Annotated in this window: 47 protein-coding genes (2 of these 47 running past the window's edge); 22 read left to right on the top strand and 25 right to left on the bottom strand. The window is 73.8% G+C overall.

Annotated elements, in window-relative coordinates:
• The 5 genes from AB0M80_RS18960 to AB0M80_RS18940 all read left to right on the top strand — a co-directional run.
• Positions 1–1,009 carry the 3' portion of an acyl-CoA dehydrogenase family protein gene (locus tag AB0M80_RS18960; protein WP_364566104.1) on the top strand. The gene continues 245 nt to the left of window position 1, outside the view, so the window shows 1,009 of its 1,254 coding nt (coding positions 246–1,254); the start codon falls outside the window, past its left edge; the stop codon is at positions 1,007–1,009.
• On the top strand, positions 1,006–2,190 hold the full coding sequence (locus AB0M80_RS18955; protein ID WP_364566102.1) for an acyl-CoA dehydrogenase family protein: 1,185 nt from the start codon (positions 1,006–1,008) through the stop codon (positions 2,188–2,190). Before AB0M80_RS18960 ends, AB0M80_RS18955 begins: the two co-directional genes overlap by 4 nt.
• Positions 2,187–3,293 (top strand): acyl-CoA dehydrogenase family protein, encoded by a 1,107-nt coding sequence (locus AB0M80_RS18950; RefSeq protein WP_364566099.1) that lies wholly within the window; start codon positions 2,187–2,189, stop codon positions 3,291–3,293. Before AB0M80_RS18955 ends, AB0M80_RS18950 begins: the two co-directional genes overlap by 4 nt.
• 268 nt (positions 3,294–3,561) lie before the next feature.
• Positions 3,562–3,747 (top strand): hypothetical protein, encoded by a 186-nt coding sequence (locus AB0M80_RS18945; RefSeq protein WP_364566096.1) that lies wholly within the window; start codon positions 3,562–3,564, stop codon positions 3,745–3,747.
• A gap of 154 nt (positions 3,748–3,901) precedes the next feature.
• Positions 3,902–4,780 carry an alpha/beta hydrolase gene (locus AB0M80_RS18940; protein ID WP_364566093.1) on the top strand — a complete coding sequence of 293 codons (879 nt, stop codon included), beginning with the start codon at positions 3,902–3,904 and terminating at the stop codon, positions 4,778–4,780.
• On the opposite strand, the gene AB0M80_RS18935 is transcribed toward AB0M80_RS18940, so the two are convergent.
• From AB0M80_RS18935 to AB0M80_RS18920, 4 genes are read right to left on the bottom strand one after another with little or no spacing between them, the layout of a single operon-like run.
• Positions 4,777–7,209: a hypothetical protein gene (locus tag AB0M80_RS18935; RefSeq protein WP_364566090.1), complete on the bottom strand. Its 2,433-nt coding sequence runs from the start codon at positions 7,207–7,209 to the stop codon at positions 4,777–4,779. The genes AB0M80_RS18940 and AB0M80_RS18935 overlap by 4 nt on opposite strands.
• An 8-nt stretch (positions 7,210–7,217) precedes the next feature.
• Positions 7,218–7,841, bottom strand: coding sequence for a TetR/AcrR family transcriptional regulator (locus AB0M80_RS18930; protein ID WP_103337831.1), 624 nt, complete (start codon positions 7,839–7,841; stop codon positions 7,218–7,220).
• A 43-nt stretch (positions 7,842–7,884) separates the two neighbouring features.
• Positions 7,885–8,853 carry a phosphotriesterase-related protein gene (locus tag AB0M80_RS18925; protein WP_364566088.1) on the bottom strand — a complete coding sequence of 323 codons (969 nt, stop codon included), beginning with the start codon at positions 8,851–8,853 and terminating at the stop codon, positions 7,885–7,887.
• Between the two features lie 4 nt (positions 8,854–8,857).
• Complete coding sequence (locus AB0M80_RS18920) at positions 8,858–10,510, bottom strand: AMP-binding protein (RefSeq protein WP_364566085.1); 1,653 nt, start codon at positions 10,508–10,510, stop codon at positions 8,858–8,860.
• Between the two features lie 357 nt (positions 10,511–10,867).
• On the opposite strand from AB0M80_RS18920, the gene AB0M80_RS18915 reads away from it, so the two are divergent.
• Positions 10,868–11,713, top strand: a complete 846-nt coding sequence (locus AB0M80_RS18915) for a hypothetical protein (protein ID WP_364566083.1) — start codon at positions 10,868–10,870, stop codon at positions 11,711–11,713.
• A 42-nt stretch (positions 11,714–11,755) separates the two neighbouring features.
• Here AB0M80_RS18915 and AB0M80_RS18910 read toward each other — a convergent pair whose 3' ends face one another.
• Entirely contained in the window at positions 11,756–14,842 is a 3,087-nt protein-coding gene (locus tag AB0M80_RS18910; protein WP_364566080.1) for a glycoside hydrolase family 2 TIM barrel-domain containing protein, read from the bottom strand.
• Between the two features lie 171 nt (positions 14,843–15,013).
• Here AB0M80_RS18910 and AB0M80_RS18905 point away from each other — a divergent pair, with 171 nt between their 5' ends.
• Positions 15,014–15,799, top strand: a complete 786-nt coding sequence (locus AB0M80_RS18905) for an enoyl-CoA hydratase-related protein (RefSeq protein ID WP_364566077.1) — start codon at positions 15,014–15,016, stop codon at positions 15,797–15,799.
• 55 nt (positions 15,800–15,854) lie between these two features.
• Positions 15,855–16,364, top strand: coding sequence for a dihydrofolate reductase family protein (locus tag AB0M80_RS18900; protein ID WP_364566074.1), 510 nt, complete (start codon positions 15,855–15,857; stop codon positions 16,362–16,364).
• 194 nt (positions 16,365–16,558) lie between these two features.
• Here AB0M80_RS18900 and AB0M80_RS18895 read toward each other — a convergent pair whose 3' ends face one another.
• Both AB0M80_RS18895 and AB0M80_RS18890 read right to left on the bottom strand, forming a co-directional pair.
• Positions 16,559–17,329: an SDR family oxidoreductase gene (locus tag AB0M80_RS18895; RefSeq protein ID WP_364566071.1), complete on the bottom strand. Its 771-nt coding sequence runs from the start codon at positions 17,327–17,329 to the stop codon at positions 16,559–16,561.
• The gene (locus AB0M80_RS18890; RefSeq protein WP_364566068.1) at positions 17,326–18,078 is read right to left on the bottom strand and encodes an SDR family oxidoreductase; all 753 of its coding nucleotides are present in this window, start codon (positions 18,076–18,078) and stop codon (positions 17,326–17,328) included. Before AB0M80_RS18890 ends, AB0M80_RS18895 begins: the two co-directional genes overlap by 4 nt.
• Positions 18,079–18,256: 178 nt before the next feature.
• Between AB0M80_RS18890 and AB0M80_RS18885 the strand changes: the two genes are divergently transcribed.
• The gene (locus AB0M80_RS18885) at positions 18,257–19,069 is read left to right on the top strand and encodes a hypothetical protein (RefSeq protein ID WP_364566065.1); all 813 of its coding nucleotides are present in this window, start codon (positions 18,257–18,259) and stop codon (positions 19,067–19,069) included.
• A gap of 6 nt (positions 19,070–19,075) precedes the next feature.
• Here the strand turns inward: AB0M80_RS18885 and AB0M80_RS18880 are convergent, their stop codons facing one another.
• Positions 19,076–20,038 carry a zinc-binding dehydrogenase gene (locus AB0M80_RS18880; protein WP_364566063.1) on the bottom strand — a complete coding sequence of 321 codons (963 nt, stop codon included), beginning with the start codon at positions 20,036–20,038 and terminating at the stop codon, positions 19,076–19,078.
• Between the two features lie 89 nt (positions 20,039–20,127).
• Positions 20,128–21,006, bottom strand: coding sequence for an alpha/beta fold hydrolase (locus tag AB0M80_RS18875; protein WP_364566060.1), 879 nt, complete (start codon positions 21,004–21,006; stop codon positions 20,128–20,130).
• Positions 21,007–21,061: 55 nt separating this feature from the next.
• Between AB0M80_RS18875 and AB0M80_RS18870 the strand changes: the two genes are divergently transcribed.
• Positions 21,062–21,670, top strand: coding sequence for an SGNH/GDSL hydrolase family protein (locus AB0M80_RS18870; RefSeq protein ID WP_364566642.1), 609 nt, complete (start codon positions 21,062–21,064; stop codon positions 21,668–21,670).
• A gap of 7 nt (positions 21,671–21,677) precedes the next feature.
• Here AB0M80_RS18870 and AB0M80_RS18865 read toward each other — a convergent pair whose 3' ends face one another.
• The 6 genes from AB0M80_RS18865 to AB0M80_RS18840 are packed head-to-tail and all read right to left on the bottom strand — an operon-like array spanning position 21,678 to position 29,371.
• Positions 21,678–22,556 carry a hypothetical protein gene (locus AB0M80_RS18865; RefSeq protein ID WP_364566057.1) on the bottom strand — a complete coding sequence of 293 codons (879 nt, stop codon included), beginning with the start codon at positions 22,554–22,556 and terminating at the stop codon, positions 21,678–21,680.
• A 55-nt stretch (positions 22,557–22,611) separates the two neighbouring features.
• Entirely contained in the window at positions 22,612–23,424 is an 813-nt protein-coding gene (locus AB0M80_RS18860; RefSeq protein WP_364566054.1) for a DUF3592 domain-containing protein, read from the bottom strand.
• Positions 23,425–23,433: 9 nt separating this feature from the next.
• On the bottom strand, positions 23,434–23,961 hold the full coding sequence (locus tag AB0M80_RS18855) for a hypothetical protein (RefSeq protein WP_364566051.1): 528 nt from the start codon (positions 23,959–23,961) through the stop codon (positions 23,434–23,436).
• Between the two features lie 52 nt (positions 23,962–24,013).
• A complete protein-coding gene (locus AB0M80_RS18850) occupies positions 24,014–27,043 on the bottom strand; it encodes a hypothetical protein (RefSeq protein WP_364566048.1) in 3,030 nt (1,009 codons plus the stop codon).
• Position 27,044: 1 nt separating this feature from the next.
• Positions 27,045–28,067 (bottom strand): hypothetical protein, encoded by a 1,023-nt coding sequence (locus AB0M80_RS18845; protein WP_364566045.1) that lies wholly within the window; start codon positions 28,065–28,067, stop codon positions 27,045–27,047.
• Positions 28,064–29,371, bottom strand: coding sequence for a hypothetical protein (locus tag AB0M80_RS18840; RefSeq protein ID WP_364566042.1), 1,308 nt, complete (start codon positions 29,369–29,371; stop codon positions 28,064–28,066). Before AB0M80_RS18840 ends, AB0M80_RS18845 begins: the two co-directional genes overlap by 4 nt.
• 272 nt (positions 29,372–29,643) lie before the next feature.
• Here AB0M80_RS18840 and AB0M80_RS18835 point away from each other — a divergent pair, with 272 nt between their 5' ends.
• The 3 genes from AB0M80_RS18835 to AB0M80_RS18825 all read left to right on the top strand — a co-directional run bounded on the left by AB0M80_RS18835 (position 29,644) and on the right by AB0M80_RS18825 (position 34,606).
• A complete protein-coding gene (locus AB0M80_RS18835; RefSeq protein ID WP_364566039.1) occupies positions 29,644–30,006 on the top strand; it encodes a hypothetical protein in 363 nt (120 codons plus the stop codon).
• Between the two features lie 179 nt (positions 30,007–30,185).
• On the top strand, positions 30,186–31,328 hold the full coding sequence (locus AB0M80_RS18830) for a cytochrome P450 (protein WP_364566036.1): 1,143 nt from the start codon (positions 30,186–30,188) through the stop codon (positions 31,326–31,328).
• 65 nt (positions 31,329–31,393) lie between these two features.
• The gene (locus tag AB0M80_RS18825) at positions 31,394–34,606 is read left to right on the top strand and encodes a BTAD domain-containing putative transcriptional regulator (RefSeq protein ID WP_364566033.1); all 3,213 of its coding nucleotides are present in this window, start codon (positions 31,394–31,396) and stop codon (positions 34,604–34,606) included.
• Between the two features lie 85 nt (positions 34,607–34,691).
• Here the strand turns inward: AB0M80_RS18825 and AB0M80_RS18820 are convergent, their stop codons facing one another.
• The 3 genes from AB0M80_RS18820 to AB0M80_RS18810 form a co-directional block, all read right to left on the bottom strand.
• Entirely contained in the window at positions 34,692–35,423 is a 732-nt protein-coding gene (locus AB0M80_RS18820; protein WP_364566030.1) for a metallophosphoesterase, read from the bottom strand.
• Entirely contained in the window at positions 35,420–36,229 is an 810-nt protein-coding gene (locus tag AB0M80_RS18815) for a nucleotidyltransferase family protein (protein ID WP_364566027.1), read from the bottom strand. The genes AB0M80_RS18820 and AB0M80_RS18815 overlap by 4 nt, the downstream gene beginning before the upstream one ends.
• Before the next feature lie 85 nt (positions 36,230–36,314).
• The gene (locus tag AB0M80_RS18810; protein WP_364566024.1) at positions 36,315–36,695 is read right to left on the bottom strand and encodes an STAS domain-containing protein; all 381 of its coding nucleotides are present in this window, start codon (positions 36,693–36,695) and stop codon (positions 36,315–36,317) included.
• A 120-nt stretch (positions 36,696–36,815) separates the two neighbouring features.
• On the opposite strand from AB0M80_RS18810, the gene AB0M80_RS18805 reads away from it, so the two are divergent.
• The 6 genes from AB0M80_RS18805 to AB0M80_RS18780 all read left to right on the top strand — a co-directional run bounded on the left by AB0M80_RS18805 (position 36,816) and on the right by AB0M80_RS18780 (position 41,129).
• On the top strand, positions 36,816–37,280 hold the full coding sequence (locus AB0M80_RS18805) for an SRPBCC family protein (protein WP_364566021.1): 465 nt from the start codon (positions 36,816–36,818) through the stop codon (positions 37,278–37,280).
• A gap of 34 nt (positions 37,281–37,314) precedes the next feature.
• Complete coding sequence (locus AB0M80_RS18800; RefSeq protein ID WP_364566018.1) at positions 37,315–38,112, top strand: MerR family transcriptional regulator; 798 nt, start codon at positions 37,315–37,317, stop codon at positions 38,110–38,112.
• A 127-nt stretch (positions 38,113–38,239) separates the two neighbouring features.
• Positions 38,240–39,007, top strand: coding sequence for a hypothetical protein (locus AB0M80_RS18795; RefSeq protein ID WP_364566016.1), 768 nt, complete (start codon positions 38,240–38,242; stop codon positions 39,005–39,007).
• Positions 39,007–39,435 carry a phage holin family protein gene (locus tag AB0M80_RS18790; RefSeq protein ID WP_364566013.1) on the top strand — a complete coding sequence of 143 codons (429 nt, stop codon included), beginning with the start codon at positions 39,007–39,009 and terminating at the stop codon, positions 39,433–39,435. Before AB0M80_RS18795 ends, AB0M80_RS18790 begins: the two co-directional genes overlap by 1 nt.
• Complete coding sequence (locus tag AB0M80_RS18785) at positions 39,432–40,076, top strand: DUF3618 domain-containing protein (RefSeq protein ID WP_364566010.1); 645 nt, start codon at positions 39,432–39,434, stop codon at positions 40,074–40,076. Before AB0M80_RS18790 ends, AB0M80_RS18785 begins: the two co-directional genes overlap by 4 nt.
• A 246-nt stretch (positions 40,077–40,322) precedes the next feature.
• On the top strand, positions 40,323–41,129 hold the full coding sequence (locus tag AB0M80_RS18780; protein WP_364566007.1) for an MBL fold metallo-hydrolase: 807 nt from the start codon (positions 40,323–40,325) through the stop codon (positions 41,127–41,129).
• A gap of 446 nt (positions 41,130–41,575) precedes the next feature.
• Here AB0M80_RS18780 and AB0M80_RS18775 read toward each other — a convergent pair whose 3' ends face one another.
• On the bottom strand, positions 41,576–43,348 hold the full coding sequence (locus AB0M80_RS18775; protein ID WP_364566005.1) for a GMC family oxidoreductase N-terminal domain-containing protein: 1,773 nt from the start codon (positions 43,346–43,348) through the stop codon (positions 41,576–41,578).
• Between the two features lie 14 nt (positions 43,349–43,362).
• Positions 43,363–44,049 (bottom strand): hypothetical protein, encoded by a 687-nt coding sequence (locus tag AB0M80_RS18770; RefSeq protein WP_364566003.1) that lies wholly within the window; start codon positions 44,047–44,049, stop codon positions 43,363–43,365.
• A 432-nt stretch (positions 44,050–44,481) separates the two neighbouring features.
• Here AB0M80_RS18770 and AB0M80_RS18765 point away from each other — a divergent pair, with 432 nt between their 5' ends.
• The 3 genes from AB0M80_RS18765 to AB0M80_RS18755 all read left to right on the top strand — a co-directional run bounded on the left by AB0M80_RS18765 (position 44,482) and on the right by AB0M80_RS18755 (position 46,760).
• The gene (locus AB0M80_RS18765) at positions 44,482–45,141 is read left to right on the top strand and encodes a lytic polysaccharide monooxygenase auxiliary activity family 9 protein (RefSeq protein ID WP_364566001.1); all 660 of its coding nucleotides are present in this window, start codon (positions 44,482–44,484) and stop codon (positions 45,139–45,141) included.
• A gap of 106 nt (positions 45,142–45,247) precedes the next feature.
• Complete coding sequence (locus AB0M80_RS18760; protein ID WP_364565999.1) at positions 45,248–45,838, top strand: HD domain-containing protein; 591 nt, start codon at positions 45,248–45,250, stop codon at positions 45,836–45,838.
• A 16-nt stretch (positions 45,839–45,854) separates the two neighbouring features.
• Positions 45,855–46,760, top strand: a complete 906-nt coding sequence (locus AB0M80_RS18755) for an NADP-dependent oxidoreductase (RefSeq protein ID WP_364565996.1) — start codon at positions 45,855–45,857, stop codon at positions 46,758–46,760.
• Here AB0M80_RS18755 and AB0M80_RS18750 read toward each other — a convergent pair whose 3' ends face one another.
• From AB0M80_RS18750 to AB0M80_RS18730, 5 genes are all read right to left on the bottom strand, one after another.
• Complete coding sequence (locus tag AB0M80_RS18750; protein ID WP_364565993.1) at positions 46,761–47,531, bottom strand: sugar phosphate isomerase/epimerase family protein; 771 nt, start codon at positions 47,529–47,531, stop codon at positions 46,761–46,763. It lies immediately after the preceding gene.
• A 125-nt stretch (positions 47,532–47,656) separates the two neighbouring features.
• Positions 47,657–48,544: a hypothetical protein gene (locus tag AB0M80_RS18745; RefSeq protein ID WP_364565991.1), complete on the bottom strand. Its 888-nt coding sequence runs from the start codon at positions 48,542–48,544 to the stop codon at positions 47,657–47,659.
• Positions 48,545–48,663: 119 nt separating this feature from the next.
• A complete protein-coding gene (locus AB0M80_RS18740) occupies positions 48,664–49,869 on the bottom strand; it encodes a cytochrome P450 (RefSeq protein ID WP_364565988.1) in 1,206 nt (401 codons plus the stop codon).
• Positions 49,866–51,170, bottom strand: coding sequence for an MFS transporter (locus tag AB0M80_RS18735; protein WP_364565985.1), 1,305 nt, complete (start codon positions 51,168–51,170; stop codon positions 49,866–49,868). The genes AB0M80_RS18740 and AB0M80_RS18735 overlap by 4 nt, the downstream gene beginning before the upstream one ends.
• Positions 51,167–57,267: the 3' portion of a non-ribosomal peptide synthase/polyketide synthase gene (locus AB0M80_RS18730; protein ID WP_364565982.1), read on the bottom strand. 13,774 nt of this gene lie beyond the right edge of the window; 6,101 of the gene's 19,875 nt are visible here — the last part of the coding sequence; the start codon falls outside the window, past its right edge — the gene reads right to left on this strand; it ends in the stop codon at positions 51,167–51,169. Before AB0M80_RS18730 ends, AB0M80_RS18735 begins: the two co-directional genes overlap by 4 nt.

The raw sequence follows: 57,267 nt of genomic DNA, 5'->3' as shown, positions 1-57,267 counted from the left end.
CCTGACGAACCTGCAGTACGCGCCCCTGGCCGAGATCACCGGCCGCAGCATCCGGCTCGCCCCGACCGCGCTCAACTGCGCCGCGCCGGACACCGGGAACATGGAAGTGCTGGCCATGTTCGGTTCCGAGCCGCAGCAGAAGCAGTGGCTGGAACCGTTGCTGAACGGCGAGATCCGCTCCGCCTTCGCGATGACCGAGCCGGACGTCGCCTCCTCCGACGCCCGCAACATCGAGACGGCCATCCGCCGCGACGGCGACGAGTACGTGATCAACGGCCGCAAGTGGTACATCTCCGGCGCGATGAACCCCGCGTGCAAGATCTTCATCGTGATGGGCAAGACCGACCCGGACGCCGCGCCGCACCAGCAGCAGAGCATGATCCTGGTCCCCCGCGACGCCCCGGGCCTGACGGTCAAGCGCGGCATGCACGTCTTCGGCTACGACGACAGCGACCACGGCGGCCACGCCGAGGTGCTCTTCGAAGACGTCCGGGTGCCGGTGGAGAACCTCGTCGCCGGTGAGGGCGACGGGTTCGCCATCGCCCAGGCCCGCCTCGGCCCGGGCCGGATCCACCACTGCATGCGCGCCATCGGGATGGCCGAGCGCGCGCTGGAGCTCATGTGCCGCCGCGCGATTTCGCGGGAGGCGTTCGGCAAGCAGATCGCCCAGCAGGGCGTGGTGCAGGACTGGATCGCCGAATCGCGCGTCAAGATCGAGCAGCAGCGGCTCCTCGTGCTCAAGACCGCGTGGCTGATGGACACCGTCGGCAACCAGGGCGCGCACACCGAGATCCAGGCGATCAAGATCTCCACCCCGAGCACCGTGGAGTGGATCCTCGACAAGGCCGTGCAGGTGCACGGCGCGGGCGGCGTCAGCCAGGACTTCCCGCTGGCCGCCATGTGGGCCGGCAACCGCACGCTGCGCCTGGCCGACGGGCCGGACGAGGTCCACAAGCGCTCGCTGGCCCGGCGCGAACTGAAGAAGTACCTCTCGGAGGGCGCGAAGTGACTGTCACCGCCGAAGACCTGACCCGCCAGGCCACCGAGTTCCTGGCCACGCACGACCCCGCGTCGACCGAGCCGCTGGAGTTCCTCCGGGCGCGGTTCGACGCCGGCCTCGCCTGGATCCACTTCCCCGCCGGGCTCGGCGGGCAGAACGCGCCGCGCGCCCTGCAGTCCGTTGTGGACACTGTGTTCACCGAGGCGGGCGCGCCGGACAACAACCCGCGCCGGATCGGCATCGGCCTCGGCATGGCCGCGCCGACCATCCTCGCCTTCGGCACGCCGGAGCAGCGCGAGCGCTTTCTGCGTCCACTGTGGACCGGCGAGGAGGTGTGGTGCCAGCTGTTCAGCGAGCCCGGCGCCGGCTCCGACCTCGCCGCGCTGGGCACGCGGGCCGTCCGCGACGGCGACGACTGGATCGTCACCGGCCAGAAGGTGTGGACCTCCGGCGCGCACGAGTCGCAGTGGGCGATCCTGGTCACCCGCACCGACCCGGACGTGCCGAAGCACCAGGGCATGACGTACTTCCTGTGCGACATGACCGCACCCGGCGTCGAGGTGCGGCCGCTGCGCCAGATCACCGGCGAGGCCGAGTTCAACGAGGTCTTCCTCACCGACGTCCGCATCCCGGACACCCAGCGCCTCGGCGCGGTCGGCGAGGGCTGGAAGGTCGCGCAGACCACGCTGATGAACGAGCGCGTCGCGATCGGCGGGCACGTCCAGCCGCGCGAGGGCGGCCTGATCGGGATCGTCGCGAAGACGTGGCGCGAGCGGCCCGAGCTGCGCACGCCGGAGCTGCGTGACCGGCTGGTGCGGCACTGGGTCGAGGCGGAGACGCTGCGGCTGGCCGGCACCCGGCTGCGCCAGCAGCTCACCCTCGGCGCGCCCGGGCCGGAGGGCTCGGCCATGAAGGTCGCCTTCTCGGAGTTGAACCAGGCGCTCACCGGCCTGGAGGTCGAACTGCTCGGCGAGGAGGGTCTCGCCTACGACGACTGGACGTTCCGGCGCCCGGCGATCGTCGACTTCACCGGCCGCGAAGCCGGTTACCGCTACCTGCGCGCGAAGGGCAACTCCATCGAGGGCGGCACCTCGGAGGTCCTGCGCAACATCATCGCCGAGCGCGTGCTGGGGCTGCCCTCGGAGCCGCGCGTCGACAAGGACGTCGCCTGGAAGGACCTCCCCCGATGAGTCAAACACCGCGTGACCTGCTCTACTCCGACGTGGAGGAGGACCTGCGGGCTTCGGTCCGGGACCTGCTCAAGGCCAAGGCCGGCGCCGAAGCGCTGCTGGCGCGCGTCGAGACGGCCGAGCCGTACGACCTGAAGCTGTGGCGCACGCTGGCCGACGAGGTGGGCGTGGCCGGGCTGGCGGTGCCGGAGGAGCTGGGCGGCCACGGCGCGTCGGCCCGCGAAGTCGCCGTCGTGGCCGAAGAACTGGGCCGCAGCGTCGCGCCGGTCCCGTTCCTCGGCAGCGTCGTGCTGGCGACGACGGCGCTGGTGCACGTGGTCGCGCGCGACTTCGTCGGGCGGCTCGCGGCGGGGCAGGCGATCGGCGCGCTGGCCGTGCCGCTGTCGACGGCGCCGGGCGCGGGCTTCCCGTCGTCGGTGACGGCGGCCCCGGACGGCACCCTCACCGGGCGGATCGGCACGGTCGCCGACGCGTCGGTGGCGGACCTGCTGGTCGTGCCGGCCGCCGGCCCGGACGGCCCCGGGCTGTACGTGGTCGAGGCCGCGGCGGCGACCGTGTCGGAGCTGGTCTCGTTCGACCTGACGCGCCGCGTGGCCGACGTGGTGCTTGCGAACGCACCGGCGGTGCTCGTGGCGTCCGGCCCGGAGGCGGCTTCGGCGTTGGAGAACGCGCTGCTGTTCGGGGCGGGCATCCTGGCGTCGGAGCAGACCGGGGTGGCCGAGTGGGCGCTCACGGAGACGGTGGGCTACCTCAAGGGCCGGTACCAGTTCGGCCGCCCGGTCGGCGGGTTCCAGTCGCTCAAGCACCGGCTGGCGAACCTGTACACGGACCTGGTCCTCGCCCGCGCGGCGGCCCGCAACGCCGCCGACGCGCTGGCCACGGGGATCGACGTCCCGATCGCGGTGGCGGTGGCCCAGGCCCGCAACGCGCCGATCGCCGTCCACGCGACGGAGGAGGCGATCCAGCTGCACGGCGGCATCGGGATGACGTGGGAACACCCGGCCCACCTGTACCTGAAGCGCGCGAAGGCGGACGAGATCGCCCTCGGCACCCCGGGCCGGCACCGCGCCCGGCTGGCGGACCTGATCGACCTGCCCGCCTGAGTTCCCGGACGCGGCCCGGCCCGCCGATCGCCGGCGGGGCCGGGCCGTGTCCGCGCATCGCACCACTTCGGCCGATCACCAGATTCTTTTCGGCCGCCGCGGCACCGGGAAGACCCACGCGCGTTGCTGCACCTGCACGAACTGGTCGAGCGCACCGGCGACATCGCCGTTTACCTCGACCTGCGGACGATCGGCTCCACGGGCGGCCGCTACGCCAACACCGCGTTGAGCCCGGCCCAGCGCGGCACGCAATTGCTGGTGGACACCCTTGCGGCGCGGCGTGGTCGACCCGCGCCACCCGGGCCGGCTGTACGACGGGTACGCCATCGACTACGGCTGCTACGTGTCCCTGCTCATCGGCGGGGGGACCGCCGCGGGCCTCGCGAAGAACATCCCCGCCGACGTCTTCACCTTCGACAAGGCCGTGGTCGACCTCCGGCGGCTGGGCTGCTGACCCGCCGGTTTCATGAAGAAACTTCAGTTTCGGCGGGAGTTTTCGCTCATCTGAGCGGAAACTTTGTGACCCAGGACACTTCGCAGGCAAAAGGGTGACAAAAGTGCCCTTCTCCCCATGGTTCTTCCCGGCGCCCGGATCTAATCTGTGCGCCATGGAAACAGCCGTCGCACCGACGGACGCCGGTTCGCTGGAGGAATTGACCGTCACCGTCGGCGGTCACCACCACAGCGCACTCGCGGCCGGGCCCGCCTCGGGCGAGCTCGTCCTGCTGCTGCACGGCTGGCCCGAGTTCGCCGACGCCTGGACCGAGCAGCTCCACGCCCTCGGCGAGGCCGGGTACCGCGCGCTGGCCGTCGACCAGCGGGGTTACGCCGCGGGCGCGCGCCCGGAGGGCGTCGAGCACTACCGCCTCGATCTCCTGCTGAGTGACGCCCTCGCGTTCGCGGACAGCCAGGGAGCGGACCGGTTCCACCTGGTCGCCCGCGACTGGGGCGGCATGGTGGCCTGGGCCCTCGCCGCCGCGCACCCGGACCGGCTGCGGTCGTTGACGGTGCTCTCGACACCCCACCCGTCGGCCCTCCGCCGCGCGGCGGCGACCGACGACGGCCAGTTCCACGACCTCGGCTACATCCGCTTCTTCCGCCGGGCGGCCGGCAAAGCCGAGAAATACCTCTTACGCGACGAAGCCGCGCAATTACGCGCAGTTTACAATCGCCGGATTCCCGCCGCAATCGTCGAACGCGCGGTGGCCCGCCTTTCGGAACCGGGCGCGCTGACGGCCACGTTGAATTGGTATCGCGGCGCGACGAACGACGAGTTCGACATCCCGGCGGGCCGCATCACGGTGCCGACGCTGTACCTGTGGGGCCGCGAGGACCCGTACCTGGGCCAGAGCGCGGCGGAGCAGACGGTGCACCACATCGACGCGGAGTACCGGTTCCAGATCATCGAGGGCGCGAGCCAGTGGATGGCGATGGAAGCGCCGGACGAGGTGATCGCCCTCCTGCTCGACCACCTCCAGCGGCACTAGCCGGGCTTCCGTACCAGCCCGGCGTAGCCGGCCAGCGCGAGCGTGGCCAGCGCCCAGACCGCGGCCTGCACCGCCCAGATCGCCACCGTGAACACCTGGCCGGGCCCGGTGCCGGTGTTGAGGTCGCACCGCCCGCGCACGCCCGGCGACAGCGGCAGCCCGCGATCCAGCCCGACGCCGATGAGCTCGACCGTCGTGCACGGCGTGCCGGCCGGGGCCGCGAGGTCCGCGACGCGCTCGGCGGCCCGATGGCGCCCGTCGCCCACGTGCCCGGCCCAGAGCCCGAGTCCCCCGGCGGCGACCACGGCGAGCAGCAGCGCGGCGGCCGTCCGCCGCGCGCGGTAGCCGTAGCCGGCGAAGACGCCCCACAGCCGGTGGAACCACCGCGCCGGCCACCCGCCGAGCACCTCGGGCGCCCGCTGCTGCAGGTCCCGCTGCTGGGCGATGAGGATCTGCCGGGCGTTGCCGTCGTGCCCGTGCGCGCGTTCCACCGCGGCCAGCCGCTGGTACGGCCCGGGCCGGTACCCGGCGGTGCGCGAGCGGATCAGCTCCAGCCACTCCCGCCAGGAGACGTCTTCGAGCGAGCCGAACCGGAACCCGTCGAAGAACACCAGGCCGTCGGAGCCGACCACGTCGGCGGGGAAGAAGACCGGCCCGTCGACCACCGCGTCCTCGAAGCTCACGAGCGTGCCGCCGCCGCGATGGCCGATCTCGGCGCCGGTGAAGCTCAGCAGGCCGCCGACATGGGCGCCCAGCAGGCCGATGACCGCCGGGTCGCCGCTGCCGGTGGCCCGCAGGCCGGTGCACGCCAAGCTCCCGCGGACCCGGCACCGGTCCGCCAGCAGCGCCGGACCCCCGTCGTTGGTGAGCTCGGCACCGTCGAAGGTCACCTTGCCGTCGACCTGCGCCGCCGACAGGCTCACCGCAGCCACCTCGGACGAGGCGGTCGCCGTCACGGCGGTGAAGTCGAGGTAGGTGCCGACGCGGAGGTCGTCGGCGCTCAGCGCCGGGCCCGACCCGTTCACGCACACGGCGCCTTCGGCCAGCAGCTGCCCGCCGATTTCGGCGGCGTGCGCCCGGACCGCGCCGCGGTCGCCGGCGCCGGTGGCGTGCGTGCCGGCCAGGTAGAGGTTTTCCTCGACGCGCAGCCCGTCGGCGTAGAGGGCCGGGCCGGTGTCGCTGGTGATCCGGGCGTCCTCGATCGTCACCTGGCCGCCGATCCGGGCGCCGAGCAGGCGGAGCGTGCCCCCCTCGCCGGACCCGGTCGCCGTCACTCCGTCGAGGCGCAGGGAGCCGTCGACGCGGAGCCGGTCGGCGCTCAGCGCCGCGCCGGTGTCGTTGGCGAGCTCGGCGCCCTCGAGGTCGACGTGCCCGCCGATCTGCGCGCCGAGCAGGCAGAGCGCGCCGTACTCGCCCGAGCCGGTCGCCTTCACCCCCTCGCCGGAGAGGGTGTCACCGACCCGGATGCCGTCGGCGCTGAGCGCCCGGCCGCGGTCGTTGACGACCACGGCGCCGTCGAAGGTGAACTGCCCGTCGACTCGCGCACCGGTCAAGCTGATCGTGGCGGCCCCGGATCCGGTGGCCGTGAGCTCGCGGAGGCGCAGCTCCCCCACGTGGAGCCGGTCGGCTTCCAACGCGGTTCCGGCGCCGCCCCGCAGCGTGCTCCCGGTGAGGTCGGCCTCCCCGAGCCGGGCGCCGAGCAGGCGGAGTTCCCCGGTCACCGCCGCCCCGGTCAGGCGCAGGTCACCCTCGACGACCAGGCCGTCGGCGTTCAGCGCGGGCCCGGACCCGTTGGTGAGCTCGGCGTCGTCGAAGTCCATTTGCCCGTCGACGCGCGCACCGAGCATGCGGACCGCACCGAGCTCGCCGGCCCCGGTCGCCCGCAGGCCGACGGCCTGCAGCTGCCCGCACTGCAGGCCGTCGAGGTACAGCGCGGGCCCGTCCGCGCTGGTCGACTCCGCGCCGGAGAGGTGGAGCCGGCCGGCGATCCGGGCGTCCCGCAGGCAGAGCGCGCCGTACTCCCCGGAGCCGGAGATCCGCGTGCCCGACAGGCGCAGGCCGTCGGCCCGCAGGCCCTCGGCGTCCAGCGCGCATCCGGAGCCGCCGGTGAGCTCACTGCCGGCCAGGTCCAGCCACGGTATCCGGGCGTACTGCGCACTGACCGGATCGGCGAACACGCAGTCCACCAGAGCGAGCCCGGCGACGGCCTCGACGTCGTCCAGGTCGAGCGCCCCGGTGATCCGGGCGCCGTCCACCCGTACCCCGCGGGGGTCCACCGGGCCGCGGAGGCCGAGCAGCAGTTCGCGCAGCACGACGGCGCGTATCGGAGCATCGGCCGAGCAGGACCGGCCGTGCCGGGCGGCTTCGAGCACCTGCCGCTCCGCTTCGGTCAGGTCGTCGACGACGGGCAGCGGCGGGAACTCGGTCACCCCGCCAACTAACCAGGCGGGCGGAGCGCGTCCAGCAGCAGGTCCGCGTAGTGGTCGCCGATCTGGCGGGCCGTCAGCGAGCCGCTGCGGCGGTACCACGAGCCCAGGTGGTGCACCGAGCCGAAGAAGAAGTCCACGACCACGTCGGCCGGCTTGTCCGTGCGGAACTCCCCCGACGCCTGGCCTTCCTCGACCAGACCGCGGAAGCGCTCGTGGTACTTGCGGCGCTCGGCGCGGACCGCCTTCTGCTTGTCCGGGGACAGCTGGTGCATCGACTGCAGGAAGATCGTGTTGTCGTCGAGGTTGTCGATGCTGGACACCACGACGTCGGACGCCGCCGCGGCGAGGCGTTCCCGCAGCGGCGCGCCCGACGAGGCCACGCTCTCCAGCTGGCGGGTCTGCTCGCGCAGGACGCGGGCGTAGATCTCGTAGAGCAGGTCGTCCTTCGAGCCGAAGTAGTGGTACATCGCGCCCTTGGTGACGCCCGCCGCCTCGACGATCTCCTGGACGGACGTGCGGTCGAAGCCCTTCTTGGCGAACAGCTTCGTGGCGTGCTCCAGCAGCCGCCGGGGCACGGCGGCCTGGTCGTCGCCGGTGGCTTCGCCCGGCTTACGGGTGCTTGCTCGGGTCACCGCAAGTACCCCCTTCCGCGTCAGGACGACTCAGGATAACGGCTCAGCCCGCCCACGCCAGGAACCGCCGGGGGTTGTCGACGAGCATCGTCGTGATGTCCGTTTCGGACACCCCGCGCTCCCGCAGCGCGGGCAGGACGTCCCGGGTGATGTGCAGGTAGTGCCAGTTGGGGGCGATCGCGGGCAGCTGCGCGGCGGGCAGCCAGTCGATGTAGCAGGACGCGTCGTGCGAGAGCACCATGCTGCCCGCGTAGCCGCGTTCGCACAGCGCCGCGACCGTGTTCACCCGTTCCTCGAACGGCAGCAGCAGATCCAGGCCGAAGCGGTCCATGCCGAGCAGCGAGCCGCGGTCGGCGAGCTCGATGAGGTAGCCCAGATCCGTCGAGTCGCCGGAGTGCCCGACGAGCACCCGGCTCAGGTCGACGCCCTCGGACTCGAAGATCGCCTGCTGCTCCAGCCCGCGCCGCGTGCCCGCGTGCGTGTGGGTCATGATCGGCGCGCCCGTCTCGACGTGCGCCTTCGCCACCGCGCGCAGCACGCGCTCGACGCCGGGCGTCACCCCGGGTTCGTCCGTCGCGCACTTGAGCAGCCCGGCCTTGACGCCGGTGCCCGCGATGCCCTCGCGGAGGTCCCCGACGAACATCCCGATCAGCGGGTCCTCGCCCTGCAGCAGCGTGCCGGGCCCGCGGAAGTGCAGGTAGTGCGGGACGTCGTGGTAGGTGTACAGCCCGGTCGCGACGACGATGTTGACCTCGACCTCGGCGGCGACCCGCTGCACGCGCGGGATGTAGCGGCCGAGCCCGATCACCGTCGGGTCGACGATCGTGTCGATCCCGGCGTTCTTCAGCTCCTTCAGACGCCGGATCGCTTCGGGAACGTGCTCGTCCTCCCGGAACCCTTCGTGCTCGGGGTAGTTGGCGGCGAATTCCGGGCTCAGCACGAAAAGGTGCTCGTGCATCAGCACCCGGCCCAGCGCGGCCGGCTCGATCGGGCCGCGGACGGTCTCCACCACCGCGCTACCCCCGTGCCCGCAGCTCGCGGCGCAGGATCTTGCCGCTCGTGGTCTTGGGCAGCTCGTCGAGGACTTCGACGGTGCGCGGGTACTTGTAGGCCGCGAGCCGGTCCTTGCACCAGGCGACCAGCTCCGCGGGATCGGCGTTCGCGCCGGGCGCCGGGCTGACGTACGCCTTGACCGTCTCGCCGCGGTATTCGTCGGCGATCCCGACGACGGCGGCCTCGCGGACCGCCGGGTGCGTGTACAGGACGTCTTCGACCTCGCGCGGCCAGACCTTGAAGCCGGACGCGTTGATCATGTCCTTCTTGCGGTCGACGACGTAGACCCAGCCGCGCTCGTCCATGAACCCGATGTCGCCGGTCAGCAGCCGCCCGCCGGGCAGCGCCTCGGCGGTGGCGTCCGGGCGGTTCCAATAGCCGGAAACGACCATCGGGCCTTCGACGGCGATCTCGCCCGGCCGGCCGGGCGGCAGCTCTTCGCCGTTCTCCCCGAGGATCCGGACGATCGTGTCCGGCACCGGCAGGCCGATCGAGATCGTGCCGGATTCCGGGTCGATCGGCGCCTCGAGGGTGCCGGGCACGACGATGCAGCCCGCCGTGGTTTCGGTGAGGCCGTAGCCGTTGTGGATGTAGTGCCCGGTCTTGGCGCGGAAGGCCTCGACGACGGCGGGCGGCAGCGCGGCACCGCCGGAGTACAGCAGCGCGAACGAGTCGAAGTGCTCCCGGCTGAAGGACGGGTGGGCCATCAGGGCCATGTAGGCCGTGGACGGCCCGACGGTGTACGACGGCTTGTGCTCGAGGAAGGCGTCGAGCACGACCCCGGGTTCGAAGCGGTAGGCCAGCGCGAGGGTCCCTTCGATGTCGATCGCGGAGCCGAGCTCGCAGACCATGCCGGTGATGTGGAACAGCGGCGCGAGCCCGAAGATCGTCGAGCCGGCGGGCAGGCCGCTGAAGGAGCCGAGCCCGGCGGCGTTGGTGCCGATGTTGCCGTGGGTGTTGGTGGCGCCCTTGGGCGTGCCGCTGGTGCCGGAGGTGTAGCTGATCAGGGCGGTGTCGTCGAGGGCGAAGGCGGGTTCCGGGGGCTTCGGCCCCGGCGTGGCCGCGGCTTCGAGGAGTTCGGTCGCACCCGGGGTCTCTTCTTTTCCGACCTTGGCCAGCACGCGCTGGTCGTCGCGGGTCTGGAACTCCAGTTCGCTGGTGGTGAGCGCGACGGCGACCCCGTTGGCGGCCGCCGTCTTGCCGATGTAGGCGTTCCAGCCGCGCTGCGAGCAGACGATCGCCTTCACGCCGGCGTCGGTGAGCACGTGCGTGAGCTCCCGTTCGCGGTACATCGGGTTGACCGGCACCACGATCCCGCCGGCCTTCCACGCGCCCAGCAGGGCGATGACGAACTGGGGGATGTTCTGCAGCACCAGGGCGAGCCGGTCGCCGCGGGCGAAGCCGTTGGCGGTCAGGTACCGCGCGACGCCGTCGGAGAGCTCGTCGACCGCGCGATAACTCAGCCGCGCGTCGAAGTACGCGATCGCCGCCCGGTCGGGGACGTGGTCCACGGCGCGGCGGAACATCTCGGGCAGCGTCGTCGGCTTCGCCGGTCCCGCGGCCCGCACCTGTTCGTCGTAGCTCGCGAGCCAGGGCTTCGCGTCGTACCAGCTCATCCAGCGACCTCCTTTGGACACCGACCGGTCGGTATGCCGACGCTAGGAGGACGCGACGGCCCGCGTCAAGCCCGGCCGGGCACGCCGAAATTGCGCACGACAATTCTTGCGTGCCGAAACCGCGCCAAAAACAACGCAGTCAGATGCCGCCGTCACAGGGGTACACGTACCCCGGTTCGAAATGGTTCATATCTTCTTTTTCGACCGGATCACACTGGACAAACCCCTGGCCCAGAGGCCACCATGGTCGTCGGCGACCAGATTGGCCCGCCCCATCAGAGAACCCCGCCGTATCCCCCGAACACGGCGGAGTACCCATATGTTCACGCTAACTCACGCACGAAAACGGAGTCATTCATGCCTTCTTCCGGTGGACGACACCGCCTATCCCGGCGGACGAAGATCGCGACCGGCGCCCTCGCCCTCGCGATCGCGGGCGGGGCACTGACGATCGCCATGACCGTCGGCGACCCCAACGCCGCGAACGCCGCCTCGGGCGGTCAGGCGGCGGCCGGCCAGATCACCTGCCCCGACGTGGCGAGCAAGCTCCCGGCGATCCCCGCGCAAGCCCAGGCCGAGGTGACACGCAACCTGGACCTGCTGAACACCCAGATCGCCGAAGCCAACAACCGCCTGCAGACGACCGTCGGCCAGGGCGGCCCGAACTTCGTCCAGAACGCCATCCTCGGCCCGCTGGCGGACAAGCGGAAGTCCACGATCGACCGCATCGCCATCTCGATCGGACGCCGGGCCGAGAAGCCACAGGGCCTCGACAGCCTGGCCACCTGCGCGGTGGGCGGGCAGGCCGGCACGGGCGCGGGCGCCGAGGCGCCGGCGCCGGCGCCGGCCGAAGGCACGGACAACGGCGGGCAGAACGGGAACACCGGGAACACGGGCAACACCGGCAACGCCGGAGCCGGCGAGATCTCCTGCCCCGACGTGGAGAGCAAGCTCCCGGCCATCCCCGCCCAGGCCCAGGCCGAGGTGCAACGCAACCTCGAGCTGCTGAACACCCAGATCGCCGAAGCCAACAACCGCCTGCAGACGACCGTCGGCCAGGGCGGCCCCAACTTCGTGCAGAACGCCATCCTCGGCCCGCTCGAGGACAAGCGCGTGGCGACGATCAACCGGATCGCCACCGCCATCGGCCGCAACGCCGAAAAGCCGCAGGGCCTCGACGCTCTCGCGCCCTGTAGCCGGTGACCACCGGGGTCCGGCGGGGGGTGCGCCCCGCCGGACCCGCGGTCACCGGGCCAGCAGCGCGCTGATCCGCAGGAAGCCCCGCGCGGTCATCGTCACCCGCACCTCCGTGGTGACGACCGGATCGAATGCGAACGACGTCGGGTCGTTCGAACCGGTCCCCCAGGTGATCCGCAGGTTCCGCACCGGCTCGAAGCCCCGGGCCGTGCGGCAGGTGACTTCGACGGCGACCGGCAGCGCCAGTTTCGCGTCCACGACGAAGTTCGCCGTGACGGCGCTGATCCGCTGGGCCGACGGCCAGGCCAGGGAGACCCAGTCCTCGGCTCGCGGCCTGCTCACCGCGTTCAACGTCGACGTCGCCTGCTTGACGTAGTAGTTGGACCAGCCGGTGGCCGGGTTGCCGTCCAGCATCGCGGCCGGCAGCGTGTCCGGGGCACCCGAGTAGCTCGCGTCCGCGGTCGAGACGGCCGGGATCACCGCCGTCTCGACCATGCGCGCCCCCGGCCCGTTGCGCTGCCCGAGAGGCGTGCCCGGCAAGGTGATCCGCCCCGGCGCCAGCCCCGGCGCACTCGCCGTGACGGTGATCGCGCCGCGCCCGCCGGTCGCCGCGACGACGGCGACGGCCAGTCCGTTGAACGCCGGGATCGTCGGCTGCTGGTAGCTCTGGGCGAGCTCCTGCCGTCCGTTGTCGACCCCGGCGACCCGTCCCGGCCCGTGGACGGTGAACCGCAGCACCGGCTCGGCGCCGGGCACGACGACACCGCGGGCGTCCACGACCGACGCCGTCACGAACGTCATCGCCCCGGCCACCACCCCGCCCCCGGGCGCGTCCACGCTCAGCTTGAGCGCGCGCGGCGGCCCGGCCGTGACGAGCCGGTCGCGCGCCACCTCGCGGCCGCCGGTACGGGCGATCGCGGTCAGCGTGCCGGGCTCGAAGGGCACGGTCCAGGTCAGGTGCAGCTTGCCGGTGCTGCCGTTCGGGCTGACGTAGCTGCCGGAAGGGTCCTTCTTGTCGTCACCGGCCGGTTCGGTCGTCTCGAGGTACGGCCGCCCGTCCACCGTGGTCTTGCGGTCGAACTTCTTGACCCCCAGCGACTTCCCGTTCAGCACCAGCTCCACGGTGTCCACAGTGGAATAGACCCACACCGCGACGGGCTCGCCGATCCGGTGGTTCGTCCAGTCCATCGGGGTCAGGTGCACCATCGGCGCGGTGGTCCACTGGCTGCGGAACAGGTGGAAGGCGTCCTTGGGCAGGCCGGCGCTGTCGATCGCGCCGAAGAACGACGTCTTCACGGGGAAGACGTCGTACGGCGTGGGCTCGCCGAGGTAGTCCTGCCCGGCCCAGAGGAACTGGCCCTGGCAGAACTTCCGGTCGCGGTCCTTCTTCAGCGAGTATTCGCCGCTGAACGTCCACGAAGCCAGGTTGTTGTCGTAGGACGACGTCGCCCGCTTGCCCGGCGTGTGGTTTTCGCCGGTGTTGAGCAGGTCCGGTTCCTGGTAGACCCCGCGCGTCGAGGTTTCCGACGACGACTCGGACTCGAAGAAGAACTTGTCCGGGTACTGCTTGTGCAGCCCGTCGATGGACTGGGCGGTGTTGTAGTTGACGCCGAGGCCGTCGAGCTGCTTCATGATGAGGTCCTGCGGCGAACCGGGCGCGGGCACGCCGCGGTAGCGGTCCGAGCCCATCACGATCGGCCGGGTCGGGTCGATCGCCCGGACCGCGGCGATCAGTCCCGCCGCGATTTCCGGGCCGCCCGCCATCGACGCGTCCGGCACCTCGTTGCCGATCGACCACAGCACGACCGCGGGCGAGTTCTTGGCCGCGTGGACCATTTCGGCGATGTCGCGCCCGCTCCACGCGTCGAAGTCCCGGTGGTAGTCGTACTCGAGCTTGCCGGTCCGCCAGCAGTCGAACGCCTCGACCATCATGACGATCCCGAGCCGTTCGCACACCGTCACCAGCTGCGGGTCCGGCGGGTTGTGGGCGGTCCGCAGCGCGTTGACGCCCATCGCGAGCATCAGCCGCATCTGGTGCTCCAGCGCGGCCGGGTCGACCACCGCGCCCAGCGCGCCCTGGCTCGAGTGCAGGTTGACCCCGCGCAGCTTCATCGGCACGCCGTTGAGCGAGAACCCGTTGTCGGGGTGGAATTCGGTGTAGCGGAAGCCGAAGTCCGCGGTGGTCGTGTCGAGCACGCGGCCGCCCACGACGACGTCGGTGCGCAGCCGGTACAGCCGGGGCTGCTCGCCCGACCACAGCTGGGGATGCTCGACTCGCAGGTCGGTCCCCGCCGTCGTCGTCCGGCCGGCGGCCACTGCGACGGTGGCCGAGCCGTTCGCCACGACGCGGCCCGCCGGGTCGGTGACCGTGGTGCGCACCTGCGCCGTCACCGCGGCGCCGGAGTCGTTCACGACGTCGGTGGCCACCCGCACCGTGCCCCGGTCGGCGGCGATGTCCGGGGTGGTGACGAACGTGCCGTGCCGGGCGACGTGCACCGGCTCGGTCACGACCAGGCGCACGCGGCGGTAGATCCCGCTGCCCGAGTACCAGCGGCTGCTGGGCAGCGGGTTCGTCGCCCGCACGGCGAGGACGTTCGGCGTCCGGCCGTCGGTGTGCAGCCGTCCGGTGAGGTCGAAGGCGAACCCGGTGTAGGCGTACGGGTGGTTGCCCAGCAGTTCGCCGTTCAGGTGCACGTGGGCGTCCGAATAAACGCCGTCGAATTCCACCGACACGCGTTTGCCGGCGAGCGAAGGCGGCAGCGTGAACGTCTTGCGGTACCAGCCGAGGCCGCCGCGGAAGAAGCCGGAACCGCTGCTCGTGCCGCCCTTTTCGGTCGGCGGGAGTTCGATGCTCCAGTCGTGCGGGACGTCGACCACCTGCCACGTCGAGTCGTCGAAGGCGGGCTTCGCGGCGTCGGCGAACCGGCCGTCGGGATCGGTGACGCCGTCGGGGTTCGCGAGGACGAACCGCCAGCCGGTCCCGAGGTCGGTTTCCCGCCCGGCGAGCGCGAGTTCCGGCCGCGTGAGCGCGTCGGCGGCCCTGGCGACCGGCGCGACCGCCGACGTGGCGACGGCGGCGCCGACCCCGCCCAGCACGAGCCGTCGGCTGAGCCCGCTCGGTTCTACTTCCGACATCGGCAGTCCCTTCCAGCGGGGCGTTGTGCGGGCGGAAAGCACTATGGCACAGAGGTTTCCGGTCGACCAACGGGTTCGATAATTTCGAACTTCGCGGGCATTCCCCCGCCCGGGACATGACGGATGGCCAAGCGACCGCTTAGTCTGGTGGCCGACCCCGAGGAGGCGGCGATGTCCACGGTCGATGGCGTGCGGTACGCGGCGGACGGCGCGATCGCCACGTGCACGTTCGACAAGCCCGGCCGCAGCAACGCGATGGACGTGCCCATGCAGGCCCGCTACGGCGCCCTGCTGCGGCAGGCGGACGCCGATCCGGAGATCCGCGCGGTCGTCGTCACGGGCGCGGGCAAGGCCTTCTGCCCCGGGGCCGACCTGGGATTGCTGGACACCATCGCCGGGGCGCCACCGGCCGGGGAAAGCGAAAACTTCCGGGACGTGCTGGCGGCGGCATCGGTGGGCGTCCCGGTGGTCGCCGCGATCAACGGCGGCTGCGCCGGCCTGGGGTTCGTCATCGCCTGCTCGGCGGACGTCCGCTTCGCCGCCGCGGGCGCGAAGTTCACCACCGCGTTCGCCCGCCGCGGCCTGATCGCCGAGTACGGCATCGCGAAGCTGCTGCCGGAGCTCGTCGGCCAGGGCCGCGCCCGCGACCTGCTGCTGTCCGGCCGCACGTTCACCGCGGAGCAGGCGCTGGACTACGGCCTGGTCCAAGAGGTTGTCCCAGCCGGCGAGCTGCAGCTGCGCGCGCACGCCTACGCGACCGAGCTGGCGACCTACAGCGCACCGCGGTCGATGGCGGTGATGAAGGAGCAGTTCGCCCGCGAGGCCCTGCTGCCGCTGCCGGAGGCGGCCCGCGAAGCGACGGCGTTGATGCTGGAGTCGTTCGGCCGCCCCGAGCTGGCCGAGGGGCTGGCGAGCTGGAACGAGCGCCGTCCACCGCGGTTCCCGCCCCACCGATGAGTTTCCCGCCCTCCGGCCGTCAGTACCCGCGTCCGGCGATTCCACGGAGGGTTCCATGGCCAAACTGCTCTACGCGTTCAGCTGCTCGATCGACGGTTTCCTGGCCGGCCCCGGCGGCGACATGTCCTGGTTGACCCCGCACCTGCGCCCCGACCCGCTGGTCGACGAGCTGATCCCCCGCATCGGCGCGCTACTGGTGGGCCGCCGCACCTTCGACGGCGACGACCCGCACCGGGGCGGCGCAGGCGAGGGCAAAGCATTCGGCGGCGGGTGGGAGGGGCCGCAGTTCGTCCTCACCCACCACGCCCCGCCACCGGTTCCCGGCGTGACTTTCGTGGGTGATCTGCAGTCGGCAGTCGCTGCGGCCGCGGAGGCTGCCGGGGAGAAGTACGTCAACGTTCTCGGTGCCGATGTGGCGCGGCAGTGTCTCGAGGCCGGGGTGTTGGACGAAATCCTCGCGTTGCCCGTTCCGGTGCTTCTCGGGGCTGGGGTTCGGATTTTCGAACGGGTTGGTCCTCCTGTTCCGCTGGAGTCCATTGGGCCTTGCTGGTATCGGGTGGTTTGATTTCTCTTGCCACCTGATCGGTGACTGTTCAGGCCGTTTTCGGGCTGTGGTCGCAGCATAGCCAGGCGACCGCTATCGAAATGACCTGAACAGTCACCGGCCGCAGGCAGTACGGTTGGCGGCGGTTGCGCCACCTTCTCCGGCCCGCCCTACGCTCGGCCGGCTCCCGCGCCGGTCAACCTCGGGCTGCCGGTTCACAGCTCTCCGACGGCCTCCTCGACCTTGCGCTGCAGCTTGTTCATCCCGCCGAGCCACCGGTCGGTGTCGGTGGCGCGCGCCGCGTAATAGCCCGCGACCTCGGGGTGGGGCAGCACCAGGAACCGCTTCTCCTCGATCGCCGCGAACAGCGCGTCCGCCACCTGCTCCGGCTCGATCGCCGACGCGCCCATCAGCAGCTGGCCCGCGGTGCCGGTGCTCTCCAGCATCGCCGTGCGCACGCCCTGCGGGCAGATCGCCTGCACGGTGATGCCGCGGTGGCGGTAGGTCGCCGACAGCCATTCGGCGAACGCCAGCGCGCCGTGTTTGGTCACCGAGTACGGCGCCGAACCGAGGCTGGTCAGCAGGCCGGCGGCGGACACCGTCGCGACGAAGTGGCCCTGGCCGCGCTCGAGCCACGCCGGCAGCAGCAGGTTCGCCGCGCGGACGTGCGCCATGACGTTGACCTCCCAGGTGCGCGCCCACACCTCCTCGCCGCTTTCCGCGCCGCCGAAGGGCGCGATCCCCGCGTTGGCGCAGAAGACGTCGATCTCGCCGAGCGTCCCGCGTGCACTGTCGATCAGCTTCGCGACGCCTTCGACGCTCGCGACGTCACCCGCGAACGCCGTCCCGCCGACTTCGGCCGCCACTTCCGTGGCCTTGTCGCCGTCGAGGTCGGCCACGACGACCTGGGCACCGCCGGCGGCGAAGCGGCGGGCCAGCGCGGCGCCGATGCCCCCGCCGCCCCCGGTGACGACGACGCCGGTCACAGGCCACCGCCCAGGGTCACGCCGCCGTCGAGGACCACGGTCTGCCCGGTGACCCAGCCCGCGTCGTCGGACAGCAGGAACGCCACCGCGCCGGCGATGTCGGACGGCACGCCGAGCCGCTTCATCGGGTACGCCGAAGCGACCTCCTCCTCGCGGCCCTCGTACAGCGCGGTCGCGAACTTCGTCTTGACCACGGCCGGCGCGACGGCGTTGACGCGGATCTTCGGCCCCAGCTCGGCCCCGAGCTCGACGGTCAACCGGATCAGCGCGGCCTTGCTGACGCCGTACATGCCGATGCCCGGCGAAGCGCGGAGGCCGGCGACGGAGGCGACGTTGACGACGGCGCCACCGTGTTCGCCCATCCACGCGTCGCGGGCGCGCTTGGTCCAGCCCAGCGGCGCGAGCACGTTGACGCCGAGGATCTTCGCCGCCGCGGCGGGGTCGACGTCCAGCGTCGGGCCGTAGACGGGATTGATGGCGGTGTTGTTGACCAGGTAGTCGAGCCGGCCGAAGGTCTCGATCGTCTTGGCGACCGTCTCGTCCTGGTGCTCGGTGTCGTCGGCCTTGCCGGCCACGAACATGGCGACGTCCGGGCCGCCGAGGGAGTTGACGGCCTCTTCCAGCGCCTCCGGCTTGCGCGCGGTGAGGCACACCTTGGCGCCCCGCTCGACGAGCGTCTTCGCGATCCCGAGGCCGATGCCCCGGCTGGCCCCGGTGACGATCGCGACGCGATCCTTGAACGAGTTCACGGCAGTGTGTCTCCTTCGGGTGTGGTGCCCGGCACATACCAAGCAGTCGGTCAGTGGCCATTATGCGCGATGCGGCCGCGGTCTCAAGGCGGACACACGTCACACCCGGCGCCACGATGATGTCCGGAACGTGACCTTCTCCCGATAGCTTCCCCGATCACCACACCGAGGGGGCTCCATGCGGAAGACCGGCCTGATCATCGGCGCGGCGGCACTGGCCTTGACCGCGTGCGACCCCGGTCCCGGCAGCGCCCCGTCGTCGGCCCCCGCGACGCTCACCGCGCCGGTCACCGACGTCGCGCAGCTCGTGGCGGCCGCGCGCGCCGGGATCGGCGAGGCGCCGTCCGCCGTCTTCACCACGGCCGCGGTGTTCGGCTCCACCACCAAGGACGTCACCGGCTCACTGAGTTTCGACGGCAGCACGAGCAGTTTGACGGTGGTGGTCGACGGAGCCGAGCTGCGCGTGATCGGCAAGAAGACCTTCACCCACGCTCCGGCGGGCGTGCCCGGGAAGGAGTGGGTCGGCACCGACCCGGACAGCGCCGACCCGATCGCCCAGGCGGCCGGCGCGGCGGTTCCGGTCATCGCGAAGCTGCCCGACCTCGGCCGGGCCCTGGTGGAGATCGAGCGGACCGGCCGGATCGTGTCGGCGGAGCAGGCCAGGCTCGGCGACCTGCCGGTCAACCACTACCGCCTCGAGCTCGACACCGCGAAGGCGCCGGATCTGTTCCTCGAGTTCGCGGAGCCGCCGATGGACAACAGGCCGGCCAAGCCGGTCACCGCCAAGCTCCCCGCCGAGCTGTGGCTCGACGCGGCGCGGCGTCCCGCGCGCTTCACCATCGACATGTCCTCCGGGTTCCCGCAGGGCGCGCTCACCCCGGCCACGGGCACGACCGACTACCGCGACTGGGGCCGGCCGGTGGACATCCAGCCCCCGCCCGCCGACCAGGTCGTCGACCTTTCGGAACTGATGAAGAAGATGGGCACCTGACGCGGTTCACCGCACCCGGAGCACGAGCTTGCCGGTCGTCGAACCGGATTCGATGCGGCGGTGCGCCGTCACCGCGTCCTCCAGTGGCAACGATTCGACGTCGACGCGCAGGGTGCCGTCCGCGACGGCCGTGACGGCGCGGCGCAGCGCCCGGCGCACCGTTTCCGGTGCGACGGCGGAAAACGCGGCGAGGTTGAACCCGGACACGGTCTTGTTCGTGAACCACAGCTCGTTGGCCGGGATGCCGACGTCTTCGGCGCCCGAAGCGTTGCCCATGACCACCAGCCGCCCCATCGGGGCCAGCCGGTCCAGGCTCGCGCGGCGGGCCGGCCCCCCGACCATGTCCACCACGACGTCGAACTCGCCGGTGCCCTCCACCTCGTCGCGCAGGACGACCTCGTCGTACCCGAACGCCTTCGCGGCGGCGATCTTGGCTTCGCTCCCGACGGTGCCGACGACCCGGCCGGCCCCGAGCAGGCGGGCGACCTGCCCCAGCTGGCTGCCCACCCCGCCGGCGGCGGCGTGCACCAGCACGCGTTCGCCGCGCTTCAGCCCGGCCACGCGCTCCAGGACGAGGAAAGCGGTGGTGCTGTTGGACGGCACCGCGGCCGCCACCTCCGGCTCGAGGTCGCGCAGCGGAGCGACGAGGCCGGCGGAAGTGGTGACGACCGCGGCGTAGCCCCCGCTCGCCACGATCGTCAACGCGGCGACCGGCTCCCCCACCGACAAACCGGTCACGCCTTCGCCCAGCGCGCGGATCCGCCCGGAGACCTCGATGCCGGGGACGAAGGGCAGCGGGACGTCCACGACGCCCTGCCGGTAGAGGACCTCGGCGAAGTTGGCGCCGGCGTAGGCGACGTCGATCGAGACCTCGCCGGGCCCGGGCTCCGGGATCGCCACGGAACCGAGCCGCAGCACCTCCGCCGGGCCGAACTCCGGGATGGTGACCGCCTTCATGCTGTTCGTCATGGCGTCGAGCTTGCCGCCGCCGCGAGCGACGAGGCAGGCCCGGTCGTGCCTGGGTCCGCCAGGACCAGGCAGCGCCGCCGAGGCCCGGCTCAGCGCGGAACCAGCGAGGTCACCGCCTCGACCAGCTCCCGGCCTTCGAGCAGGACCGGGTCGTTGTGGTCGGCGCCCGGGATCTCCACCAGCCGGGCCGACGCCGCGGCCGCCACCTCGCGGCTCTGGACCGGCGGGACGATCGAGTCCCGGCCGCCGACGACCACCACCACCGGCACGCGCAGGCGCGCGACCTGCTCCTTGACCGGGAACCGGTCGCGCAGCAGCAGGCGCACCGGCAGGTACGGGTAGATCTCCGCCCCCACCGCCGCGAGGTCGACGAACGGGGACCGCAGCAGCAGCCCCGCCGGCGGGTGCTCGAGGGCCAGCTCCGTCACGACGGCGCAGCCGAGGCTTTCGCCGTAGAAGACGATGCGCTCCGGCGGGATCCGCCGGTCCTCGGTCAGGAAGCGGTGGGCCGCGCGGACGTCGAGGGCCAGGCCGTCCTCGCTGGGGTCACCCGGATTGCCGCCGTACCCGCGGTAGTCGAACGCCAGCACGGCCAGTCCCGCCTGCGCGAGCTTCGCGACCAGCGGGGCCCGCCCCGCCCGGTTGCCGCCGTTGCCGCCGGCGACCAGCACCGTCGCCGCCGGCTCCCGGCCCCGCGGCCGGACGTACCAGGCGCCCAGCTCCAGCCCGTCGGCGGTGTGGAGGCGGACGTCCTCGGCAATCACTTCGGGGGTGCGGGTGGCGGAGTCCCCGCTCCGGGGCGCAGCCCCGGTGGTCACAGCGCCGGGCAGCACGCTCGCGGCGGCGGGCACCGGCGTGGGGTCGGGGAGGTAGATCAGCCGCCGCTGGACCGCCCAGACGGCGGCCAGCAGCAGCACCACGACCACGACGGCCACCAGCACCACCCGCACGAGCACAGTCCTGGTCAACGTGACCTCCACCCCGACGGGAAACAACGGCGACGTGGGCACGTTGTACCCCGTGATGCCTCCACCACTCGAATTCTGCGTCCTCGGTGACTCGCTGGCGGCCGGCGTCGGCAGCACCCGGGAGGACGACACCCTCGGCCGGCGGCTCACGCGCCGGCTGCGCGACGCGGGCCACACCGTGCGCCTGCGGAACTTCGGCGTGCCGGGGGCCCGCTCGGCCGACCTCGAACGCCAGGTCGGCGTCGCTCTCGGCGGGGGTGTGGACCTGGCGCTGATCGTGATCGGCGCGAACGACCTCGCCGGGTTCGTGTCCCCCGCGGTCGGCGCCCGGCAGCTGCACGACGCCGTGGCCCGGCTGGTCCGCGCCGGCACCCGGGTCATCGTGGTGCCGGCGCCCGATCTGGGGATCGTGGCGCGGGTGCCCGGGCCCTACCGGCAGCTGGTCTCCGCGGCCAGTGGCCACTACGCGCAGGCCCAGGCCGAAGCCGCCATCCGGGCAGGTGGGGCGGTGGCCACCGCCGGCCCCGAACTCGCCGCCCGCTTCGCCGCCGAGCCGGGCTTGTTCTCCGCCGACCGGTTCCACCCCTCCTCGGCCGGCTACGCCGTGATCGCCGAAGGCCTGGCGCCGCACGTGCTGGCCGCCGCCGCGCACCTCGCCGCCTGAGCACACCTCATCGAGGCGGCACGACGAGCGAGGCGCTGCCGGCGGGCCCGGTCACGGTGACGCGGACGGTGACGGCCCCACCGGCCTGGACGACCGTGAGCTGCCAGGCCCGCGGCCACCCGACGTCGAGGGTCTTCGTGGCCTGCCCGACGAGGTCGGGAACGAGGTCGGCCGGCCCCTCCGCACGACCGGCCGACGACTCGATGACCATGGACTCCGACGAGGACGTCGTGGACGTCACCGTGGTGGAGGAGGACGTTTGCGTCTCCTCCACCGGCGCCGGGGTGAACAGTTCGACGCGGAAAAGGGCGACGACGGCGGCGGCGCCGAGCAGCAGCCCGAGGAAGGCGGCGATCGAGAACGCGCGCCCTTCCGGCGGCGGCTGGACCAGAGCGGACCCGGGTGCGGGCTCCACGACCGCGCCGGTCATCCGGCGCTGCCACTCCGGCGCCGGGTGCGGGACGACGCGGGCCCGCCACGGCCGGTCCGGCGGGTACTCGACCACGAGGAGATCACCCGGCCGGTGGCGCGCAAGGTCGATCAGGTTGACGTGGTGGGTGACCTGGACGCGGAACGCCGGTGCTCCGTCGGGCGCGACCGTGAGGAGGAACTCGACCGGGACATCCCCCGTTTCGGTGCCGCCGGCGCGCAGGCTTTCGACCCGCGCGAGCGCGAGGCGGGGAACGACCGCCGCCTCGCGGGCACGTCGCGGCATGCCCGCGACGAACACCAGGGCGATGTAAGCGAGCGGAAGGCCCAGGCCGGTCAGGAACAGCGGGACCTTCTCGATGATGATGCCGGCGACGAGGGCGCTCAGCGCCGCGCCGGCGACACCGCCGGTGAGGAACCCGCGGGCGAGCGAGGCCGGCACGGGGTGGCGGGGCACGGGGTGATGGGGCACGGGGTGATGGGGGTCAGTGGACATGGAGGCGCTCCCGGCGCTAGAAGGGCGACTCCGCCGGATCCGGTTCCACCAGCACGGCTTCCGGGTCCTGCGGGTCGTAGCGAACCTGCACCGCCGAGCCGCGGGACGGGGCCTGGAACAGGGACGTGACCAGGGTCGTCACGACCGTGCGCTCCCCCGTCTCCGCCGGGAACCGGACGTGGACGACGAACCGCGGGTGCCCCATGACCCAGACGTTCGTGAACTCGACGTGCGTGACGAAGCCGGTCACCTGACGGCCGTGGTGGCGCAGTGCCTGCACGCGGTCGTCCGCCTCCGCCTCGGTGAGGAAGGCCCGCAGCAGCACCACGATCAGCACCAGGGCCACCAGCGCGGACACCGCCGGCACCAGGTACGGCTCGGCGTAGACGACCCAGTCCACATCGGACCACGGCTCGGCCCGGCCGCCGGGGCCCGGCAGCCGCTGCCCCACCGACTCCGGCGGCGTCCACGACGGGATGGCCAGGCCGCTGCCCAGCGCCACGCCGAGGGCCGTGGTCAGGGAGCTCGCCCGGAAGCCGACGCTCATCCGGTCCAGTGACAGGCCCGCGGCAAACAACATCGCGAAGCCGAGCGAAGACGCCACTGTGATCGCCAGGCTGAAGAACAGCACGAGTGAAACCACCGGGCCCGCGTCGGCCCCCCACGCGTCGACGCGGTTCAGCGACATCATCCGGAAACCGTCCAGCAGCCCGAGTGCCCCGGACCAGCCCGTCGCCGCCCACGCGAGCGTCGTCGGCACGCCGAGCAGCCACAGCCGCCCCCCGCGGCGGCCCGGCCGCGGGTCTCCCGGCAGACGGAAGGCGAACACCCCGCCCCCCTAGGCGATCGGGCCGAACACGGCGACCTTCGCCGGGTCGGCCGGGTCGACGCGGGCCTCGTGCCGGGTGCCGGGCGCGTACTGCTGGATCGTCGCCAGCGGCGTGATCAGCGGGGTGACCGTCCGGTAGGTGGTGCCGTCGGCGCGGGTGACCTCCAGCGTCGCGGTGTACCGGGCCTGCCCGGCGACCGCCCGGTCGGTCGGCTCCAGGGCCCGGACCACCAGGGTGGCCGGCTCCCCGGTGTCGTACAGGCGCCGCAGTTCCGCGCCGTAAGCCTGCAATTCCCGCTGCTGGCGCAGCTGCTCCTCGGGCGGCAGCGCCAGGAACGCCGCCGTATCGGGGTCGGCGTTCATGGTCCGGAACGCCTGCGCGGCCAGCTGCGGCGTCGGCAGCTGCGGGGTGATGTCGTACCCCTGGGCCGCGGCCGCCCGCCGGAACTGCTCCGCGTGCTGCTGGAACTCCTGTGCGCCGCGAGCCGCGCCCTGGCGAGTCGCTTCGTCGACCTTGTCGCGGATCTTCTTGAACATCGGTCCTGCCTTTCGCTGTGCGGTGTGCACACAGCTTCGGCGGGGCGCGCTGCTACCGAACCCAGGTTTGCCCGTCGTCGGAAGCATCGAGGCAGGTCAGGGCGGCCCAGAAGGCGGGCGAGCGGGCCGGTTCCGGCCGTTCGCGCCACCGGGCGAGCCGGGTGCGCTGCCACGCGCACAGCTCGCTGACCGGGTCGTCGCCGTCGAGGGCGGTGTCGACGGCGATCACCAGTTCGGCCATCGGGTCCGCACCGGGCACCGCCGCCGACGTCGGCAGCGCCCACCCGGTCGCGGCCACCAGCCGTGCTCCGGCCGCGACGGCGGCGAGCAGCACGCCGAACGGCTCGGGCAGGCCGAAGTCGCTCGCGCTGGCGCAGCCGATCAGCGCCATCCGGGCCGGCATCGCGTCCACTGCGGACAGCGCGAGATCGGCGGCGGTGAACGGCCGGTGGTCCCCGATCGGCTCGGCCGTGCCGGGCAGCCCGGCCGGGCAGGACAGGTGCAGCGCGGTCTGCGCGCCGTGTTCGTCGCGCACGCGGCTGACGTGCCCGACGAACACCAGCCGCGAGCACGGCTCGGCCAGCAGCCGGGCGAGCAGCCGCCGGTCGGTGTCGGTGCGGCGGACCAGGTCGAGCCCGCGCGCGGCGGCCGGGCGGACGGGACCGGCGGCGAGCTGCGCGTCGAGGTGGCGGATCAGCGGCGACGCCGGGTCCTGCTTGCCGAGCACGGACCCCAGCTCGCCGAACGCGCTCTGGCCGGGGATCCGCGGGTCGAGCAGGTACCCGGGCGGCCCGGGCTCGGACGGCGGGCGGCGCGGGATGCCGGCGGGCGCGAGCAGGGAGACGTCGGCGACGTCGAGCACGCGGTCGTCACCGTCGAAGCAGGTGCCTTCCTCGCCGGGTTCGAGCGCGCGGTCCGGCCGCCGGTCGGGCAGGGCGAGCAGTCCCCACGGCACCGCGGCGAGGCTCGGCGACGGCTGCACCCGCAGCAGCGGACGCCGTCCGCCGGCGGCCGCGGCGTCCCGCAGCCGCGTGACGAGGTCGGCGGGCAGCAGGTTGAGGGCGAGGATCCGGGCCAGGCGTTGTTCGCCGGCGAAGCTGCCGAAGGCGTCGTCGCCCAACGCGCGCCGGACGGCGTCGGCGGCGCTCTCGCCTTCGCGCGGGGTCGGCGAGGCGTCGGCCAGGACCTCGCCAGCCGTCGCGACGAGGGCGGCGTCGACCGGGTGGGTGTGGACGGTGTCGAGGTCGGCGGTGGTCCGCCAGCTGAGGTAGGTGTGGCCGGCGTCGGCGTAGCGCAGGAGGAACGTCTCGCGCCCGGATTCGGCGGCCGGCCAGGTCGTCACGGTTTCGGCGGCCGGGCGGGGCAAGCCGTACCGCTCGGTGGCGAGCTCGAGCCAGCGGTCGAGTTCCATGGGCGAGCCGGGAGACCAGCGCAGGGCGGGCGGCGGGGCGAGCCGGAGCGGGAGCGACGCGGTGACCGTGCCCAGCGCGGCCAGCGGCAGCCCGTCGGCGGGCGGTGCCGCTTCGGGAGCCGGGAGTGTGCCGGTCAGGTCGAGCGAGGGGGCCCCGGCCCCGGTGTACGCCCCGACCGCGCAGGTGCGCTCGATCAGTTCGGCGGCCAGCCGCGGCTGGTTCAGCCGGGCCAGCACCGCCATCAGCAGCTCGGTCGCCGGGCCCGCGACGTCGCGGGCCCAGGCCGTGCGCGCCCGCGGCGACGCGAACTCGAACCGGTAGTCCGCCGCCGCCAGCGCCACCGGGAGCAGCAGGTCCAGCACCGCCGGGAAATCGTCACCGCGGGCGAAGCCGATCGTGGCCGCCACGAAGTCCGTGTGCAGGCGCTCGATCCACTCCCCGGACGCTCGCGCCGACTCCCGGGCGCGGGTCACGTGCTCCTCCGCCGCCGCCCAGTCGCCCTCCGCCGCGGCGCAGCGGGCCAGCGCGACGTCCAGCCGCCGCAGGCCCGGGGCGTCCCCGTTGGCCGTCCGGAGCTCGCCCGCGTGCTCGAACTGGTCACGAGCCTGCCGGACATCGCCGGTGAGCAGCAGCAGCGTGCCCAGCGCGTGGCTCGCTTCCGCCACGTCGCCGGTCGCGCCCGCCGCCGCGAGTTCGTCGCGGGCGGCGACGATCGCCGCGACCGCGCCCGGGAGGTCACCGCTCAGCGCCCGGTCCGCCGCCAGGTCGATGGCGAACTTCGCGGCCGCCGGCCGGCCTTCGTGCCCGGCGCCGAGCCGGACCAGGTCCGCCCGCGCGTCGGCGTCCTCGCCGCCGGCCTGGCGGAGGCGGGCGCGTTCGGCGCGCGCCATCGCCTGCAGCGACCCGACCTGCTCGCGGACCTCGTCGACGTCCGCGAGGGCGGCCAGCGCCGTGAGGATCTTCTCCAGCTCGGTCAGCGCGCCGGCCGGGTCTCCCGCGGCCACCTGGACGCGCACCTCGAGGATGCGCAGCTCCAGCTCGTCGGCGCCGTGGGGATCGAGCAGCTCGCGCGGGTACTGCGCCGGCCCGGCCGCCTTCCGCAGCGCCGCCCGGTGCCGCTGCCCGGCGATCAGCTCCCGGGCCCGCGAAACCGCACCCTCCTCTGTGGACAGAGAAATCAGGACACGATCGGCGACCTCGCGGGATCCCTCGATCATCCGCAGTTCGGCGTACTGTCCGAAATGGACAGCGGCGGCCGAGCTCACCGGGAAAGCGGCCAGCACGGCTTCGGCACACTGCCGGGCGTTGCGCAGGTCTCCGGCCGCATAGCAGACGGTGGCCAGATCGGAGAGGGCGGCCAAGGCGAGATCGGCGCGGTCGAGCTGCTGCGCGAGCTGCCGCATCCGGGCGTACTCCCGGTGCGCGCCGGCGAAGTCCCGCGCCACGGCGAGCCGCTTGGCCTCGCCCTGGCTGCCGGAGGCTTCGCCGAGCAGTCGCCGGTACTCGGTTTCGGTCAGCGAACAGGCGGGCGTAGCGCCGTACGGCGCCGGGTCGAGGCCGAAGTGCCCGGCGACGCACCGGCAGTTGTACCCGTGCGAACTCGCCCCCGCCAGCTCGGCCGGCAGCGGCCGATCGGGCGGGTGCAGCGGCGGCGGCAGGCCGACGAGCACGTCAGAACTCCTCTTCGGCGGACGCGGCCGCCGCGCGCTCGGCCAGCGTCCGGGCCTCCGGTGGCAGCGTCTCGCGCGCCCGCACGAGCGCCACCACCGCCGCCCGGTCTTCCGGTGTCGTCTCGTGGACGCTCCCGGCCGTCACGCCGACCACGAGTCCGATGTGGACATCCGCTCCGGCGCCGGCCAGGTCGGCGGCGCCGGTGAACCGTCCGGCACCCAGGCCGAGGGGAACCTCCGCGACAACCTCGCCGTCGCGGGTCGCGAACGCGGTGAGGGCCGCGTCGGCGAAGGCTCCCGCGACTTCGACCTCGAGCCGGGTGGCGGCCGGGGCGGCGACGATCCGCCAGGTCACCGTGTCCTCCGCGGCGTCGAGGACGCCCGGCGGCACGCGGGCCCAGTCGACGCTCGCCCGGCCTTGGGCCACGACCCCGGGTCCGGCCACCGGCGTCTCGGTACCCGCGGCCAAGGCGTACGCCCGCTGCCCCGGCGTGACGGCGGCCGCCAGCGCGGCCGCGGCTTCGGCGCGCACGACGTCGTCCTGGTCGTCGAACCACGCCGACAACCTCAGGCACAGTTCGCGCACCTCCTCGGCGACGGCTGTCGTGACCACGCCCTCGGCGGCGGCGTCGAACAGCTCCGCCGGCGTGGCTTCGAAGCCGTCGAGCAGGCCTTCGGCCACGGTCTCGACGGCCGCGGTGGCGACGGCGGCTTCGAGGTCCAGCAGCGCCGGGTCCAGCGGGGGCACGCCGAGCACCGGGCTCGCGGGCCACCACCGGCGGCCCCACAGCAGCAGCGCGAGAGTGGCCAGTTCCGGCCGGGCGGGCACGTCGACTTGGCCGGCCGCGAGGGCCTCCAGCGCGCGCTCGGCGCCGACCAGCCGCGTCAGCCACGGTTCCGCGGCCGCCGCGTCGGTGAGTTCGACCCGCATCGAGCCGGGCGCACCGGCGAGCAGGCCGGCCAGTGCGAACCGGACGAGCCCGCCGTCCGCCGCGACGACGGGGTGGTGCACCGGGTGCGTCACGACACCGCCTCCAGGTCCGGCAGCCGGGCCACGAGCGCGCGGCGCACCTTCGTCCGCAGGTCCAGCGAGGTCGAGCGGACGACGCCGGAGACGAGATCGCGGACGTCCGCGGCGCCGGCCGGGAGGTCGGCGCGGACGTCGAAGCCGTGCAGCCGGATCCACAGCCGGCCCAGGAACTGCCGGGCGAATTCCCGCAGCTCGCGCACGAGGCCGGGGTCGGGGCGCGGGGTGAGCGGCGTGGTGCCGGCCAGCGCCCGGCGGGCGTGCAGCACGTAACCCTCGCGGGCGATCCGGGCGTTGAGCTCCCGCGCGAAGCCGGGCGCGCTGCCGGGTGCGTCGCCGTCGAGCGGCCGGAGCGCGGGCGCGAGGACGACGCCGAGCGCGAAGCAGGTGGCCAGGGCGGGCCGGCCGAGCCCGAACCCGGCGGCGACCCGGGCGAGCTCGTCGGCGACGAGCCCGGCGACGGGTTCCCGCTCGTCGGCGGGCAGCCGGCGCAGGGTGGCGCGCACCCGCCGTTCGACGCTGCGTTCGAGGAGTTCGGGGCCGGTTTCGTCGCTCCGGCGCAGGGGCGGGACGGCGGTGCGGTCCCCGCGCTGCAGGCCGAGGCCCGCCAAGCCGGGGACGGCCAAGGCGGCGGTCCCGCCGGGCCGGCGCAGCGCGAGCCCGAAGGCGTGCCCGGCGCCGGATTCCGCCAGCACCCGCCACGTGGCGTCGGCGAGATTCTCGGCGAATTCGCCGAGCAGCGCCACGGCGTCCGCCGGCGCGAGACCGGCGGCGGCCGCGGTGTGCCAGCGACGGTGGATTTCCGCGGTCAGGTCCGCCGCCACCCGCGGGTCGGCCAGGTAGGCGGTCAGCCGGGCGGCGCCGGCTTCCGAACCTTCGCCGTGCAGCTCGCGCAACGCCGACGCGGCCGTCTCCGGCGCGTCCGGGCCCGGCATGCCGAACCCCGTCGCCAGCTCGTAGGCCAAGGGGAAGCAGACGTCCTGGACGTCGCCCGCCGTGATGCGCAGGGCCCGGCGCTGCCGCTTGAGGTGCGTGAACCACGCGGCCGTCGCCCGCAGCCGGGCCGCGTCGGCCACCAGCAGCCCGGTCAGCTCCGCCGCGGCGGCGGGCTCCAGCAGCGGGCGGCCCAGCCGCGGCCGCGCCGCCGTGCGGACCACCAGCGGGTCGATGACCTTCTTGACGGTCCGGGTCAGCGGTCCGCCGTCGCCCGCCGACAGGACCTCGACCCCGGAGATCCGCGTCCACGCCTCGGCGAGGACCGCCGAGCGCAACCGGGGCTTGCCGGAACCCGTCACCCGCACCCCCCTCGCTCCCCCCGCACCTTACCGGGAACGGGCTTTTGCCCGGCTTTTACCGGCGCCCGGCAAGATCGGTTCCGCCAGGCGGTCGGTGTGAGGGGCTGGGGATCCGAAACCTCGCCGGCAGGGGGGACGTGCCGGTGGATGGGCACCGGTCGTCTGGCACCAGGGGGAACACGGGGGAACACTTTTCTCGCGTCGATCGCGACGCGCGCCGCGGGCTGGGGGCCCGCGGCGCCCGCCCCTTCCGTCACGACACGGGAAAGAGGGCAGACATGGATCGATTCGTGAAGCGGGCGGCCGTCGTGGGGGCGGTCGCCGCCAGTGCGCTCGCACTGGCCGCACCGGCCGCACTGGCCACCGAGCAGGGCGGCACCTCGAGGACCTGCCCGATCAGCGCCTGCCAGACGGACGAGGTCTGGTTCCCGGGCGGCACCCTTTCGGTCGATGCCGACGTGCACGGCAGCGGCCCGGCGGAGTGGATCGTCCGCAGCGACAACGGCGGCAACATCTGCCGCTCCGGGTTCGCCGCCGGGGACCCGCCGCGGTCCTGGATCTGCTCCAACGTGCCGGCCCAGTGGCTGTACGGCATCGTCTCCGGTCCCGCCGGTCCGTCGAACATCGGCCTCCGCTGGTAACACCCGTCGAGAGAAGGAGAACTCCATGAGGACGCTTCGCTTCTTCACCCGTTCCGTGGCCCGCAGCCTGCGGACCCGCGAACTGGGCGCCGCCTGGCGCTTCTACTACGAGATCTACTGAACACCACCGCGGCCGGGGTCACACCGACCCCGGCCGCGGCGTTTCCCGGGAGACCTCCGTGCGCCAAGCCGTCGCCGAACCCGGCACGTTCCTGACCGATCCGCTGACCGCCCTCGACCGGTGGGCCGGCGACGAGGTCCCGATCCGCCGGTTCGAACCGGGCCGGTACCTCGTGTCCGGCGCCGAGCTCGTCCGCACCGCGCTGGCCGGGACCACCACGCCGTTCGAGGCGAAAGCGGCGACCTTCGGCGCCGTCGCCGGGTGGGTGCCCGGCTCCGACCGCAGCCGCCCGGTCAACGCCGCGCTGGCGCGGGAACTGGACCGGGCCTGGCAGGCCGTGCCCGCCGAGCGGATCACCGCGGAGCTCCGGCGGTCCGCCGAAGCCGGGGAGGCGTGGCCAGGGGCGCTCTCGACGTGCTACCTGCGGCTCTTCGGCGAACAGCTCTTCCCCGGCCTGACCCCGCGAGCCCGGCAGGCGCTGCAGGACGCCCTCGCCGCGTCCGACGGGCTCGACCGGACGAACACGGCTTTGCGGCGGCTGCGGGGCCGGATCGCGCACAGCCGGGGCGACGCCGCGCTGCACCGCTGGGCGGCGGGGCGCGCCGAAGCCCTCCCGGAGGCACTGCGGGCCGCCCTCGGCTCGGCGGACGACGTGGCACTGGCCCTGCACGGGCTGGTCGGCGCGGTCTGCCGGGCCGCGGCGATGGTGCTCGCCTGGACCGTGCTGCTCGACCGGGGCTGGCGGCCCGGTACCCCGGCGGGCACCACGCTGCCGCCGGCGCGGGTGACCGAGCCCGCCGCGCACCGCGTCCGCGAAGCGCTGAGGCTGTGGCCGGTCGCCTGGCTGCTCTCGCGCAAGGTCACCGCGGCGACCGAGCTGGGCGGTGTCCCGCTGGTCCCGGGCGACCGGCTGTACCTGTGCACCTACCTGCTCCACCGCGACCCCGGCGTCTGGTCCGAGCCCGGCGAGTACCTCCCGTGCCGCTGGGCCGCCCCGCCCGAGGGCCACAAGGCCCGCTACCTCCCCTACGGCTTCGGCAGCGCCGCGTGCGTCGGCTCGCGGTTCGTGAACCAGGCGACGGCGCGGGTGCTCGACTGCGCCGGCGCCCTCGACGGCTTCGACCTGCGGATCATGGAGCCCGAGCCGGTGTTCGGCGCCCTGCTCGCCCCGCCCGTGGTGCGGCCCGCGCGGCCCGGCTGACCGATTCCCGCTACCCTCACCGACGGGAATGACCGGTTCGTCCGGTCAGCGGGGGGTGCGGAAGAGTGCTCAGCTTCGGGGTGCTGGGACCGTTGCAGGTCCAGCGGGACGGCGAAGCCGTCCCGGTCACCGGGCCCAAGGTGCGGGCCCTCCTGGCGGCGTTGCTGATGCGGGCGAACACGACGGTGTCACTCGACCGGCTCACCGAGCTGCTGTGGGGCGACGACCCACCGGACACGGCCCGCAAGAGCATCCAGGTGCACGCCGTCCGGCTGCGGCGGGCGCTCGGCGACGGCGTCGTCGAGACGCAGCCGACCGGTTACCTGCTGCGCGTGCCGCCCGGGCAGCACGACCTGCTGCGGTTCCGCGAGCTCACCGCCGCCGCGCGGGCCGAACCGCGCCCGGACGCCGAGCGCGAACTGCTCGCCGCCGCGCTCGCCTGCTGGCGCGGGCCGGTGCTCGCCGACGTCCCGGCCGAGGTGCTGAGCCGGGAGGACGTCGACCAGCCCGCCGAAGAACGCCTGCGGGCGCAGGAGCGCTACTTCGAGGTCAGCCTCGAGCTCGGCCGGTCCGGCGAAATCACCGACGAGCTGGCGCGGGTGACCCGCGAACACCCGTGGCGGGAAGCGTTCTGGGCGCTCTACCTGGAGGCCCTGCACCGTTCGGGCCGCCGCGCCGACGCCCTCGAGACCTACCGCGCGGTGCACCGGATGTTCACCGACGAGCTGGGGATCGGTCCCGGCGACCGGTTGCGGCGCGCGCATCGGGCCGTCCTCGCCGACGAGGCGCCCGAAGAACCACCCGGCGCCGCGCAACCGGAGTTCCGGCCGCGGCAGCTGCCGCCGGACGTCGCCACGCTCGTCGGCCGCGTCCGGCTCCTGTCCACTTTGGACGCATTCGTGGGGCCGGACCGGGTGCCCGGCACGCACCCGCCGATCGCGCTGCTCGTCGGACCGGCCGGCGTGGGCAAGACGACCGCCGCCGTGCACTGGGCGCACCGCGCCGCGCGGCACTTCCCGGACGGCCAGCTGTTCGCCGATCTCCAGGGCTACTCGACGGTCCCCGCGCTCGCGCAGCTGGCGGTGCTGACCCGGTTTTCGCACGCGCTCGGCGTCCGGCCCGGCCAGGTGCCGACCGAGCCGGCCGACGCCGCCGCGCTCTACCGCTCGGTGCTCGCCGACCGGCGCGTGCTGATCGTGCTGGACAACGTGGCCGGGCCGGAGCAGGTGCGCGCGCTGCTGCCCGGGAGCCCGGGCTGCGCGGTGCTGATCACCAGCCGCGACCGGCTCGGCGGCCTGGCCGCCACCGTGGACACCCGGCTCGTGGAACTGGCCGAGCTGCCGCCGGACGATTCGCTCGCGCTGCTGGCCTCGGTCGTCGGCGAGGAGCGGGTCGCCGCCGAGGACGCGGCCGCCCGCGAGCTGGTGCGGCTGTGCGCCGGGCTGCCGCTGGCGCTGCGGATCGTCGCGGCGAACCTCGCGCTGTGGCCGGACCGGTCCCTGCGCGGCTACCTCGCCGAGCTCGCCGGACCCGGCCTCGTCGAGCGGCTGGCCGTGCCCGGCGCCGAGCAGCTCGGCGTCCGGCGGGCCTTCGACCTGTCCTTCGAAGCCGTTTCCCCGGCGGCGGCCCGGGTCTTCCGCCTGCTCGGGCTGGTGCCGGGCGCCGACGTCGGCGTGGCGGGCGCGGCGGCCCTGGCCGGGGTGGACGCCCCGAGTGCCGGCCGGTTGCTGCGCGAACTGGCCGCGAGCCACCTGGTGCAGCCCCACGGCGACGACCGGTTCGGCCTGCACGACCTGCTCCGCGCCTACGCCGCCGGACGTGCCCGGGACGAACTGCCGCCCGCCGAGCGGGCGGACGCCCTCGACCGCCTCTTCGGGTACTACCTGCGCGCGGCGGCCCGCGCGGCGACCGCGCTCTACCCCGACCTGCAGCGGCTGCCCGACGCGCCCGAGGACGGCGAATCCGTCGAGCCCGCCGAAGCCCGCCGGTGGCTGCTGGCCGAGCACGGGAACGTCCTCTCCGCGATCCGGTGGACCGCCGGGGCGGACCAGGGGCCGTTCGCCTGGCGGGCGGCCGACCTGCTGCGCGGCTTCTTCCACTCGCACCGGCTCGACGCCGAGTGGCAGGCGGCCGCGACCGCCGGGCTGGCCGCCGCGCGGCGGGCCGGGGACGAGCGGGCGGCCGGGGCCATGCGGCACAGCCTCGGCGCGCTGGCCTGGAGCCGCGGCGACTACGAGACGGCGCTCGGGGAACTCGAAGCCGCCCAGGACTCCTACCGCGCCGCCGGTGCCCGCGAAGGCGCCGACTCGGTCCTGCACGCCCTCGGCGTCGTGCACCTCGACCTCGGCCGGCTCGACCGGGCGATCGAGCACTTCACCGCGGCGCTGGCGGGCACGCTGCGGCGCGGCGAGTCGATCCGGGCGGCGAACGGGCTGATCAACCTGGGCGCCGTGCTCATCGAACACGGCCGGCTCGCCGAAGGCATCGAGCACAACGAACGCGCGCTCGACCTCTGCCGCCGGCTCGGCTCACCGCACGCGGCGGCGATCGCGTTGTGCAACCTCGGGTACGGCTACCGCGTCTCGGGCGACCTCGCCCGCGCACGGGACGTGCTCACCGAGGCACTGGACAGCCTGCGGCAGCTGGGTTCCCGGGACGACGAGGCGGACGCGCTGGTCCGGCTCGCCGCGGTGCACCGGGTGACCGGCGACCTCACGCAGGCGTGGCCGGCGGCGCGGCTCGCGGTGACGGTGGCGCGCGAGGCGGGCAACCAGCGGTTCGAGGTGGACGCGCTCGGCGCGCTCGGCGACCTCCACCGCCAGACGGGTGCCACGGAGGCGGCACTGGCGGAGTACGCCGAAGCCCACCGGCTGGCCGAAAAGATCGGCTACCTCCGCGGCGGGATCACCACCCTGATCGGCTTGTCCACTGTGGACCCTTCCGACGCGGTCCGGCACGCCGGAACCGCGTTGCGCGAGGCCGGGCAGGGCGGCTTCCGCCTGCTGGCCGAGCAGGCCCGCACCGCACTGGCGTCGGCGTCCCTGACCGCGGGCGACCCGGCGGCCGCGGAAACCCTGGCGCTCCGCGCGATTTCCGGTTTCCGGGCCACCGGGCACCGGCTGGGCGAGGCGTACGCCTTCGTGGTGCTGGGCCAGGCGCGCCTGAGCTCGACCGGTCCCGACGCGGCCCGCGAATGCTGGCGTACGGCCGAGAAGGTACTGGCCACCGCCGGCGAGCGCCCGGTGCTGGCGGTGGTGCGGACCCTGCTGGCGCGGTAGCCATTTCCCTGGTGCAGTGACCATCTCGCTGGTGCAGTGACCATTTTGCCGGTGCAGTAACCATTTCGCCGGCGCAGTGACCGCGTCAGCGGGGGGCGGACAGCTCGGCCGGGTGCAGCTCGTAGAGCGCGTACGCCTTCCGGATCACCGGCTGCGCCACGTTCCGCACCCGCACCCCGCCGGGGGTGACGCCCTGCTCGCACCCGAAGTGGGCGTGCCCGTGCAGCGCCAGGTCGGCCCCCACCTCGTCGATCGGCTCGCACAACAGGTACGAACCGAGGAACGGGTGGATCTCGGGTGGCTCGCCGTGCAGGGTGCCGGGGATCGGCGCGTAGTGCGTCAGCGCGACGACGACGTCGGTGTCGAGCGATTGCAACGCGGTGCGCAACGAATTCGCCGAGGCCATCGTGTGGTCGACGAAGTCCTTCATCTCCCGCTCACCGAACCGGCTGGCGCACTTGCCGGCGAACCCGCCGCCGAAGCCCTTGACCCCCGCGACCCCGAGCGAGCCGTCCGGCAGGTCGAACCGGACCGCGTCGCCTTCCAGCACCTCGACCCCGGTCTCCCGGAGCAGGTTCGCGATCACCTCGCCGTAGTCGCTGTGGTGGTCGTGGTTGCCGAGGACCGCGGCGATCGGCACGCCGAGCCCGGCGAGCTCGTCGGCCACCACGCGGGCCTCCTCGATGGTGCCGTGCCGGGTCAGGTCCCCGGCCAGCAGCAGGACGTCGGCGGTGCCCGCCAGGTGTTCCAGGGCCGGCCGGAGCAGGCCGCGGGAATCCTCGCCCAGGTGCACGTCCCCGACCGCGGCGATCCTCATCGGCCGATCTCCTCCGCGCTCGCCGGTTCGCGGACGTCGGCGACCCGGACGTCGGTGTGCACCAGCTCCCCGGTCAGGTACTCGCCGACGACGGCGTCCACCTCCGCCTTCCGGGCCGGGCAGGTGACTTCGCCGGTCAGGTGGACGTGCTCGCCCCGCACGGTCACGTGCACGCCGAGCTCGGCGGTGCGGGGGTCTTCGGCCAGCGCCCGGTGGAGCCGGGCGACGAGGTACTGCGGTGGTTCGGGCACGAGTGCCTCCTTCGGGTCGATCACGGCCAGGTCGCCGAGCAGGGCCAGGAACGCCCGGGCGTAGGGGGACGCCTGCACCTGCACGGCGACCTCCGTCCAGTCGACCTGCTCGCGCAGGTCGCGGGCGATCCGCAGCAGCGGCGCGAAGTCGCACCGGTGCGGGCTCAGCACGAGCAGCTTGTCCACCAGCAGGTCGGTGCCGCAGACGACCGGCGCGGCGGTGGACCCGACCCGCATCAGCGCGGCGCGGTCGAGCAGCTCGTCGGTCACCGGCCGGTGGTTGGGCCCGTGGATCAGGTCCACGAGGATGTCCCCGTCGTAGACCTTCGTCAGCCAGTCCTCCGGCGGGTGCACGCGGCGCAAACCGGCGGCGGTGAGCACCTCCGCCGCCTTTTCCGCGTCTCCCGGCTTGAGGAAGAGGTCGACGTCGTGATCCGACGGCGGCCCGCCGCGGGCGTACACGGCCAGGCCGCCGGCGACGGCGAACCGGATGCCCGTGCCGTCGAGTGCGGTCACGACGCGGGTCAGGCTCTGCAGCAGTGCCTCCGCTTCCATGGCAGGGGACTACCCGGCGGCGCGTGGTCCCTAACACCGTTCACGCAGGGCTGGTTCAAGCAGCGTCCATTCAGGCAGGGTCGGTTCAAGCAGGGTCGTCGGCCTGCTGCCGGATCCACGCGCAGGCGCCGTCGACCGTCGGGTGCAGCGCGAGCGTGGCGTCCATGCGGGTGATCTGCAACGAGCGCAGCACCTGGCGCCGGTCGGCGACGACCGCGAACGGCAGGTCCGCGACCGCCGTCGCCGTGACCAGCTCGGCGAGAACCTGCAGCCCCGCCGAGCCGCAGAAGGTGATCGCGCCCAGGTCCACGATGAGCGCCCCCGGCCGCCCGGCCAGCGCGGCCCGGGCCCGCGCGCGCAGCACCGGCGCGGTGCCGAGGTCCAGGTCGCCGGCCGCCGCGACGACGACGGCTTCGGGCACGGTGCGAACGCGCACCGTCAACTCGGGCGTCCGGTGGTCGGTCACGGGGGCTCCTTTCCGTCGTGCTGCCTGACCCTAGAGGGGTTGCATCGTTTTGTCATCGATTTGCCGGGGTAACCGGGGACCGGACGATCCCGACCCCGAGCAAGAGAGGACACGGCCGCGATGAGCACCGTCACCGAAACCGTCGACGTCGAGACCGACGTCACCACCGCCTACAACCAGTGGACGCAGTTCGAGTCCTTCCCGCAGTTCATGGAGGGCGTCGACGAAATCCGGCAGCTCGACGCCACCCACACCCACTGGAAGATCAGCGTCGGCGGGCAGACCCGGGAGTTCGACGCGACGATCACCGAGCAGCACCCGGACGAGCGCGTCGCCTGGAAGTCCGATTCCGGCCCGACGCACGCGGGCGTCGTGACGTTCCACCGCCTCGACGACCGGCACACCCGGGTCACCGTCCAGCTCGACATCGACCCGGACGGGTTCGTCGAAAACGTCGCGGACAAGCTCGGCATCCTCGACCACCGCGTCCAGGGCGACCTCGGCCGGTTCAAGACCTTCATCGAGGAGCGCGGTGGCCGCGAGACCGGCGCCTGGCGCGGCGACGTCGCCCGCCCCGGGAACTGAGCGGACCCGGGCCACCCGGGTCCGTCATGGGCAGGTGAACCAGCCCGCGCCCGCCCCCGCCGTCACCTGGACGGCGGGGGCGGTGGCGCGGATGCTCGGCCTGCCCGCGTCCACGCTGCGCGCGTGGCACCGCCGGTACGACCTCCCGCTGTCCGCTCCGCAGCCGGGCAGCCACCGCCGCTACGGGCGCGCGGACATCGACGCGCTGCTCCGCATGCGGCACCTGATCGAGCAGGGGCTCAGCACGGAAGCCGCGGCCGCGCGGGCGTTCCGCACCGGCGGCCGGACCGACGTGGGCACGCTGCTGACCGCCATCCGGCAGCTGAAGATCGACACCGCCACCGCGCTCCTCGAGGCGCACCTGGCCGACCGCGGCGTGCCGGCCACCTGGGACGAGCTCTGCCGCCCGGCGCTCGACGCCCTCTGCGGCCCGGACGCCGACCGCTGCATCGACCTGGTGCACGGACTGTCCTGGGCCGTCGCCGCGGCCCTGCACCGCATCCCCAGCCCCACCGGTGCTGCGCCCCCGGTCCTGCTGGCCTGTGTGGACGGTGAGCGGCACACCCTGCCGCTGGAAGCACTGCGCGCCGCACTGGCCGAACACGGCCGCGCGGCGCTGTTCCTGGGCGCTTCGGTGCCCGAAACCGCGCTCGGGCACGCCGTCGACCGGGTCCGGCCCGCCGCGGTCGTGCTGTGGAGCTCCCGCCCGGCGGTGCCGCCGAGCGGGCTCCGGACGCCCCGGCTCGTCCTGGCCGGTCCCGGCTGGCCGCCGGCGGCCGGGCGCCCGGGCACCCTCGGCGACGCGGTGTCGCTGCTCACCGCCGCGGACTGAGTCGCACCGGCCGCGCCGCCGCCCGGTTTATCCCCGGACCACCCGGGTAGCCAGCCGCCCTACCAGGCCGGTGGTCGCCACCGGCACCCAACAAGGCGCGGAAGTGCCTCTCCCGCAGGAGGTCGAGATGACGCAGGGACCCGGCGGTCAGTCACCGCCGCAGCAGCAGGGCAGCGGATCGCCGTCGAAGCCGGAAGCCGCCAAGGACGAAGCCCGCGAGGTGGCTTCCACGGCCGCCGATCGGGGCGGCGAAGTCGCCCAAACGGCGGCGGACCAAGCGAAGCACGTGGCCGCGCACGCTCAGCAGGAAGCGCGCGATCTGGTCCGCGAGGGCCGGGAGCAGCTGCAGGCCCAGGCCCGGGACGGCCAGCGGAAGGCGGCCGAGAGCCTCCACCAGCTGGCCGGTCAGCTCGAGCGGATGGCGGAGCAGACCGACTCCCCCGGCATCGCCGGCGACGTCGCCCGCCAGGTGTCCGACCGGACGCGGTCGGTCGCCGACTGGCTCGAGCACCGCGAACCGGGTGATCTCCTGGACGAGGTGCGGCGCTTCGCCCGCCGCCGTCCCGGCACGTTCCTGGTCGGCGCGGCCGTCGCCGGCGCCCTCGCCGGGCGGCTCACCCGGGGCGTCGTCGCGCAGCAGAAGGAGGAAAGCTCCCCGAACGGCCGCGCGGGCGCCCCACAGCCGCACGCCGGCCCCGCCGCTACCCCGCCGGTGCCGCAACCGGGTGACACCGGGTACGCGGCACCCGCCGGGTACACCGCTCCTCAGCCGTCGGAAGGCCTCCCGCAGCCGAGCCGGCCCGCCGCCGGCCCCGGTGGCTACACGGCACCCCAGCCGCCGGACGCCCTGCCGCAGCCGAGCCCCCGCTTCTCCGCGCCGGGGCAGGTGCCGTGATGACCCAGGCACCCGGGCCCGCGCCGCGCGCCGGCGAACCCGTCGACGTCGCCGAAGCCTCGGTCGGCGAACTGATGTCCAACGTCATGAAGGACGTCTCCACCCTGGTGCGGCAGGAGGTGGAGCTGGCGAAGGCCGAACTGAAGACCGAGGCGGGCAAGGCCGCGAAGGGCGCGGGCATGCTCGGCGGCGCCGGGTTCGCCGGCTACATGGTCGTGCTGTTCCTCTCCATCGCCCTGTGGCAGGGCTTGGCGAACGTGATGGACGCGGGCTGGGCGGCGCTGATCGTCGCGGCGGTGTGGGTGATCGCCGGCGCCGTGCTCTACGCGACCGGGCGGCGTGAAGTCCGCCGGATCAACCCGAAACCCGAACGCACCGTCGAGACCCTGCAACAGGTCCCGGACGCACTGAAAGGCGAACGACCATGACCGAACCCGAGCGGCTCCGCCGCGAAATCGAAGGCACCCAACGGAACCTCAGCACGGACGTGAACGCCCTCACCGAAAAGGTGACCCCGGGCCGGATCGTCGAACGCCGCATCGGCCGGATGCGCCGGGCGGTGGGCAGCGCCCGGGATCGCGTCATGGGTACCGCGGCCGACCACGCGTCGACGGCGGGCGACAAGGCCGGTTCCGTCGCCTCGACCGCCGGGGACAAGGTGAGTTCCGTCGCCTCGACCGCCGGCGACAAGGTGAGTTCCGCCGCCGACGCCGTCGGCGAGGCCCCGGCATCGATCCGCCGCGGCACGCAGGGCAACCCGCTGGCCGCCGGCCTGATCGCCTTCGGCGCCGGCTGGCTCGTGTCGTCCCTGCTGCCCGCGAGCGAGCCGGAGCGCAAGCTCGCCGGTCAGGCGACCGACCTCGCCCGTGAGCACGTGGCCCCGGTCGCCCAGCACGCGGCCGAGGAGCTCAAGGAGAACCTGCGCGAGCCCGCCCAGCAGGCCGCCGAGTCGGTGAAGTCCGAAGCCACCGACGCGGCGTCCACGGTCAAGGACGAAGCCCGGTCGGCGACCGGCGACGTCACCGACCGCGCCCAGCAGGCCCGGGAAAACGTGCAGTCCCAGAGCTGACGCGCCGTTCCGGGGCGCGGCCGCCCGGCCGCGCCCCGGGCTGTGTTTCCGGGCTGTGTTGTCCGGGCTTCGCCCGAGCCGGGGGCTCCGCCGCCCGGACCCCCGGGAGTTCGTGACGTCCGCTTCGCCCCTGCGGGGCTTCGCTACCCCGGGCCCCTGCCTGGATGCTTGTGACATCCGAGGCTTCGCCTCGAGCCGGGGCTTCGCTACCCCGGGCCCTGCCTGAATGCTTGCGAAGGACTTCCGATGCCTCCGTTCGATCCGCCCGGCGGCGACTCGCTGATGTTCGTCGGGACCGCGACCACGGTGCTGCGGCTGGGCCCGTTCACGCTGCTCACCGACCCGAACTTCCTGCACCGCGGCCAGTGGTCCTACTTCGGCCAGGGGCTGTTCTCCCGGCGGCGCACCGAACCCGCGCTGCAGCCGGCGGACCTGCCGCCGCTGACCGCGATCGTCCTTTCCCACCTGCACGGCGACCACTTCGACCGGATCGCCTCGCGCGAACTCCCCCGCGACACCCCGATCCTCACCACCGAGCACGCGGCCACCCGCCTGCTGCGGCGGGGGTTCCACGCTCCCCTCCCGCTGCCGACGTGGACAGCGGAAACCTTCTCGGACGGCGATGCGCGGCTGACGGTGACCTCCGTGCCCGCGCGGCACGCCCCCGGCCCGATGGGGCGGTTGCTCCCGCCGGTCATGGGCAGCGTGCTGGAGTACCGCGCGACACCGGAGACCGATCCGCTGCGGATCTACCTCAGCGGGGACACCGTCCTGCACGACGAACTCCGCACCATCCGGGACCACTTCCCCGGCCTGGACCTCGCGGTCGTGCACCTGGGCGGCACGCGGGCGTTCGGCGTCCTGGTCTCGCTCGACCACCGCGGCGGGGTCGACCTGCTGAACCTGCTGGAGCCCCGGCGGGCGGTCCCGGTGCACTTCGACGACTACGGCCTGTTCCACTCCCCGGTGTCGAACTTCCTGGAGGAGGTCCGGTTGCGCCGCCCGCCGACGCGGGTGCAGCTGCTGCAGCGGGGCGAATTCCTGTCGTTGTGACTCAAAGCCTCGGGCATCGGGGTTTCGCCCCCGCCGGTCCCGGTACCGGTGGACGGCACCGGGACCGGCGGAGGAACCAGCGTGCCGAAACCGCGGGTCCGTTCTTGCGCGAACTCGACGAGCACCCGGGGCGCCGGCGTCGCTGCCGCGGGAATGCGCCTGGAGGCGCGGTGGCCGGGACCGGGAGGTCCTCCCGGCCGCTGTCGGGGCAGGCAGCGCACGCCGTCGCCGTGGGAGATCCGAGTGCCGTCACGGCATCACTCCGCCCGACCCACGCGGGGTCGGCCGGCACCAGCTCGGTGAACCCGTCGGCCGCGGCCGAACGGGCGATCTTGTCCGGCATCGTCGTTCACTCCCCGGATCGTCTCGCGATGTCACCAGGTCATGTCCTGCGCTTCACTATTTCTACAGCACGCACCGCGAATCGCTTCAAGTCCTCAAAGGACTCAGAGGCCGCGTAGCAGAACGGCTTGCGTGACACGGTCGTCGACGGACGACGTCGGTGCTTCCGTCCCCACCCAGGGATCGCCGCCGAAGTAGGTGCGGAAGATGTTCTCCGCCGTGCGGGTCGCCACCGCCTGGGTCGTCAACGTCGGGTTGGCGCCGCCCGCCGCGTTGGGCAGGGCCGAGTTGTCGGCGATGTACAACCGGTCCACCCAGCGGGCCTCGGCCGTGCCGTCCAGCACCGAGTCGGCCGCTTCGAAGCCCATCCGCATGCTGGACTGCACGTGGAGCAGCAGGGGCGCCCAGTCCAGCCGGTGCACCCGCCGGGCCCCCGCGAGCCGCATCAGCTCGGCCGATCGCGCGGCGAGGTACTCGCGGTTGCGGCGGGTCCGCGCCGTGCGGGCGCGGTGGCGGACCTCCACGCGCGGCACGGGCCCGTGCGGGTCCGGCGGGATGACCGCCGACCGGGTCACCCGGTTTTCGGGCTGGACGTCGTCGTCGGTGACCACCAGCGCCGTGAGCAGCTTGTTGACGTCGCCGAGCGCCTCCTTGAGGTCGTTGCCGATCAGCCGCCCGAGCGTGTCGGCGCCCTGGGGTCCGACACCCGCGCCGTTGTCGTAGTGGCCGGCCATCCCGGCGTCGCTGTAGGCGAACGCGAAAGCCTGCAACGCCGGCGGCAGGCAGACGTTCTCCACGCCGCCGTAGCCGGGGAAGTCCATCCGGCAGTTGGATCCGGCGCCCTTGGATTCGCCCGTGTACTCGTCGAAGACGCCCACCACCCAGTCGAGGTGGTGCTCGGTCAGCCCGCGCCCCACCCAGTCGTTCGGGTTGGGCAGGCCGCTGTTGAGCCACAGGCGCGGGTTTTCGACGCAGCCACCGGCGAGCACGACGACGCGGGCCTCGACGGTGTGCAGCGCGCCGTCCGGCGTGCGGTAGACGACCCCGCGCGCCACCGTCCGCGAACCGGACTGCTCGCTCAGCACCCGCACGACGTAGGCGTCGGTGATCAGCTCCGCGGCCCGCCCGCCCGGCGACCACGCGTCGGCGGTGAGCATCATCGGCACGTAGGAGTTGTCGGTCGACCGCTTGGCCTTGAGGTTGCGCGGCGCGCGGCGGGGTTCGAGGCAGCCCTGGAAGCAGTGCCCGCAGAAGGTGCAGCCCTGCGCTTCCGGGTAGCGCAGCCGCGCTGGGTCGTCGGTGCGGCCGGCCGTGCCGTGCGGCTGCAGGATCGCGTTCTCCTGCGCCCGGTAGGACGGACCGCGCAGATCCTTCCACGTCTGGTGGACCAGCCCCATGCGCTCGGCGCCGCGGAAGAAGACGGCTTCCTTGGTGCCCATGGGTGCGGTGCGCACCGGCAGCGTCTCCTCGCACCACTCGTAGTACGGCCGGAGTTCGGCGTAGGTGAAGGGAAAGACGTGCGCGGTGTCGTACTCGGCCCGGTCGGCGCCTTCGTAGCCGGCGAACACCCCGGGGGCCGGGCGCGGGTTGTTGCCGAAGTAGTGCAGCGTCGTGCCGCCGACGCCGGCGATCTGCCAGACGAACGAGTTCTGCGGGAAGTCCCGCAGCCACGGCGCTTCCTCCCGCCGCGACGGCCCGACCCGGAACCGCCCGGTGATCGGGTCGTTGGTGTCGTCCTCGAGCCGCGTCCACTCCTGTTCGGGGCGCAGGTGCCGGGCCCCGGCTTCGAGCACGAGCACGTCGAGCCCGCGGGCGGCCAGTTCCTTGGCCACGACGGGCCCGCCGCCGCCGGCCCCGACGACCACGATGTCGCGCATGGACAGCCTCCTCCCTAGTCCGTCACCCGGTCGATTCCGCGGTAATAACCCCGGAATTCATTCCACCCCTCGCCGATCCCCTGGTACGCGCTGAGTTCCCAGCCCAGCGGAATGGCGGTCAGCCGGTTCGTGGCGCGGTCGAAGACCGGCGCTTCGGAATAGGAGACGAATGCGGCGAGCGTCGGGAGCGTGTCGAGGATGAACCGCACCGGCGTGCCGTCGGCCAGTCCCGGTTCCTCGAGCCGCCGGAACACCTCCACCTTGCCCGGGAACGAGAGGTTGGCGAACGACGCCGCGAACTCGCCGAACGCGGCCGCCGGGTCCACCTCGATCGCGACGAGGTTGAGGATGGCCGCGACCGCGGCGGCGCCGGGCAGGTTCAGGTCGAAGGGCCGTCCGACGATCGGGTACGGAATCGCCTGGTCGTAGACGTACCGCAGGGCGGGGCCGGCCCCGGCCGCCACGCCGCCGTCCGTGCTCGACGTCCGCCCCTGCCGGACCGAGAACCGGTCCCGGCCCGGCACGAGGAAGGCCACGAGCCCGTTCAGCGCGTCGTCGACCGGCGGGAGCGGGAGGACCGCGGCCCGGGCGGGGAAGGGACGGCCCAAAGCCAGGAGAACGGGGATCGCCGCGGCGCCGCCGAGCACCGCCCGCCGCCTGATCGGCCACGGTTCCCGGGGTTCCGGCACAGGAGGAGCCATGATCACCACCACGTTCGCGTCCGTTGGGGAATGCGTCGGAAACGTTCGTGCCTGACGACTTTAGGCGCGTGCCGGCGCTTCACCAGCCGATGCCGGGGGATCACCCGATCGGCCGTGGCCGCGTTGTCGCGGAGGACGGGATTCGAGCCCCTTCCCCCGTCCTCCGGTGACAATTTTCCGGATGCACCCGTGCGGAGCAGCCGTGGGGGCACGCGCTCACCGGGCGCCTCCCGGCGCGGGACCGATCGGGCGGCCCGGGCCGCGGGACGGTCGGCTGTTCAGGAATCGTTCAGTCCGGCACCGTGCTGAAAACGCTTTCCTCGGGGAACTTTCCGGAGATCGGCTTCTGGCCAGTGGCGGGCACGGCCGCGTATCGTCGTCCGGCGCAAGCTTGGGAGCGCTCCCAATCCGGCCCCGACGAAGGAGGACAGCGTGGTTCCCCGACGCAAAACCTTGCTCTCCCTGGTGGTGACGGCCGTGACCGCCGTGCTGCTGGGCGGCGTGCTCACCGGCGTCGCCGACGCGCACGGTTCCGCCACCGACCCGCCGTCGCGCAACTACGGCTGCTGGAACCGCTGGGGCAGCGACTTCCAGAACCCGGCGATGGCGACGAAGGACCCGATGTGCTGGCAGGCCTGGCAGGCCGACCCGAACGCGATGTGGAACTGGAACGGGCTCTACCGCGAAGGGGTCAAGGGCAACCACCAGGGCGCGATCCCCGACGGCACGCTGTGCAGCGGCGGCCGCACGCAGGCGCCCCGGTACAACGCCCTCGACACCGTCGGCGCGTGGCAGATGGCGAACAAGGACAACCGGTTCACGCTCACCATCACCGACCAGGCGCGCCACGGCGCCGACTACCTGCTGGTGTACATCACCAAGCAGGGCTTCAACCCCGCGACCCAGCCGCTGGGCTGGGGCAACCTGGAACTGGTCGCCCAGACGGGCAAGATCGCCCCGGCCGGGCAGTACCAGGTCGCGGTGAACGCGGGCACCCGGACGGGGCGGCACATCGTCTACACCATCTGGCAGGCGAGCCACCTCGACCAGTCGTACTACTTCTGCAGTGACGTGAACTTCTCCGGACGCTGACCGTTCCACGCGGGAAGCCGGGCCGCGGCGTCGACCGTCGCGGCCCGGCTTCCGGGGTAAGTTACGTTACACCCTCTGATTGTAATGGAAGGCGTACGCTGGGGGCATGGAGCTCACCTTCCCGTCCGGCCCGGCGTGCGTGAACGCCACCGACGTCGCGACGACCTACTCGTCGCCGTCCCTGCTCAACCATTCGATGCGGGTGTACGCCTGGGCGGTCGCGCTCGGTGCCACCCACCACGTCGGCTTCGATTCCGAGCTGCTGTACGTCGCGGCCATGCTCCACGACGTCGGGCTGGTGGCGGAGTTCGACAGCCACACCAAGCCGTTCGAGGTGGCCGGCGGCCACGTCGCGTGGGTGTTCGCCGCCGGCGCCGGCTGGCCGCCCGAGCGGCGCGCGCGCCTGACGCAGGTGATCGTCCGGCACATGCAGGCGGAGGTCGACCCGGCCGAGGACCCGGAGGGCTTCCTGCTGTCCCGGGCCGCCGCGGCCGACATCGCCGGGCGTGACGTGGCGGAGCTGCCCGCGGGCTTCCGCGCGGAGGTGCTCGGGCGCTACCCGCGGCTGGACCTGGTGGCCGAGTTCCTCGGCTGCTTCCGCGACCAGGCGGCCCGCAAGCCCGAGAGCCTGGCGGGCGCCGCGATGCGCAACGACCTCGCCACCCGCATGGCCCGCAACCCGCTCGAGCTGGCCTGAAACTCGGGAGAACACCGTGCAAGCCATCACCGTCCGAGACCGCGACGCCGGACTCGCCCTGACCGAAGTGCCGTACCCCCACGCGGCCGAGAACGACGTCGTCGTGCGGGTGCACGCGGCCGGGTTCACCCCCGGCGAGCCGGCCTGGCCGGCCACCTGGGCCGACCGCGCCGGCCGGGACCGGACGCCGAGCGTCCCGGGCCACGAGCTCTCCGGCGTCGTCGCGGAACTCGGCTACGGAACCACCGGCCTGACCGTCGGCCAGCGGGTCTTCGGCCTGACCGACTGGGCCCGCGACGGCTCCCTGGCCGAATACACGGCGGTGGAAGCGCGCAACCTCGCGCCGCTGCCGGCCGACATCGACCACGTCACCGCGGCCGCCCTGCCGATCTCCGGGCTGACGGCGTGGCAGGCGCTGTTCGACCACGGACGGCTCGCCGCGGGCCAGACGGTCCTGATCCACGGGGCCGCCGGCAGCGTCGGCTCGCTCGCCGTGCAGCTCGCACGCGACGCGGGCGCCCACGTGATCGGCACCGGCCGGGCCGCCGACCGCGACACCGTGCTCGGCCTGGGCGCGGCCGAATTCCTCGACCCGCTCGCGGAGCACTTGGCCGATCTCGGCCCGGTGGACGTGGTGCTCGACGTCCTCGGCGGCGAGGTCCTCGACCGCTCCGCCGCACTGGTGCGCGACGGCGGCACGCTCGTCACGATCGCGGAACCGCCCCGCGTCCGGCCCGCGGGAGGCCGCGCGGTCTTCTTCGTCGTCGAGCCGGACCGGGCCCGGCTCGCGGACCTGGCCCGCCGGGTCCGCGACGGCCGCCTCCGCCCGCGGGTCGGCGCCGTGCGCCCGCTCGCCGAGGCCCCGGCCGCGTTCAGCCCGGCCGGGCGCACGCCGGGCAAAACCATCATCCGGGTCGCGTGACTACGCCGACGCGTACCGGCCGAACCAGGCCGCCGCCGCGCGCAGCGGGACGTCCACCGGCGCGATGGCGGGGTACCACGCCTTCTCCCACTCCAGCGACACCCAGCCCGACCACGAACGCAGCAGCTCCCCGCAGTCGCCGAGCGGGACCGCTCCCGCCCCCGGCGGCACCGGGGTCGCGTCCTGCCTGCTCACGGCGTCCTTGACCTGGAAGTAGCCGAGGTACGGGCCGAGCACCTCCTTGGTGACACCCGGCTCCTCGCCGGCGCGCCACGGGTGGACCGCGTCCCACAGCACGGCGGCCAGGTCCGGTGCCCCGAACCCGGCGACCAGGCCGAGGGCCGCGGCCCCGGTGGGGTGCGAGTCGTGCGTCTCGACCAGCAGCCGCACGCCGGCGTCGCGCAGGTCGCCGAGGACGGCGCCGATGCGGCGCTGCGCGTCCCCGTCGCCACCGGGGAAAACCCGCACCGAGGGCGCGCCCATCCGGTGGGCCAAGCCGATCAGGGCTTTCAGTTCGTCGATGACCGGCTCGTCGGCGCCGGGCGCGGCGACCTTCGCGTACCCGGCCAGGCAGGAAACCGCCAGTCCCTCGCCGTCCAGGACGGACCGCACGCCGTCGACGGCGCGGCCGGACAGTCCCAAGTGGACTTCCTCGGCCGGGTGCACGCGCAGTTCGAGGCCGGCGCAGCCGTGCGCGAGCGCGGTGCGCGCGGCTTCCCGCACCGGGACCCCCGGCATGCCCAGCGTGCTCACGGCGAACCGCCACGCCATCGGCGACCTCCTGCTCGTTCCGGCGACGGGCCGAGTGTAAGCGCTTTCAATGGCCCGGGGCGACGCGTGCGGACACGCCGGTGCCCGCACCCGTGATCACTTCGGGTGCGGGCACCGAGCCCGGGCTACGCCTTGTGCTGACCGCGGCCCGCGGGCGCGCGGCCGTTCGCGGCGTCGGCGGCCTTGCCCGCCTGCTGCGCGGGCTTGTCCGCCGGCTGGGGCGGCTTGACGGCCGTCGGCTCGGGCTTGGCGGCCGCCGGCGGGGTGGCCGGCGTCGGCTTGGTGGCCGCAGACTCGGGCTTGGCTGCCGTCGGCTGCGTGGCCGGAGTCGGCTTGGCGGCCGCAGACTCGGGCTTGGCTGCCGTCGGCTGCGTGGCCGGCGTCGGCTTGGCGGCTGCCGGCTTTTCGGCGGGCAGCGCGGCGGTGTTCCCGGTCGACTGCGTCGCCGGCTTGTCCTCCGGCTGCGCGGAAGCGTTCTTTTCCGCCTCGGCCAGCGGGTTCGGCCGCCGGACCTGCACGACCGCCACGATCGCGGCGGCCACCGCACCGAACGCCACCAGCCACGGCCAGCGAGCGCGCTTGGTGCGTTCACCGCGGGCCACGCTCTTGGCCTCCTGGAGCGCCACCGCCAGGTCCCGCTTCGCCGTGGCCACGGCCTTCCGCCGCCGGCGCCCGGACTCCCCCGCCGAGCCGACCACGGTCGCCACGGCCAGCGCGGCCTTGCGGCCCGGATCGCGCAACTTCACCGCCCGGGCCAGCACCTCGTCGCGGGCGGCGCCGGAGTTCGCCAGCACATCCCGGCGCGAGGACCGCGTGTTCTTGTCGAGGTCCTTGGTCGCCGCGCGGCCGACCTTCGCGAGTTCGTCCTTGCCTTCGGCCAGCTTCCGGTCGGTGATTTCGACCGCCCGCGCGGCAGCGGCCGCCCCCACCCGCGCGGCCTCCGCGGCGAGATCCCGAACGCCGGCCGCCGCCGTCTTCACCGATCGCCCGACCGGGGCGTCGCCCTGGCTCATGTGATCACCTCTCACTCGTCGCAGCAGGCATGGCCTGCTCAGGTCACACCTATGGGCTACCCAGTGAAGGGCCGTCCGGAACCTCGACCACCCATCGGCGTCTCGAGCGGGGCTCCGGCTCAGGTCGGGGACACGTCCAGAGGCAGGTGGCGCACGCTCACGATCACCGACGGGTTCTGGAACACGACCGCCTCATCCGTGGCCACCGCGATGTCCCGGTAACGCTCGAACAGCACCTCGAACGCGATCCGGCCCTCCAGCCGCGCGAGCGGCGCGCCGAAGCAGAAGTGGATGCCGTGACCGAACGTCAGGTGCGGGTTCGGGGTGCGTCCCGCGTCGAACTCGTCCGGGCGGCCGAAGAGCGCCGGGTCGCGGTTGGCCGCCGCCAGGTCGGCCATCAGGATCGAGTTCTCCGGGATCCGGTGGCCGCCCAGCTCGACCTCCGTCGTCGTGCGGCGGCCCAGCTCCGGGAACGGCGGCAGCAGCCGGAGCACCTCCTCCAGCGCGGCCGGCAGGCCACCCGGCGAGGACCGCAGCGCGGCCGCCGCGGCCGGGTTCCGGTCGAACGTCACGACGGCGTTGCCCAGCAGCGCGGTCGTCGTGATGTGGCCCGCGATCAGCAGCAGCGCCACGAAACCCACGATCTCCTGGTCCTCGAGCCGTTCGCCGTTGAACTCCGCCTCCACCAGCCTGCTGGTCAGGCCCGGGCCGGGGTGGGCGCGGTGGTGGCGGATGTGGTCGAGGATGTAGGCGTTCATCTCGCGGATCGTCGGGGCGATCGCGTCCAGCGCGCGCTGGATGTCGGCCATGTCGGCCGACTCGCCCAGCTGGTCGCCGCTGAACAACACCTGGGCCCACCGCGTGAACAGCGGGCGGTCCGCCACCGGGACGCCCAGCAGCTCCGCGATCACGATGATCGGCAGCGGGTACGCGAGCGCGTCGACGACGTCGAAGCGGGACTTCCCGGCGACCTCGTCGAGCAGCTCGCCGGCGATGGCCCGGATCCGGGGTTCGAGGCCGGCCACCACCCGCGGGGTGAACGCCTGGCTGACCAGCGTCCGCAGCTTGCGGTGGTCCGGCGGGTCCATCCCGACGAAGTTGCCCTTGCGGAACGTCTCGAAGTCCTCCTGGACCGGCGTGAGCCCGCTGAAGTCCGAGGAAAACGTCGCCGGGTCGGACAGCACCCGCGAGACGGACGCGTGGTCGAGCACCCGCCACAGCCCCCGCTCTTCGTCGTGGTGCACCGGGCCGCGCTCGCGCAGCTCGGCCGAACGCGCCAGCAGGTCTTCGAAGGCGAAAGCGAGGTCCGGCTCCTGCGTGGTCATGACGTTTTCTCCTCGTTCGGTCCGTCGGGGGAAGCGGGGTCGGTCTGCCCCGGCCGGCCGCCCACCGGCTGGGGTTCGGTTGCGGCGGGGGTGAGCGTGTCGGCGCGGGGGAACCGGCGCAGGGTGGGGCTGATCGTGACGACCACGGTCACCAGTGCGATCCCCGCGGCGCACAGCAGGACGGCGTCCGTGCCGGGGAACGCCTGCACCACCAGGCCGCCGAAGGCCGGCCCGGTCGCCGCGGACACCCCGCCGATCACGCCCATCACGCTGGTCAGCCGGCCCCGCAGCCGGTCGGGGGTGAGCAGCAGCTGGTAGGTCCCGATCGTCGTGTTGGCCGTCGGCGGGAGCAGGGCCATCGCGACGAACAGCGCCCCCAGCAGGTAGCCGTCGTGGATCACCGCCGCCAGCGGGGTCAGCAGGGTCAGCACCCAGAACACGCTCATGATCGACACGTACGGGCTCAGCCGCCGCTGCAGGTACGGCGCGATGAGCGACCCCGCCACCCCGCCGACGCCGAGCATCGCGGCCATCACGCCGATTTCGCCCGAGGTGACGCCCCGCTCCTTGGCCAGCACGATGATGACGATGTAGTAGCCGCTGAAGAAGAAGTTCAGGCTCACCGCGCACGCCACCGTGACGCGCACGTGCCGTTCGTTCCACACCCAGCGCAGTCCCTCGGCCATCTCCTTGCCGAGGTGCCCGCCGCCGGACGGCACGGCCTCCCGGCGGGGCGCCCGGACGAAGGTCAGCGCGACCAGCGAGATCAGGTGGACGAGCACGTCGAACGCGAACGGGACGGCCCGCCCGATGCCGTAGAGGAACCCGCCGGCCGCCGTGCCCGACAGCTGGCCGAGCGCGCCGCGCGCGGAGTTCATCGCCACCGCGGTGGGCAGCTGGGCCGGGGGCACCACCCCGGCCAGCATCGCGCCTTCGGCCGGCCCGAACAGCGACCGGCAGCACCCCAGCACCGCCGCGACCGCGATGAGGTGGGGGACGCGCACCACGTCCCACCAGATCGCCGCCGCCAGGCTCGCCACCGCCAGCGCGTAGACCGCCTCGCAGCCGAGCAGGATCTTCTTGCGGTCCCACCGGTCCGCCAGCGCGCCCGCGGGCAGCCCCGCGAGCAGCTGGGCCATCGCGTCCACCCCGAGCACCAGCCCGGACAGCGCCGGCGAGCCGGTCACCGCCAGCACCAGCAGCGGCAACGCGATCATCGACGCGCTGAAGCCGGCTTCCGACAGCGCCTGGCTGCCCCACAGCAGCTGGTAGTTCCGGTTCCGGGAAAGCCGCGTGGTCACCGCCGCTCCCTCCGGCCGCCGGAGGTCCGGCTGTCGGAGGTCCGGCTGTCGGCGGCGATCCGCCGCAGGGCCGCGGCGAAGTCGCCGGCCACCGCTTCGACGGTCCGCCGGTCGTGGCGCCCCGGCTGGTGGATCAGGGAGAACACCAGCTCGCCGTCCTGGACCGCGCCGACCAGGTCGAGCAGGTGCGGGTGGTGCTCGGCCGGGTCGTGGTCGCGGCCGAGCGAACCGCGGACCGCGGCGTAAAGGCTCTCGGCCGCCGCCGCCCCGGCCGCCCCGGACCCGTCCCACTGGCCGAGGTAGTTGAACGAGATCTCCGGCTGCGGCCCGGTCCCGGCGAGCCGCTCGCGGACCTCCGGGGTACCGAGGTGGCGCAGGGCGCCGTAGCCGAACCCGTTGCCCGGCACCGCCCGCAGCTGCTTGCGGACGGACTTGACCAGCGTCCGCCAGTCCGGGGTGTCCGCGGCGTCGTCGATCGAGAGGGCCACCGGGTACAGGGTGGTGAACCAGCCGACGGTCCGGTTGAGGTCGACGCCGTCGAGGACGTCCTCCCGGCCGTGGCCTTCCAGGGCGATCGACACGTCCGGGCGCCCGGTCCACCGGGCCAGTGCCCACGCCAGGGCGGTGAGCAGGACGTCGTTGACCCGCGTGCGGTAGGCCGACGGCGCCGACCGCAGCAGGGCGTTGGTGTCGTCGGCGTCCAGCACCACGGTGACCTCCGCCGTGCCGGTGCCGGCCACCTCGCCGTCGTGGTCCACCGGCAGCTCGCCCGAGGCGGGCAGGCCGGTCCAGTACGCCAGTTCGTCGTCGAACCCGCCGGCCCGGACGTGGTCGCGCAGGCGGTGCGCCCAGTCCCGGAACGACGTCGTGCGCGGGCCGAGGTCGACCGGGCCGCCCCGGGCGGCCTGCCGGTAGGCGGTGTCGAGGTCGTCGAGCAGGATGCGCCACGAGACGGCGTCGACCACGACGTGGTGCGCGGCCAGGAACAGCCTCGGCCGCCACGCCGGATCGGCGGTGACCAGTGCGGCGGCCAGCAGCGGGCCCTCGGTGAGGTCGAACCCGGCGTGGACGTCGTCGGCGATCCGCTCCAGGGCGGCCGCCCGCTCGGCCACGGGCACGGCGGTCAGGTCCTCGTGGCGCAGCCCGGGCACCGGCTCGACGCCGGCGTTGTGCTGGTGCCAGCCCTCACCGGTGCGGGTGAACCGCATCCGCAGGGCGTCGTGGTGGGTCCACACCGCGGCCAGTGCCCGCCGCAGCGCATCGGCGTCGAAGCCGTCGGCCAGCTCGACCAGCATCGACTGGTTGAAGTGGTGCGGGTTGACGGTGTGGGTGGCGAAGAACCAGTCCTGGATCGGGGTCAGCGGCACCGGCCCGGTGACCGGCCCGTCGAGTTCGGCCGGCTCGGCCACCGCGCCGGCCTCGGGGGCCAGTGCGGCGATCGTCTGGTGCAGGAACAGGTCCTTCGTCGTCAGCCGCAGCCCGGCTTGGCGGGCCCGGGACACGACCTGCATGCTGAGGATGGAGTCCCCGCCCAGCTCGAAGAAGTTGTCCGCGGTGCCGACCCGGTCCAGGCCCAGGACCTGCGCCCAGATCTCGCACAGCACCCGCTCGGCCGGCGTCGCCGGCTCGACGTGGCCGGTGGTGGGCTCGGCCGCGGCGGCGACCACGGGCAGGGCGCGGCGGTCGACCTTGCCGGTCGGGCCCAGCGGCAGCGCGGGCAGCTCCAGCAGGGCCGAGGGCACCAGGTGCCCGGGCAGCGACCCGGCCAGGAACTCGCGCAGCCCGGCGGCGCCGACCGGGTCCGTCCCCGGTTCGGGGACGTAGCAGGCGACCAGGCGCTTGTGGCCCGAGGAGTCCTCCTGGACCGCGGCGACGGCGGCGGCCACCCCGGGGTGCCGCGTCAGCGCCGCTTCCACCTCCCCGAGCTCGATCCGGAACCCGCGCACCTTGACCTGGTCGTCGGCCCGGCCGCCGAACTCCAGCTGCCCGGCCGCGGTCCAGCGGACGACGTCGCCGGTGCGGTACATCCGCTCCCCCGGCGCGCCGAACGGGTCGGCGGTGAACCGGTCGGCGGTCAGCCCCGGGCGGTCGAGGTAGCCGCGGGCCAGGCTCGGCCCCGCGACGTACAGCTCGCCCGCCACGCCGATCGGCACCGGTTCGAGCGCGGCGTCGAGCACGTAGACGCGGGTGTTCGGGATCGGCCGTCCGATGGGCGGTGGTGTTCCCGGCACCAGCGGCTCGCTCCACGTCGCGACGATCGTCGACTCGGTGGGACCGTAGGCGTTGATCATCCGCCGTCCCGGTGCCCAGCGGTCCACCAGCTCCGCCGGGCAGGCGTCGCCGCCGACGACGAGCGTGCGCAGGTCCGGCAGGTCGGTCGCCGGGACGGTGGCCAGCGCGGCGGGCGGGATCAGGGTGTGGGTGATCCGGTGGGCGGCGAGGAACTCGGCGAGGGGTTCGCCCAGCAGCGGCTCGGGCGGGACCACGACGAGCGCGGCCCCGGCGGGCAGCGCCAGGCACAGTTCGAGGACGGCGGCGTCGAAGCTCGGCGAGGAGTAGGCCAGGACCCGATCGCCCTCGGTGACGCGCAGGTGCTCGGCCTCCGCCGCGGCGAAGCCGGCCAGGCCGGCGTGGGTGACGACCACGCCCTTGGGCCGGCCGGTGGAGCCGGACGTGTAGATCACGTACGCGGGGTGCTCGGGGCGGACCGGCGCGGCGAGCACAGCCGGCTCGCCGCCGAACAGCTCCGGGTCGTCCAGCATCAGCACCGGCACGCCGTCCGGCGCCGGTGGGGCCAGGCCGTCGAGGGTCAGGACCAGGGCCGGGTGGGCGTCGGCGAGCATGAACGTGATGCGCTCGATCGGGTAGGTCGGGTCGACCGGCAGGAACGCCCCGCCGGCCTTCAGGACCGCGAGCTGCGCCACGACGATCTCCACCGACCGGGGCAGGGCCAGCGCCACGATCCGCTCCGGGCCGATGCCGTGCCCGGCGAGCACCCGGGCCAGCCGGTTCGCGCGGGCGTCCAGCTCGGCGTAGGTGAGGGATTCGCCCGAAAGCACCGCGATCGCGTCCGGGGTACGGCGGGCCCGGGCCGCGATCAGCTCGGGCAGCGTGGCCGGCCCCACCTCGCGGGCCGTGTCGTTCCAGGCGCCCAGGACGAGGTCGCGTTCGGCCGCGCCGATCAGCGGGAGGCGGGACAGGGGCCGGTCCGGGTGGTCGGCGACGCCCGCCAGCAGGACACCCAGGTGCTCGGCCAGGCGGTCGATCGTGCGGGCGTCGAACAGGTCGGTGTTGTAGGTCAGGGCGGCCCGCAGCACGTCCCCGTCCGGCTGGAACTCGAGGGTGAGGTCGAAGTTCGCCGCCGTCGCGGGCTGCGGGAGCTCCTCGGTCTCCAGCCCCGGCAGCCGGGCCGCTTCCCGGGGGCTGTTCTGCAGCACCACCATCACCTGGAACAACGGGGTGCGGCTGGGGTCCCGGCCGGGCTGCACGGCGTCGACGACCCGGTCGAACGGCAGGTCCTGGTGGTCGAACGCCTCGCGGACGCCCGCGGCGACCTCGTCGAGGAACGCGGTGAAGGCCAGCTGCGGGCGGACCCGCGACCGCAGCACCAGGGTGTTGACGAAGAAGCCGACGAGCCCCTCCAGCTCGGGCCGCTCCCGGCCGGAGGTGACCGTGCCGACGGCCACGTCGTCCTGGCCGGCCCAGCGGCCGAGCACCACCTGGCACGCGGCGACGAGCGTGGTGAACAGCGTGGTCTCGCGCTGCCGGCTCACCTGCTCGAGCCGGGCGGTCACCGCCGCCGGGACGGCGATCTCGCGCGTCGCGCCGCGGGTGGTGCGCACCGGCGGGCGGGGCCGGTCGGTGGGCAGCTCCAGCGGGGTGAGGTCGCGCAGGCGCTCGGTCCAGTAGCCGGCCTGGCCGGACAGGACCCGCTCGGCCAGCCGGCCGCGCTGCCAGGCCGCGAAGTCCGCGTACTGCACCGGCAACGGCGGCAGGTCCGCCGGTTCGCCGCGCAGCGCGGCCGCGTAGAAGGCGCCGACCTCCTCGGCGATCAGCCCGTTCGACCAGCCGTCGGTGACGATGTGGTGCACGGCCACGGTGAGCACGTGCTCCCGCGGGGCGAGCCGGATCAGCTTCGCCCGCAGCAGCGGGCCTTCGCTCAGGTCGAAGGGCTGCTCGCCGTCGGCGCGCAGGATCTCCGTGAGCTCCTCCTCGCGAGCGTCGGTGACCGGCAGCGGGACCGGCGACGGCGGGTGCACGATCTGGACGCCGTGGCCGTCGGCCGAGCCGAACGTGGTGCGCAGCGGCTCGTGCCGGGCGACCAGCGCGGTGAACGCCCCGGCGAGCGCGTCGACGTCCAGTTCGCCGCGCAGGCGCACGGCGGAGCTGGTGACGTACTCGGTGCCGCCGGGCTCGAACTCGTCGAGGAACCACAGCCGCTGCTGGGCGAAGGACTGCGGCAGCTCGCGGTCGCGGGGCACCACCGGAATCGGGTCCTGGGCGGTCGCTCCGACGGTTTCGATCGCGGCGGCGAGCCGGGAGACCGTCGGGTGCGCGAACACCGCCCGCGGCGACAGCGACACGCCGCATTCGGCCAGCAGCCGGGAAACGAGCCGGATGCTGAGGATCGAATCGCCGCCGAGCTCGAAGAAGTTGTCCTTCGCCCCGACCCGCTCGACCTTGAGCAGCCGCTGCCAGATGCCGGCGACGGCGCGCTGGGTCGCGGTGGCCGGCTCGACGTAGGGCGAGCGCGACGTCAGCGGCCCGTCCGGCACGGGCAGGGCGCGGCGGTCGACCTTTCCGTTGCGGTTCAACGGCAACGCCGCCAGGACCAGGATCACGGCGGGCACCATGTACTCGGGCAGTACCGCGGCGGCGTGCGCGCGCAGCTCGCCGGGGTCCGCGGTGCGCCCGGGTGCGGCGACGACGTGGGCGATCAGCCTGCGGGTGCCGGAGGAGTCCGGGTGGACGGTGGCGACCGCCTGGGCAATCGCCGGGTGGACGGCCAGCACGGTCTCGACCTCGGCGAGCTCGATCCGGAACCCGCGCAGCTTGACCTGGTCGTCGGAGCGGCCGAGGAACACCAGTTCGCCGCCGGGACCGCGCCGGACGACGTCGCCGGTCCGGTACATCCGCGCCCCCGGCTCGCCGAACGGGTCGGCGACGAACCGCTCGGCGGTCAGGCCGGGGCGGCCGAGGTAGCCGCGCGCCAGGCCCGCCCCGGCCAGGCACAGCTCGCCGGGCGCCCCGGCGGGCAGCGGGCGCAGCTGGGCGTCCAGCACGTACGCGCGCATGCCGTCGAGCGGACGGCCGATGGGGACCGGCTCGGGCACGCCCGCCTCGCCGGTCATCCGGAAGGAGGTGGCGAAGGTGGTGGTTTCGGTGGGACCGTAGCCGTCGACCACGACCAGGCCGGGGCACGCGGCCTGGACCGCGCGCACCACGGCGGGCGGGATGACGTCGCCGCCGGTCCACACCTCGCGCAGGCCGCGCAGGCCGTCCGGGGCGTCCTGGGCGAGCAGGCGGAAGAGCCCGGCGGTGAGCCACGCCGCCGTCACCGCGTGCTCGGAAACCGCGCGCCGCAACGATTCCAAGGTCAGGTCGGGCCCGTCGGGCAGGACCGTCGCGCCGCCGGTGAGCAGCGGGACCCACAGCTCGTAGGTGGAGGCGTCGAAGGCCAGCGGGGAGTGGGCGAGCACCCGGGTGTGGGCGCCGCCGGCGAACCGGCTGTCCTGGGCCAGCGCGGTGATGTCGCGGTGGCGCACGGCGACGCCCTTGGGGACGCCGGTGGAGCCGGAGGTGTACATCACGTAGGCGAGGTTTTCCGGACCGACGCGGCCCTCCGGCGCGGTCGGCGACCGCTGCTCGCCGACGGTCAGTACCGGTCCACTGTGGACGGCTTCGGCCGCCGTCGTCCAGGTGTCCCCGGCCACCACGACCGACACCCCGGCTTCGGCGAGCACGGCGCGCAGCCGCTCGTGCGGCGCCCGGGTGTCCAGCGGCACGTAGGCCGCGCCGGCCTTGAGCACGGCGAGCTCGGCGACCACGTGCGCAGGCGACGGCTCGAGCAGCAGCCCGATCCGGTCTTCGGTGGCCA

Origin of the sequence: Amycolatopsis sp. NPDC051045 (assembly GCF_040682955.1) — a bacterium.
GTDB lineage: Bacteria > Actinomycetota > Actinomycetes > Mycobacteriales > Pseudonocardiaceae > Amycolatopsis.
The sequence above is the reverse complement of the archived record's forward strand: the minus strand, read 5'-3'. Positions and strand labels throughout refer to the sequence as shown.

Excerpts from the sequence above, each read along its gene's own strand:
- AB0M80_RS18940 (WP_364566093.1), top strand. The coding sequence starts at position 3,902 with ATGGAAACAGCCGTCGCACCGACGGACGCCGGTTCGCTGGAGGAATTG.
- AB0M80_RS18920 (WP_364566085.1), bottom strand. The coding sequence starts at position 10,510 with ATGAGCTGGTACGACGCGAAGCCCTGGCTCGCGAGCTACGACGAACAG.
- AB0M80_RS18745 (WP_364565991.1), bottom strand. The coding sequence starts at position 48,544 with ATGAGCCAGGGCGACGCCCCGGTCGGGCGATCGGTGAAGACGGCGGCG.
- AB0M80_RS18870 (WP_364566642.1), top strand. The coding sequence starts at position 21,062 with ATGCCTCCACCACTCGAATTCTGCGTCCTCGGTGACTCGCTGGCGGCC.
- AB0M80_RS18795 (WP_364566016.1), top strand. The coding sequence starts at position 38,240 with ATGACGCAGGGACCCGGCGGTCAGTCACCGCCGCAGCAGCAGGGCAGC.
- AB0M80_RS18770 (WP_364566003.1), bottom strand. The coding sequence starts at position 44,049 with ATGGCTCCTCCTGTGCCGGAACCCCGGGAACCGTGGCCGATCAGGCGG.
- AB0M80_RS18950 (WP_364566099.1), top strand. The coding sequence starts at position 2,187 with ATGAGTCAAACACCGCGTGACCTGCTCTACTCCGACGTGGAGGAGGAC.
- AB0M80_RS18835 (WP_364566039.1), top strand. The coding sequence starts at position 29,644 with ATGGATCGATTCGTGAAGCGGGCGGCCGTCGTGGGGGCGGTCGCCGCC.
- AB0M80_RS18905 (WP_364566077.1), top strand. The coding sequence starts at position 15,014 with ATGTCCACGGTCGATGGCGTGCGGTACGCGGCGGACGGCGCGATCGCC.
- AB0M80_RS18805 (WP_364566021.1), top strand. The coding sequence starts at position 36,816 with ATGAGCACCGTCACCGAAACCGTCGACGTCGAGACCGACGTCACCACC.
- AB0M80_RS18880 (WP_364566063.1), bottom strand. The coding sequence starts at position 20,038 with ATGACGAACAGCATGAAGGCGGTCACCATCCCGGAGTTCGGCCCGGCG.
- AB0M80_RS18820 (WP_364566030.1), bottom strand. The coding sequence starts at position 35,423 with ATGAGGATCGCCGCGGTCGGGGACGTGCACCTGGGCGAGGATTCCCGC.
- AB0M80_RS18785 (WP_364566010.1), top strand. The coding sequence starts at position 39,432 with ATGACCGAACCCGAGCGGCTCCGCCGCGAAATCGAAGGCACCCAACGG.
- AB0M80_RS18885 (WP_364566065.1), top strand. The coding sequence starts at position 18,257 with ATGCGGAAGACCGGCCTGATCATCGGCGCGGCGGCACTGGCCTTGACC.
- AB0M80_RS18910 (WP_364566080.1), bottom strand. The coding sequence starts at position 14,842 with ATGTCGGAAGTAGAACCGAGCGGGCTCAGCCGACGGCTCGTGCTGGGC.
- AB0M80_RS18780 (WP_364566007.1), top strand. The coding sequence starts at position 40,323 with ATGCCTCCGTTCGATCCGCCCGGCGGCGACTCGCTGATGTTCGTCGGG.
- AB0M80_RS18760 (WP_364565999.1), top strand. The coding sequence starts at position 45,248 with ATGGAGCTCACCTTCCCGTCCGGCCCGGCGTGCGTGAACGCCACCGAC.
- AB0M80_RS18815 (WP_364566027.1), bottom strand. The coding sequence starts at position 36,229 with ATGGAAGCGGAGGCACTGCTGCAGAGCCTGACCCGCGTCGTGACCGCA.
- AB0M80_RS18790 (WP_364566013.1), top strand. The coding sequence starts at position 39,007 with ATGACCCAGGCACCCGGGCCCGCGCCGCGCGCCGGCGAACCCGTCGAC.
- AB0M80_RS18855 (WP_364566051.1), bottom strand. The coding sequence starts at position 23,961 with ATGTTCAAGAAGATCCGCGACAAGGTCGACGAAGCGACTCGCCAGGGC.
- AB0M80_RS18775 (WP_364566005.1), bottom strand. The coding sequence starts at position 43,348 with ATGCGCGACATCGTGGTCGTCGGGGCCGGCGGCGGCGGGCCCGTCGTG.
- AB0M80_RS18915 (WP_364566083.1), top strand. The coding sequence starts at position 10,868 with ATGCCTTCTTCCGGTGGACGACACCGCCTATCCCGGCGGACGAAGATC.
- AB0M80_RS18750 (WP_364565993.1), bottom strand. The coding sequence starts at position 47,531 with ATGGCGTGGCGGTTCGCCGTGAGCACGCTGGGCATGCCGGGGGTCCCG.
- AB0M80_RS18740 (WP_364565988.1), bottom strand. The coding sequence starts at position 49,869 with ATGACCACGCAGGAGCCGGACCTCGCTTTCGCCTTCGAAGACCTGCTG.
- AB0M80_RS18900 (WP_364566074.1), top strand. The coding sequence starts at position 15,855 with ATGGCCAAACTGCTCTACGCGTTCAGCTGCTCGATCGACGGTTTCCTG.